A 57,066-nucleotide genomic window follows, 5' to 3' on the forward strand; every position below is an offset into this window, starting at 1 on the left:
GCTGCGCAGCAGCCCCTTGGGTTTTCAGGGCTGCTGCGCAGCCCAACGCGGGACAAGCCCGCTCGCCACAACTCTCTGTCATTTCCCACAGGATTGGGCCCAACCAGCAATGTGCGGTTTTGCAGGGCCTGCGATGAGGCCAGAACAGGCTTGCACACAACCATGAAATATCCACAGGCCGGGCCCGAGCAGCATCACACTGCTGGCGCTTGGGCAGCCTCCTGCACCGGCTTGGGTAGCGACGACAGGAACGCCATCACCAGCGCCGCCAGATACGGCAACGACTGCACCAGCAACATCGCTACCCAGAAGCGCATGTCCGAGCTCGGCAGCCCCTGCACCAGGCAAATGCCGGCAGCAGCGCCCCACAGCATGAGCATGATGAACAGCTCCTCGCGCGCTTCGGAAATCGCCACCAGCAGCCCGTGGCTGTCGGCATTCTTCGGCGTGCGGAAGAACGGCATGCTGCTGGTGAAGAACCCGTACAGCACCGCCTTGGCAATGGTGTGCGACAGCGCAAGCCCGGCCAACGCGGCGGCAAAGGCGTCCTTGAGGTTGACCCCCACCGCGCGGCGGTACAGGAACACGATCTTGCCCACTTTGAAGAAGAACAGCGCCAGCGGCGGGATGGCAAACATCATCAGCGGCGGGTCCACCCGGTGCGGCACGATGATCATCGCCGCCGACCACAACAGCGCGCCGACCGTGAAGAAGATGTTCATGCCATCGGCAATCCACGGCAGCCAGCCGGCCAGGAAGTGATAACGCTGGCCGCGGGTCAGCTCGCTGCCCTTGCCGCGCAGCAGTGCGCCGGCATGGTGCTTGATGATCTGGATGGCCCCGTAGGCCCAGCGGAAGCGCTGTTTCTTGAAGTCGATGAAGGTGTCGGGCATCAGCCCCTTGCCGTAGCTGTTATGGGCATAGGCAGCCGAGAGGCCTTTTTCGAACACCCGCAGGCCCAGCTCTGCGTCTTCGCAAATGCACCAGTCGGCCCAACCCAGCTCTTCGAGCACACTGCGCCGGGTCATGGTCATGGTGCCATGCTGGATGATCGCGTCACGGTCGTTGCGGGTGACCATGCCGATGTGGAAGAAGCCCTTGTACTCGCTGTAGCACAGCTTCTTGAAGGCGCTTTCGTGCTGGTCGCGGTAATCCTGCGGCGATTGCACCACGGCGATTTTCGGGTCGGCGAAGTGCGGCACCATATGCTTGAGCCAGTTGCGGTCGACGCAGTAGTCCGAGTCGATCACCGCAATCACCTCGGCATCCTTGGCGGTGTGCGGCAGCAGGTAGTTCAGCGCGCCGCCCTTGAAACCGGCCAGGGGCGCGACGTGGAAGAACTTGAAGCGTTCGCCGAGCTTTTCACAATGGGCTTTGAGCGGCTCCCAGACCGCCGGGTCCTTGGTGTTGTTGTCGATCACCAGCACTTCATAGTCGGGGTAGTCCAGTGCGGCCAGGGCATCGAGGGTCTGTTTGACCATCTCGGGCGGCTCGTTGTAACACGGCACATGCACCGACACCTTCGGCCGGTAGGCGCTGTCACCCTGCACCGGCAGGAACTCGCGCCGGCGCTTGTGTATCCATACCGCCTCCGCAAGCTCATGGGCCTCGGTCAGCAGCACGATGAACACGCCCAGCGCCCCCAGGGCCAGCAACACGCCCACCGTCAGGCTGAACCAGGTGCTGTACTGCTGGCTGTAGTCGTAGGCGATCCACACCAGCACCGACCCGCACAGGAAGGTGATGAAGGTCAGGAACGTTCGCCCGCGCTGGCGCAGCGCCGAGCCGTCGATCAACAGCACCGTCAGGGCAATCATCGCCAGCACGACCGAGGCCACGGCCAGGGCGCGCCACTGCGGGATGGCCACGATCGGCCCTTCGAAATTGAATTTCTGCTGGCGCTCGGCGTTGTACACGCCCCAGTAGGCGCCCACCGAACCTTCGTCACTGGCCTTCCACGGTTGGTCGTAGGCTTCGATCACGAAGTAGTTGTAGCCGCGCCGGTTGAGGGTATTGACCAGGGTGCGCAGGTAGATGGCCTGGTCGGCCTGGGTGGCGTCGGCACCGCCGCGCATGCGGCCATTGCTCGGCCAGCCCACTTCCGAGAGCAGCAGTTGCTTGCGCGGGAACTGTTTGCGCAGGTCGCGGGCGCGGTCCAGCACGAACTGCACCGAATCCTTCATCGGCACGAATTCCCAGTAGGGCAGGATGTGCGCGGCGATCAGGTCGACGTGCTTGGCCAGCTCCGGGTGGTCCTTCCAGATGTGCCACTGCTCGCTGGTAGTCACCGGCACCTTGACGGCCGCACGGACCCGGTCGAGGTAGCCGATCAGTTGTTCGGGGGTAACTTCTTCACGGAACAACGCCTCGTTGCCCACCACCACGCGCACCACGCTGCGCGAGGTGTTGGCCAGGCCAATGGCCTTTTCGATCTCGCGCTCGTTGCGCTCAAGGTCCGGGCTGATCCAGATGCCCAGGGTGACACGCATGCCCAGCTCTTCTGCCAGGCGGGGTACCTCGGCCTGGGTGCCTTCGACGGTATAGATGCGGATGTTGTCGGTCAGCTTGTTGAGCTGCTCCAGGTCCTGGCGCATTTCGTCTTCGGTGGGGTACTGGCCCTTTTGCGGGCTTTCACCCAGGCGAAATGGCGAGTACGAAAAGCCGGAAATCTGCTCAGGCCAGGCAGGGGCGGTCACCGGGCGGTTGATCAGCGCCCAGAACCCGGTAAACAGCGCGGCGATGGCAAGAACCACCACCAGATTGAGGCCGAATTTGCGTGAAGACATAGGTGTACGAGGTTCCGAAGAGGGGAGCGGGCGGGGCCTTCGGGGTGTAAGTCCTACACTGCCTTAGGAAGGTGCAGTGTTGGATTTTCGTTTTCGCATAAGGTTCTGAGCCCGCTCGGTTGTCGTCCAGATCTTTTTAATTTGTAGGACATTAAAGCAGGCTTGGTGGGACAGATGCTAACGATAGCCCCCTAACGGGCTGCTTGGCCTATAATGCGCGCCGGTTTTTTCAGGGGCGAACCATGAGCACAGAAGATCCACGCTTTGCCGGCGTCGCCCGGCTGTACGGCGATGAGGGGCTGCAACGCCTGGGCCGCGCCCACGTCGGTGTGGTCGGTATCGGCGGCGTTGGCTCGTGGGTGGCCGAGGCCCTGGCGCGCAGTGGCGTCGGTGAAATCAGCCTGTTTGACCTCGACGATGTCTGCGTCAGCAATACCAACCGCCAGGCCCATGCCCTGGACGGCCAGGTCGGGCGGGCCAAGGTCGAAGTGATGGCCGAGCGCCTGCGGGCCATCAACCCGGCCTGTGTGGTACATGCGGTGGCTGATTTCGTCACCCGCGAAACCATGGCCGAGTACATCACCGAGCAGATGGACTGCGTGGTGGACTGCATCGACAGCGTGATGGCCAAGGCTGCGCTGATTGCCTGGTGTCGCCGGCGCAAGATCGCCGTGGTGACCACCGGTGGGGCGGGTGGCCAGATCGACCCGACCCAGATCCAGGTCGGTGACCTCAACAAGACGTTCAACGACCCGCTGGCCTCGCGGGTACGCTCCACGTTGCGCCGCGACTACAATTTCTCGCGCAATACCAGCCGTAACTATGGCGTGCCGTGCGTGTTCTCCAGCGAGCAACTGCGCTACCCCAAGGGTGATGGCAGTGTGTGCCTGCAGAAGAGCTTTGTCGGCGAAGGCGTGCGCCTGGACTGCTCGGGCGGTTTTGGTGCGGTGATGATGGTGACCGCGACCTTTGGCATGGTGGCCGCGAGCAAGGCCATCGAAAAACTGGTGGCCGGTGCGCGGCGCCCGGCAGAGCGGGCCAAGGCTGAGTGAGTTACTGCGCCTGACGCTGTAGCTCGGCCATGCGCTGCAGCACCGCGTGCAGCCCATTGCTGCGCGAGGGCGAAAGCTGGCGCTCCAGCCCAAGCTGGGTGAACCACTCGCGCAAGTCCAGTGCCGCCAGCTCATCACTGGCAAGGCCCTGCACGCGCACCAGCAGCATTGCCAGCAGCCCGCGCAACAGCCGCGCGTCGCTGCTGGCCTTGAACTGCCAGCCGCCGTCCTGCTGGCGGGCGACCAGCCACACCAGGCTTTCGCAGCCGTGTACCCGGTTTGCCTCGGTCTTTTCGCTGTCCGCCAACGGTTCGAGGCGCTCGCCCCACTGCATCAACAGGCGTGCCCGCTGCTCCCAGCCGCGGGCTTGAGTGAAGCTCTCCAGCGCCTGGCTGGCTTGGTTTGGCAGGCTCATCGCAACAGCTCCAGGCCTTGGTCGAGCGCCTCGAAGAAGCGCTGCACATCGTCACCATCGCTGTACAACCCAAGCGACACGCGGATTGCCCCCTCCAGCCCCAAGCCCTTGAGCAGCGGCATGGCGCAATGATGCCCGGCCCGCACGGCAACGCCCTGCTCGGTGAGCAGGTGGGCGATATCGGCGTTGTGCACGCCTTCGATGACGAAACTGGCCAGCGCCGCCTGTGGCGCGCCAAGCACGCGAATACCCTCGCGCTCGGCCAGCCCGCGCAGCAGCGACTGGTGCAGGGCGGCTTCGTGGCGGCCAATGGCATCGGCGTCGAGGCTCGCCAGGTAATCCAGCGCCGCGCCCAAGCCAATCACCGCGCCAATCGGCGGCGTGCCGGCCTCGAAACCCAGAGGCGCCGGGCGAAAACTGGCGCTTTGGTAATCCGCCTGTTGCACCATCTCGCCGCCAAACTGCCAGTGGCGTAGCAGTGCCAGGGCCGACTCCCGGCCGTACAGCACCCCGACACCCTCCGGGCCATACAGTTTGTGGCCGGAAAATACATAAAAGTCGCAGCCCAACTGCTGCACATCGTGGCGGCCATGCACCACACCTTGTGCGCCGTCTACCACTGTCAGTGCGCCTTGGGCGCGGGCGTGGCTGAGCAGCGGCTCAAGCGGTTGCCAGGTGCCGAGCACATTGGACAGTTGGCTGACTGCCAGCAACCGTGTGCGCGGGCCGATCAGTTGCAAGGCCTGGTCGAGGTCGATGCGGCCCAGCTGGTTGACCGGCAGGACCACCAGCTTGAGGTTGCGTCGCTGCGCCAGTTGTTGCCAGGGCAGCAGGTTGGCGTGGTGCTCCAGGGCGCTGACGGCGATTTCATCACCGGCCTCGAAACGCCACTCAAGGCCGTAGGCCAGCAGGTTCAGCGCCGAGGTTGCGCCGTGGGTGAAGACGATCTGCCGGGCTTGCGCGGCATTGATCCAGGCGGCCACTTTGTCGCGGCTACCTTCGAACGCCTGGGTCGCCAGTGCGCCAGGCAAATGCTGGGCACGGTGCACATTGGCAGCGCCATGGCTGTAGTAATGGTTCAGGGCGTCGAGCAGGGCTTGGGGCTTCTGCGTGGTGGCGGCGCTGTCCAGGTAGGTCTGGTGCTGCCGTTGCAAGGCGCTGATGGCGGGAAAATCGGCACGCCAGGGGGAGGGCTGGAACATGTTTGCGGGGCCTGGAATGAAAAATCGGGTCTGGCGTTGGGCCAGACCCGATCTTATCACTTCACACCTGACGGTTCTCAGTTGTGGGCGTGCAGCGCCTCGTTCAGCTCGATGGCCGACTTGTGGGTCTTGCACTCCACAGCGCCGTTGAGCGAGTTGCGACGGAACAGCAGGTCGGTCTGGCCGGCCAGGTCACGGGCCTTGACCACTTTGACCAGCTCGTTGTGTTCGTCGAGCAGGTTCACCTTGGTACCGGCGGTGATATACAGGCCGGCCTCGACGGTGTTGCGGTCGCCCAGCGGGATGCCGATACCGGCGTTGGCGCCGATCAGGCAACCTTCGCCGACCTTGATGACAATGTTGCCGCCGCCCGAAAGCGTGCCCATGGTCGAGCAGCCGCCGCCAAGGTCCGAGCCTTTGCCGACGAACACGCCAGCGGAAACCCGGCCTTCGATCATGCCTGGGCCTTCTGTGCCGGCGTTAAAGTTGACGAAGCCTTCGTGCATGATGGTGGTGCCTTCGCCGATGTAGGCGCCCAGGCGCACACGGGCGGTGTCGGCGATACGCACGCCGGCCGGGACCACGTAGTCGGTCATCTTCGGGAACTTGTCCACCGAGAACACTTCCAGCAGCTCGCCCTTCAGGCGCGCTTCCAGCTGGCGCTCGGCCAGCTCGCTGAGGTCGACGGCGCCCTCGTTGGTCCAGGCGACGTTCGGCAGCAGCGGGAAGATGCCGGCCAGCGATACGGCATGTGGCTTGACCAGGCGGTGCGACAGCAGGTGCAGCTTGAGGTAGGCCTCTGGGGTGGAGGTCAGTGCAGCGTCTTCGGCCAGTACGGTAGCCACCAGCGGCTTGTGGCTTTCGGCCAGGCGGGTCAGCAGCGCGCCCTGGGCGGCATCGACAGCTTTGACGGCATCGGCCAGTTGCGCGGCCTGGGCGTTGCTGAAGGCGATGGCCTGGTTGCCACCCTGGTAACCGATGACCGGGGCAATGGCGGCGATCAGCTCGGCGCTTGGGTTGAGCAGGGGCTGTGCGTAGAAGACTTCCAGCCAGGCGCCCTGGCGGTTTTGGGTGCCGACGCCGAAGGCCAGGCTGAATGCAGTATTGGACATGGGATTACCTCGTACTAAATAGAATAGGGGCTCAGGCCAGGGCGGCGGCGTACAGGTCGGGCTTGAAGCCCACCAAGGTGCGCTCGCCAAGGTCGAGCACCGGGCGCTTGATCATCGACGGTTGGGCCAGCATCAGTTCGACGGCCTTGGCCTGGTCGAGGTCGGCTTTGCTGGCGTCGTCGAGTTTGCGGAAGGTGGTGCCGGCACGGTTGAGGATGACTTCCCAGCCGTGTTCGCTGCACCAGCGGTTCAGGCTGTCACGGTCGATGCCTTGAGCCTTGTAGTCGTGGAAATCGTAGGCGATGGACTGTTCTTCGAGCCACGTTCGCGCCTTTTTCATGGTGTCGCAGGCTTTGATGCCGTAAAGAATGTAAGTCATGTAATCAAAGGGTCAGGCTGGTTTCCCCAAGGCCTCCCCGGTTTCTCCCGAAAATGAGTCGCGCGATTATGCGACATCGGTTCGTACTGCGCCACGCCCGGCGGCGCTTGGGCAGTTTTGCAAGGTGTTTGGGCATCATTATGTTACATATTGGCCGGCCGGCTGCGACCATGGTGCAGCGGCCCCAGCGGGCGCTGGCCGTTACCATCGCGGGGCAAAGCGGTTGGCATTAGCCCATGGCCGTGTTTCACCCTGAAGTAGCACACCCGTTGATAAAGGAAGTGATTAGCCGATGCAGTCCGCCTACACCGTCCTCATCCTGCTGACGCTGGTAAGCCTGTCGAAACTGGTCGGGCGGATGATTCCGCTGCCGCTCCCGCTGGTGCAGATCGCCGCCGGTGCCTTGCTCGCCTGGCCGACGCTGGGCCTGCATGTGGCCCTGGACCCTGAGCTGTTCCTGTTTCTGTTCCTGCCGCCGCTGTTGTTCGCCGATGGCTGGCGCATTCCAAAGCGCGAGCTGTGGCGCATCCGCGGCCCGGTGGTGGCGCTGGCGGTGGGGTTGGTGTTGTTCACCGTGGTGGGCGCCGGCTACTTCATCCACTGGCTGCTGCCGAGCATTCCGTTGCCAGTGGCCTTTGCTTTGGCAGCGGTGCTGTCGCCAACTGACGCCGTGGCGGTCTCGGCCATTGCCCAGGACCGGCTGCCCACGCCGCTGATGCATATGCTCCAGGGCGAGGCGCTGATGAATGACGCTTCGGGCCTGGTGACTTTCAAGTTCGCCCTGGCTGCCGCCATTACCGGCGTGTTCTCGCTGGCCGATGCCAGTTTCAGCTTCGTGCTGGTGGCCTTGGGTGGGCTGGCGGTGGGCGTCGCCCTGAGCTGGCTGATCGGCCGCCTGCGCGCCTGGATGATCGCCCGCGGCTGGGATGACCCGGCCACCCACGTCGTGTTCATGCTGCTGCTGCCGTTCGCGGCCTATGTGCTGGCCGAACGCCTGGGCGTTTCGGGTATTCTCTCGGCGGTGGCGGCCGGCATGATGCAGAGCTGGCTCGACCTGCTGCCCCGCCAGACCAGCACGCGCCTGCTCAACCGCAGTGTCTGGTCGTTGCTCGAATTTGCCTTCAACGGGCTGATCTTTCTGCTGTTGGGGCTGCAGTTGCCTGACATCATCAAGGCGGTGGTCAGCCATGAAGCCACGGTCTGGCCGACGCTTGCCTGGCGCTGCCTGGATGTACTGGCGATCTTCGCCGCCCTGATCGTGCTGCGGTTCATCTGGGTGCAGAGCATCTGGCGCTCGATTGGCGCGCTGCGACGCTGGCGCGGCAAGCCGGCGCTGGTGCTGATGCCCACGGCGCGCTCCTGCTGGCTGCTGACCCTGGGCGGGGTGCGCGGGGCGGTAACCTTGGCCGGTGTGATGTCGGTGCCCTTGCTGATTGGCGCAGGCCAGGCCTTCCCCGAGCGCGACCTGCTGATTTTCATTGCCGCCGGGGTGATTCTGCTGTCGCTGATCAGCGCCTGCATCGCTTTGCCGTTGCTGCTGCGCGGCATCACCAAAAGCCCGGATGAGCGCTTGCAGCAGGAGGTTCAGGACGCCTGGCGGCGCACGGCAGAGGCCGCTATCCATGCCTTGGAGGCTGAAGAAGTGATAGACGCCAGCGCGCCCCAGGATGCCGCCCAGGCAACCCTTGCCACGGAGCTTAAGGCGCGCTTGATGGCCGAGTACCGCGATGAGCTGGACAGCTACAACGACACCGCCGAGGCCCGCGCCCTGGCCGAACAGATGGACCTGCTCGAACGCAGATTACGGGTGCGTGCCCTGCGCGCCCAGCGCCTGGAACTGTACAACCTGCATCGCCAGCACCTGGTGGGTGATGAGGTGGTGCGCCAGGTGCTGGGCGAGTTGGACATGAGCGAGGCCAACCTGGGGCATATCAAGTAGCGGGCTTGGTTGCAGAGCGTCGAGCGGTCGAGGCGGACGAAGAACTCATCCACGCTTATGAACCCGTCGCTGTCGATGTCGACCTGCTTGATGATCTCATCGAAAGCCGCCTCGCTATAGGTGTCGCTCCCGGCCAGGCGCAGCTACTCCACAGATACTTTGCCGTCCCCGTGGTGGTCCGGCTCCAGTAGCGTTTGCCGCGCTGCGTCACAGCTGTCGGCGTTGCACTCTGCTACAAGGTCGTTAACGAGAGGTTGCAGAGTGGCAGGGTCTACTCGGCCAGGGTAGGCCATGGCGATGGCCTGTTTGTCTTTTTGGCTGAGCACGTAGCTGGCCGCAATTTCATAACCGTCCAGCGTGTCGGCCTTGTCGATTGCGTAATGCATGATCGACTTCTTGTCGTAGCGCAGGACGATGCGGTCGTCGGCGTCTGGCGCACGGAAATAGTTTGCTTGCAGGGCCTCTTCGATGCTGTTTGCGTATAGCGCGGCGTCCATGTTGCCCTGGGGTCTCTGCTCAATCAGCTTGTCGCGCAGTGCATCCACGTTCCACGGAATATTGGCATCCGGGTGCAGGTGCTCGTGATGCAGGCCCAAGGCATGGCCGAACTCGTGCAGTACGGAGCGGTTGATCAGGTTCCTCGCGACTTCACGAGATTGCGCGTCGAGGGGCAGGAGTGGGTCCTCGGGGTCTTCTGGGTCTTCGGGGTATTCGTCAATGACCCAATCGTAGTAAGGGCTCGGATCGAGGGTCATGGTTTCGTAGTCGTACTCACCCTCGCTGTTGCCAACAATACTGTGGTTGAGCAATGGCGGCCCGTCGCTGCTGATACGAATCTGCGCACTGAAATCGTCGTCTTCACGCAGCTCGAATTGCAGATTGGCATAGTCCAGCCATTGACGGGCAGTCTCATACACGTGCTGCTTGAAGTCAGGGTCGGGGTCATCCAGAAACGAGATGCCCAGCGTTTGGCCAGGTGTCCACAGTACCGAACGCACGATGAGCGAGCGTTTTTTACGTGGCGCTGCCTGGGTGGGTTTGGTGGGTTCTAGCAGCTGCTGCAGGGTATGGGCAGCTTTGGCATTCAGCGTGTTGGTCATTGCGGTGCTCTCCAGATTGACGGAGAAGCAATATGCAGGGGCTGCGCAGGGGCAGGGCGGTAGCTATTGCTATTCCGGCAGCCTTGCTCAGGGGCAAGGCTGCCGGTGATCGGCGCTGCTCTCAAGCGGCGCGCGCAGGTGGCTCTGCTGCTCGGCAGAGGCCTGCCAGCTGATTATCTACCTGGGTACAGGGTGCGGGCGGCCTGCTTGTCCTTCTCGCTCAGCCGCAGGTTCAGGCCTGTTTCATAGTCGCCCAGGGTGTGCGTCTGCAGGACCGCGTAATGCATGATCGATTCCGGGTCATAAGGCAACACGTTAAGATTCTCCTGCGGCATCGGCAGAAAATTATCCGCCAGCTCCGCCTCCATCTTGTCTTCGATTTCCTCATCAGGAACGCCTTCATCGGCAAGAATGCCCCGGATCAGGCTACGCAGCGCTTCTAGATCCCAGGGGATGTCGGCTTCTGGGTGTTGATGCTCGTGATGCAGGCCGAGCGCGTGGCCGAATTCGTGAAGAACCGTGTGTTCGAACAGGTCGTGGCCCGGTGGGCAGCCAATCAGCATGCTGGCGCCTTCCTGGTGCATCGACTGGTTACCCAGCAAGCTGAAACTGGCGTCCTCGGGGCCGTTGGTACTGATCCGGATTTCGGCGGTGGCGTCCTCATCGTCGACCTGTTCGAACTGAAGGTTGGCGTACTCCAGCCATTCGCTGGCAGCCGCGAATATTGCCTTTTTGACGTCGTCTTCTGTTGGGTCCACGAAGGATAGTCGCAGGGTCTGGCCTGGGGTCCAAAGACGGGATGGCTCGCTTATCGAGCGCTTGCGTCGCGAGCGCGATGCCGCGGCAGGTGCAGACAATTTCTTGCGGATGGAATGTACAACATTGTTAATCAGGGCGTCGCTCATGTCATGCGTCCTCGTTGAATGAGGGTGACAGGATCAGCGCAGGGCGGGGCGGGCGGGCGTTATTTATGTAGTGCGTCGGCAGATGACGTCACGTTGTGTGTTAGGCCCAGGGGCGTGCCTGGCTGTGGTGCAGGCCGCCCCCACCCAGTGGATCAACGTGCTTGCAGGAACGCGCGAATCCGCTCGGCAGCCTCGATGCATTCGGCCAGGGGGGCAACCAGCGCCATGCGCACACGCCCGGCACCCGGGTTGACGCCATCGACCTCACGGGACAGGTACGAGCCTGGCACCACGGTCACGTGCTCGGCGGCGAACAGGTCGCGGGTGAACTCGGCGTCGCAGGCATTTACCTTGGCCCACAGGTAGAAGCTGCCATCCGGGCGCTGTACGTCCATCACCGGCTGCAGGATGTCGAGCACGGCATCGTACTTGGCGCGGTACTGGTCGCGGTTTTCACGCACATGGGCTTCGTCGTTCCAGGCCGCGATGCTGGCCAGTTGCGTTTGTACCGGCATGGCGCAGCCGTGATAGGTGCGGTACAGCAGGAACGGCTTGATGATGCTGGCGTCGCCCGCCACGAAGCCCGAGCGCAGGCCCGGCAGGTTGGAGCGCTTGGACAGGCTGTGGAACACCACGCAGCGGGCGAAATCGCTGCGGCCAAGCTCGGCGCAGGCACTGAGCAGGCCGGGAGGCGGGGTGGCCTCGTCAAAGTACAGCTCGCTGTAGCATTCGTCAGCGGCGATCACGAAGTCGTGCTCATCGGCCAGGGCAATCAGCTTTTTCAGGGTTTGCATCGGCACCAAGGCGCCGGTGGGGTTGCCTGGCGAGCACAGGAACAGAATCTGGCAGCGCTGCCAGACCTCGGCAGGCACTGCGTCGAAGTCCGGGTTGAAGCCGTTGTCTTCAAGGCACGGCAGGTAGTGCGGGGTAGCACCGGCCAGCAGCGCTGCGCCTTCGTAGATCTGATAGAACGGGTTGGGGCTGACCACCAGCGCGTCGTCGCTGCGGTTGACCACGGCCTGGGTAAAGGCGAACAGCGCTTCGCGGGTGCCGTTGACCGGCAGGATGTGGCGCTCGGCGTCGAGCCACCCGGCTGGCACGTTGAAGCGCCGCTCGCACCACTGGCCAATGGCCTGGCGCAGGCCCGGCAGGCCCAGTGTGCTTGGGTACACCGCCAGCTTGTCGAGGTTGTCGACCATGGCCTGGGCGACGAACGCCGGCGAGGCATGCTTCGGCTCACCGATCGACAGGGCGATGGCGCGTTTGCCCGCTGCCGGGGTGACGCTGGCGAGCAGGGCACGCAGTTTCTCGAATGGGTAGGGCTGAAGCTGGGTCAGGGCGTGGTTCATCGGCGCACGGTCTCGTAATCGTCAAAAGGTGATGCGGTTCGGGCTGGCTTCGCTAGCCGGTGCGGCTTGTAGCTGCTGGACGATGGCTTCCTGCAGGCGGCTGCACAGTTGCGGGTCGGACAGCGGCTGGTTGTCGGCATCGGTGATGAAGAACACGTCTTCTACCCGTTCGCCCAGGGTGGCGATCTTGGCGTTCTGCAGTGACAGATCGAACTCCAGGAAGATGCGCCCCAGACGCGCCAGCAGGCCTGGGCGGTCAGGGGCGGTGATCTCGAGGATGGTCACCGCGCGTTGGGCGTCGTTGAGAATCGTCACCTGCGGGGCAAAATTGAAGTGCTTGAGCTGGCGCGGCACCCGGCGCTGAATGATGGTCGGGTAGTCCTCGGGGTTGCGCAGCGCTTCGGTCAGGCCATCGCGGATCTGTTTGACCCGCTGCGGGTTGTCGCCAATCGAGCCACCGTCGTTGTCGAGCACTATATAAGTGTCGAGGGTGAACTGGCTGCTCGAGGTAATGATGCGGGCGTCATGGATGTTCAGGTTGAGCTGGGACATCGCGGCCACGGTCACGGCGAAGAAGTCATGCTGGTCGGGGGCATAGATGAAGATCTGCGTGCCGCCCTCGAACTCGCGCCGGGTGGTTTCCTTGATCAGCACCAGCGGGCCGCCATCTGCCGGCTGCTGCAGGATGGCGTCGGTGTGCCAGGCCACATCGGCGGCATTGTGCTTGAGGAAGTAGTCGTCGCCCAATTGCGACCACAGTTGCTCGACGTCGTCCGGGTCGGTGCCTTCGCGTACCAGAATGTCCAACGCTGAGCTTTGCGTCTGGCGGATCTGTTCTTCGCGGTCCAGCGGGTTTTCAAGGCCGCGGCGCAGCGCGCGCTTGGTCTCGGTATAAAGCTGGCGCAACAGGCTGGCACGCCACGAGTTCCAAAGGCTGGGGTTGGTGGCGTTGATGTCGGCCACGGTCAGCACGTAGAGGTAGTCCAGACGGGTTTCGTCGCCGACATGCAGGGCAAAGTCGTTGATCACCTGCGGGTCGGAGAGGTCCTTGCGCTGGGCGGTGGTCGACATCACCAGGTGGTTCTGCACCAGCCAGACGATCAGCCGGCTGTCCCAGGCGGGGAGTTGATGGCGCTCGCAGAACACCTTGGCGTCCACCGCACCGAGTTCGGAGTGGTCGCCTTGGCGGCCCTTGCCGATGTCGTGGTACAGCCCGGCCAGGTAGATCAGCTCAGGCTTGGGCAGGTGCCCCATGAGCTTGCTGGCCAGCGGGAATTTCTCCGAAACCGGCGTGTACTGCAGCTTGCGCAGGTGCTTGATGAGGTTGAGGGTGTGCGCATCGACCGTATAGATGTGGAACAAGTCATGTTGCATCTGCCCGACGATCAGGCCGAACTCCGGCAGGTAGCGGCCCAGGATGCCATAGCGGTTCATCCGCCGCAGGTTGCGGTGAATGCCGATTTCACACTTGAACAGCTCGATGAACAGGCTGGTGTTACGGATATCGCTGCGGAACTTGTCGTCGATCAGGTGCCGGTGTTCACGCAGCAGGCGCACCGTGTCGGCGCGTACGCCTTTGATCTCGGGGTGCTGGGCCATCAGCACGAAGATTTCGAGCATGGCGAACGGGGTGCGCTGGAACACCTTCGGGTTGGCCGCTTCTATATAACCGTCATGCAGGCGGAACCGCGCGTTCAGCGGCTGCGTGGTGCCGCTGTCGTCATCGGCCAGAATGACTTCTTCGAAATGCTGGATGATCAGGTCGCACAGCTGGCTGATGCTCATCACCACCCGGTAGTACTGCTGCATGAACTGCTCGATGGCGCGCTTGGGGTTTTCGTCGCCGTACCCCAGCAGCCCGGCAATGCTGCGCTGGTGGTCGAACAGCAGGCGGTCTTCGGCGCGCCCGGCAAGCATGTGCAGGGCATAGCGCACCCGCCACAGAAACGCCTGGGATGACGCCAGCAGCTCGTTTTCGCTCTCAAGCAAAAAGCCTTCGCCGGCCAGGGCATGCAAGTTGAGCGTGCCGTACTGGCGACGGGCTACCCACAGCACTGTCTGGATGTCGCGCAACCCGCCCGGCGAGCCTTTGACGTTGGGCTCCAGGTTGTACTCGGTGTCGTTGTACTTGTGGTGGCGGGCCTTGAGTTCGGCGCGCTTGGCCAGGAAGAACTCCCGGCTTGGCCACATGTGCGCGGTGCTGGTCACCTCGAGCATGCGCAGGCGCAGTGGCTCGGGGCCGGCGATGGTGCGGCTTTCCATCAGGTTGGTGATGATGGTCAGGTCGGCCCGGGCTTGCTCGGCGCATTCGGCAACGCTGCGAACGCTCTGGCCGACTTCAAGGCCGATGTCCCACAACAGGGTCAGGAAGCGCTCGATGGCGTCGCGGTACTGCTCGTGGTCGGCGTCGCTCAGCAGGATCAGCAGGTCGATGTCCGACCAGGGGTGCAGCTCGCCACGGCCGTAGCCGCCCACCGCCACCAGGGCGATGCCGTCCGGGTTGCCCCAGTCGAATTGCTGCCAGGCCTGCTGCAGGATGTTATCGACGAACCAGGCGCGATCCTCGATCAGCCGGCGAATCTCGCCACCTTCGCGAAAGCGCCGGTCGAGCACTTCGCCCGCCATGCGCAGGGCTTTCTTGAAGGCTGCAATGGGGCTGGACTTGAGGGCCAGTTCCGCCTGGAACTGGCCGCGGTCGAACAGCTCGGAATCCACCTGGGGCATCGAGTCGCGTTCCTGTTGGCTGGGCGTCAGGCCGAAATGCGCGGCAGGGTGTCATCCTTGCGCAGGGTAAAGATCTCGTAGCCGGTCGCGGTCACCACGAGGGTGTGCTCCCACTGCGCCGAGAGCTTGCGGTCCTTGGTGATGGCGGTCCAGCCATCGCCCAGCACCTTGGTGTCGGCCTTGCCCTGGTTGATCATCGGCTCGATGGTGAAGGTCATGCCTTCCTTGAGCTCCATGCCGGTGCCGGCGCGGCCGTAGTGCAGGATTTGCGGCTCTTCATGGAACACCTTGCCGATGCCGTGGCCACAGAACTCGCGCACCACCGAAAAACCATTTTTTTCGGCATGCTTCTGGATCACTTCACCGATGTCGCCCAGGCGGCAGCCAGGCTTGACCAGCTCGATGGCCTTGTAGAGGCATTCCTGGGTGACCTTGGACAGGCGCTCGGCCCATGGCGCAACGGTGCCGACGTGGAACATGCGGCTGGTATCGCCGTGGTAGCCGTTCTTGATCACGGTCACGTCGATGTTGAGCGTGTCGCCATCCTTGAGCGGCTTGTCGTTGGGGATGCCGTGACAGACCACGTGGTTGATCGAGGTGCAGATCGACTTCGGGTAGCCCTTGTAGTTGAGCGGTGCCGGGATCGCCTGCTGGACGTTGACGATGTAGTCGTGGCAGATGCGGTCGAGCTCTTCGGTGGTGACACCGGGCTTGACGTGCTCTTCGATCATTTCCAGCACTTCGGCGGCCAGGCGGCCGGCGATGCGCATCTGTTCGATGTCTTCTGCGGTCTTGATGGTGACGGTCATTACAGGCTCTCTAGCGGCGCCGCGTACGGCGCGAACGATACGGAAAGGCCTCATTCTAACAGAGGGTGGCCGCAAACAGGCAGCACGGCCCGGCGCAGGGCGCTTTTGCAGGTTGCAGTCGCCTTGAACGGCAAGCTGCTTAAAGTCAGTTCCGTCCGGGCGCGGTCTGTGGTATAAAGTGCGCCGCTTTCAGGGGACGACCCCTGTGAGCTTAAACCCACACACGTGTCGACACGATGGCCTGGGTGCCCCGCTTCCTACGGACGCGCGGGTTGGTCATTGGGATGCGTGGAGGCCCAACCCGACTTATCAAGGAACTATCATGTCCCAAGTCAACATGCGCGATATGCTGAAGGCCGGTGTGCACTTCGGTCACCAGACCCGTTACTGGAACCCGAAAATGAACAAGTTCATCTTCGGTGCGCGCAACAAGATTCACATCATCAACCTGGAAAAAACCCTGCCTATGTTCAACGACGCCCTGGCGTTCGTAGAGCGTCTGGCTCAGGGCAAGAACAAGATCATGTTCGTCGGCACCAAGCGTTCCGCCGGCAAGATCGTCGCCGAGCAAGCTGCTCGTTGCGGTTCGCCATACGTTGATCACCGCTGGTTGGGCGGCATGCTGACCAACTACAAAACCATCCGTGCATCGATCAAGCGTCTGCGTGATCTGGAAGTCCAGGCTGAAGATGGCACTTTCACCAAGCTGACCAAGAAAGAAGCCCTGATGCGTTCGCGCGATCTGGAAAAACTGGATCGCAGCCTGGGCGGCATCAAGGACATGGGCGGTCTGCCAGACGCTCTGTTCGTCATCGACGTTGATCACGAGCGCATCGCGATCACCGAAGCCAACAAGCTGGGTATCCCGGTTATTGGTGTTGTCGATACCAACAGCAGCCCAGAAGGCGTTGACTACGTCATTCCAGGCAACGACGACGCCATTCGCGCCATCGAGCTGTACATGACTTCGATGGCTGACGCTGTCATCCGCGGCCGCAACCACGTTGCTGGCGGCACCGAAGTCTACGCTGAAGAAGCGGCTGCACCTGCTGCTGAGTAATAGGCGCTAGCGTCTGACTTGGCACGCAAAAAGGGGGCTTGGCCCCCTTTTTGCCACCTTGAAATCCTGCTGCAGCAACCGCCCCGCATCATGGGTGCGCAGATGCACAAGGCAGCGGATTCGCAGAATTTTAACGCCCGTCACAAGCGGGTGGAATGGTTGAAAAACTTTCCAAGAGGATTTTGAAATGGCAGCAATTACTGCAGCGCTGGTCAAAGAACTGCGCGAGCGTACTGGCGAAGGCATGATGGATTGCAAAAAGGCCCTGGAAAAGGCCGACGGCGACATCGAAAAAGCCATTGACGACATGCGCGCCTCGGGCGCCATCAAGGCCGCCAAAAAGGCTGGCAACGTCGCTGCCGAAGGCGCTATCGCCATCAAGGCCGACGACAAGTCTGCCGTGCTGGTCGAAGTCAACTCGCAGACCGACTTCCTGGCCCTGCAAGACGACTTCAAGACCTTCGTCGCTGAAAGCGTCGAGCAAGCCTTCGCCGATAAGCTGACCGATGCCGCTCCGCTGATCGCTTCCCGTGAAGCTGCTCGCGAAGCCCTGGTTGCCAAGGTTGGCGAAAACGTCAACATTCGCCGCCTGGTGCGCGTTGAAGGTGACGTTGTCGGCACCTACCTGCACGGCAACAAGATCGGCGTTGCTGTCGTTCTGAAAGGCGGTGATGTTCAGCTGGCCAAAGAAATCGCCATGCACGTTGCAGCTTCGAACCCGGAATTCCTGGATGCATCGGAAATCTCCGCCGAAGCCATCGAGCGCGAGAAAGCCGTCTTCCTGCAGCTGAACGCTGACAAGATCGCTGGCAAGCCAGAAAACATCGTTGAGAACATGATCAACGGCCGTATCACCAAGTTCAAAGCCGAAGCGTCGCTCAAAGAGCAAGCCTTCGTCATGAACCCGGAGATCAAAGTCGGCGAACTGGCCAAGAAAGCCGGTGCCGAAATCGTTTCCTTCACCTACTTCAAAGTAGGCGAAGGCATCGAGAAGCCGGTCGACAACTTCGCTGAAGAAGTTGCTGCCCAGCTGGCTGCTGCCAAGCAGTAAGACAGCCCCGTCTGTCGCCCCAAAGAGGCTGCCCGCTCACGCGCGCAGCCTCTTTGTCAAAACGAGCAACGGTTTATAAGCCCGTTGCTCGCTGGCACTGAAGCAGTGCCACGCTACAGTTAGCAGGCTGCAAACAGCCCGCACGAATTTTCTACAGTACGCCGCAGGAGAGACTCGCAATGGCTCAGCAGGTGAGTGGTCGCCAACCTCGCTATAAACGCATTTTGCTCAAACTTAGCGGCGAGGCCCTGATGGGCTCGGAAGACTTCGGGATCGACCCGAAGGTGCTCGATCGCATGGCCCTGGAAGTCGGCCAGTTGGTTGGTATCGGTGTCCAGGTTGGCCTGGTGATCGGTGGTGGCAACCTGTTCCGCGGTGCAGCGCTCAGCGCAGCCGGCATGGACCGTGTTACCGGTGACCACATGGGCATGCTGGCCACGGTGATGAACGCCCTGGCCATGCGCGACGCCCTGGAGCGCTCGAACATCCCGGCGCTGGTCATGTCGGCCATTTCCATGGTCGGTGTCACCGATCATTACGATCGCCGCAAAGCTATTCGTCACCTCAACTCCGGTGATGTGGTAATTTTCTCCGCCGGTACCGGCAACCCGTTCTTCACCACCGACTCCGCAGCCTGCCTGCGCGCCATCGAAATCGATGCTGACGTGGTGCTGAAGGCGACCAAGGTCGATGGCGTGTACACTGCCGATCCATTCAAGGACCCGCATGCCGAGAAATTCGATCACCTCACCTACGACGAGGTGCTCGACCGCAAGCTCGGCGTCATGGACCTGACCGCAATCTGCCTGTGCCGCGACCACAAGATGCCATTGCGGGTATTCAACATGAACAAGCCTGGCGCCCTGCTGAACATCGTGGTGGGTGGCGCTGAAGGTACTCTGATCGAGGAAGGCCAAGCATGATCAACGACATCAAGAAAGACGCGCAGGAGCGCATGGGCAAGTCCATCGAGGCGCTGGGTCGCCACCTGGCTTCCATCCGCACCGGCCGTGCCCACCCAAGCATCCTGGACAGCGTCAAGGTCACGGCCTGGGGCAGCGAAATGCCGCTCAACCAGGTGGCTGCGATCAGCGTCGAAGACGCGCGCACCCTGAAGATCGTCGCCCACGACAAGAACCTCAGCGCCGCCATCGAGAAGGCCATCCTGACCTCGGACCTGGGCCTGAACCCGTCCAGCGCCGGCACCACCATCCGTGTGCCGATGCCTGCCCTGACCGAGGAAACCCGCAAGGGCTACACCAAGCAGGCCAGCGCTGTCGCCGAAGACGCCAAGGTCGCCGTGCGCAACGTGCGCCGTGACGCCCTGGCCGACCTCAAGAAGCTGACCAAGGACAAGGCCATCAGCGAAGACGAAGAACGTCGCGCTGCTGACGAGATCCAGAAGCTGACCGACAAGTTCGTCGCCGATGTCGACGCTGCGTTCAAAGCCAAGGAAAAGGACCTGTTGGCCGTCTAAGGTCGAGGTTTCTTAATGGAAAAGACCAAGCTGGCGGCACCGGGTTCGGTGCCGCGTCACGTCGCTATCATCATGGATGGCAACAACCGCTGGGCGAAGAAGCGTCTGCTGCCCGGCGTTGCCGGGCACAAGGCTGGCGTGGATGCCGTCCGTGCGGTGATCGAGGTGTGCGCCGAGGCGAAGGTCGAAGTGCTCACCCTGTTCGCCTTCTCCAGCGAGAACTGGCAGCGCCCCGCCGAAGAGGTCGGGGCGTTGATGGAGCTGTTCTTCACCGCTTTGCGCCGTGAGGCGCGGCGCTTGAACGACAACAACATTTCGCTGCGTATCATTGGCGACCGCTCGCGCTTTCACCCTGAATTGCAGGCGGCAATGCGCGAAGCCGAGGCGGCCACTGTTGGCAGCAACCGTTTCATTCTGCAGATCGCGGCCAATTATGGCGGCCAATGGGATATCGCCCAGGCTGCACAGCGGCTGGCGCGCGAGGTCCAGGCTGGGCATCTGCGCCCTGAGGACATCACCCCCGAGCTGCTGCAAACTTGCCTGGCAACCGGCGACCTGCCGCTGCCGGACCTGTGCATCCGTACCGGTGGTGAGCGGCGTATCAGCAATTTCCTGCTGTGGCAGCTGGCCTATGCCGAGCTGTACTTCTCCGACCTTTTCTGGCCGGACTTCAAACACGAGGCCATGCGCACCGCGCTGGCCGATTTCGCTTCGCGCCAGCGCCGCTTCGGTAAGACCAGCGAGCAGGTCGAGGCTGGAGCCCGTGCTTAATGCTTAAACAACGCATCATTACCGCGCTGATCCTGCTGCCGGTCGCCCTGTGCGGCTTCTTCCTGCTCAACGGCGGGGACTTCGCACTGTTCATCGGCCTGGTGGTGACGCTGGGTGCCTGGGAATGGGCGCGTCTGGCCGGGCTTGCAGCCCAGCCGCTGCGCATTGCCTACGCCGCTGTCGTCGCCGGTGGCCTGATGCTGCTGTACATCTTGCCGGAGCTTGCACCGTGGGTGCTGGGCGCCTCGGTGATCTGGTGGGCGCTGGCGACCTGGCTGGTGCTGACCTATCCACGCAGCAACGAAATGTGGGCCAGCGCCGCCTGTCGTCTGCTGATCGGCCTGCTGGTGCTGTTGCCGGCCTGGCAAGGGTTGGTGCTGCTCAAGCACTGGCCGCTGGGCAACTGGCTGATCCTCGCCGTCATGGTGCTGGTGTGGGCTGCCGATATCGGCGCGTATTTCTCCGGGCGTGCCTTCGGCAAGCGCAAGCTGGCACCGCAGGTCAGCCCCGGCAAGAGCTGGGAAGGTGTCTATGGCGGCATGGTGGTCAGCCTGCTGATTACCCTGGGCGTTGGCCTGAGCCGCGACTGGAGCATTGGCCAACTGCTGCTGGGCCTGTTGGGCGCGGTAGTGGTGGTGATGTCGTCGGTGGTCGGTGACCTGACCGAAAGCATGTTCAAGCGCCGCGAGGGCATCAAGGACAGCAGCAACCTGTTGCCGGGCCATGGCGGCGTGCTTGATCGCATCGACAGCCTGACCGCCGCCATCCCGATGTTCGCCGTGCTGCTGTGGGCTGCTGAATGGGGTGTGATGTGAGTCATCCGCAGCGCATTACCGTGCTGGGGGCCACCGGCTCCATCGGTTTGAGCACCTTGGATGTCATCGCCCGTCACCCGGACCGCTACCAGGTATTCGCGCTGAGCGGCTATTCGCGCGTCGATGAGTTGCTGGCCCTGTGCCTGCGCCATCGCCCGGCGTTTGCCGTGCTGCCCAGCAGCGAGGCTGCTGCGCGGCTGCGTGAAGGGCTGCGGGCTGCGGGCTGTGACACCGAAGTGCTGGAAGGCGAGGGTGGCTTGTGCCAGGTGGCGGCGGCCCCGGAAGTGGATGCGGTGATGGCGGCCATTGTCGGCGCAGCGGGTTTGCGCCCGACGCTGGCGGCGGTAGAAGCCGGCAAGAAGGTGCTGCTGGCCAACAAAGAGGCCCTGGTAATGTCCGGGGCGCTGTTCATGGACGCGGTGCGCCGCAGTGGCGCGGTACTGCTGCCCATCGACAGCGAGCACAACGCGATTTTCCAGTGCATGCCCGGCGACTACGCCCGTGGCTTGAGTGCGGTCGGGGTGCGGCGCATCCTGCTGACGGCCTCAGGCGGCCCGTTCCGTGAAACGCCGGCTGCTGCGCTGCAGGATGTTACCCCCGAGCAGGCCTGCGCCCACCCCAATTGGTCGATGGGGCGCAAGATTTCCGTCGATTCGGCGAGCATGATGAACAAGGGCCTTGAGTTGATCGAGGCCTGCTGGCTGTTCGATGCAGCGCCGAGCCAGGTAGAAGTGGTGGTGCACCCGCAGAGCGTGATCCACTCGCTGGTCGATTACATCGACGGTTCGGTGCTCGCTCAGTTGGGTAACCCGGACATGCGCACCCCCATTGCCAATGCCTTGGCCTGGCCTGAGCGCATTGACTCGGGCGTTGCCCCGCTGGACCTGTTCAGCATCGCCCGTCTGGATTTCCAGGCCCCCGACGAACAGCGCTTCCCTTGCCTGCGCCTGGCGCGTCAGGCTGCCGAGGCCGGCAACAGTGCACCAGCGGTGCTCAATGCCGCCAATGAAGTGGCGGTCGACGCCTTCTTGCAGCGGCGCATTCGCTTCCCCGAGATCGCGAGTATGATCGAGCAGGTACTGGAGCAAGAGCCTGTGCTGCCTGTTGCCACGCTCGATGCCGTATTCGCTGCCGACCAACGTGCCCGGGAGCTTTCCCGCGAGTGGCTGCGGCGCCACGGCCGCTGACCGCCAGCACGCCACCGGAGAACTGACATGTCTGCGCTTTACATGATTATTGGCACCCTGGTGGCACTGGGCGTGCTGGTCACGTTCCACGAGTTTGGCCACTTCTGGGTGGCGCGCCGTTGTGGCGTGAAGGTATTGCGCTTCTCGGTAGGCTTCGGCACGCCGCTGCTGCGCTGGCACGACCGCCACGGCACCGAGTTCGTGGTCGCGGCAATTCCGTTGGGCGGCTACGTCAAGATGCTCGACGAGCGCGAAGGCGACGTGCCGGCGGCGCTGGCCGGGCAGTCGTTCAACCGCAAATCGGTCCGCCAGCGTATCGCCATCGTCGCGGCGGGGCCCATTGCCAACTTCCTGCTGGCCATCCTGTTCTTCTGGTTGATCGCCATGTTGGGCACCCAGCAGGTGCGCCCGGTCATCGGCACGGTCGAGTCGGGCAGCCTGGCGGCGAGCGCAGGCCTGGTTGCCGGGCAGGAAATCGTCGCCATTGACGGCAAACCGACCAACGGCTGGTCGGCGGTCAATCTGCAACTGGTACGCCGGCTGGGTGAAAGCGGCACCCTGCGCGTCAATGTGCTGGATGAAGGCGCAACCACGCCGCGCCAGTACGACATTGCACTCAATGCCTGGCTCAAGGGCGCCGACGAGCCTGACCCGATTACCTCGCTGGGCCTGCGCCCATGGCGCCCTGCGGTGCTCCCGGTGCTGGCCGAGATTGACCCGCAAGGGCCGGCGGCTGCGGCCGGGCTCAAGAGCGGTGACACCTTGCTCGCCCTGGATGGCTCGGCGCTGTCCGACTGGCAGCAAGTGGTCGATGCGGTCCGAGCGCGCCCTGACAGCAAGGTCAGCCTGCGTATCGAGCGTGATGGCGCCCAGTTGGATGTGCCGGTAACCCTGGCTCGCAAGGGCGAGGGCAAGGCTGCCGGGGGTTACCTGGGAGCAGGCGTGAAAGCCGGCCAGTGGCCAGCGCCGATGCTGCGCGAGGTCAGCTACGGTCCGCTCGATGCGGTAGGGGAGGCCTTCTCGCGTACCTGGAACATGAGCGTGCTCACCGTTGAATCGCTGAAGAAAATGCTCTTCGGTGAGCTCTCGGTAAAAAACTTGAGCGGACCGATAACCATTGCTAAAGTGGCGGGCGCTTCAGCCCAGTCGGGTATCGGGGATTTCCTGAATTTCCTGGCCTATCTGAGCATAAGCCTAGGGGTTCTGAATTTGCTGCCCATCCCGGTACTGGATGGCGGCCATTTGCTGTTTTACCTGATCGAGTGGGCCCGAGGTCGTCCGCTATCGGATCGGGTACAAGGTTGGGGGGTCCAGATCGGTATCAGTTTGGTCGTAGGGGTGATGTTGCTCGCCCTGATCAACGATCTGGGTCGACTATAAAAGCTTCGCTCATTCGCGAAACCCGCCACGTTGTCTGCGGCGGGTTGTTTATTGCCAGTTGGAATAAAAGGACTTCATGAAACGTCTGCTGCTAACTGCGGTCCTCTCCGCACTGATGATCGCTGAAGTTCACGCCGAGTCCTTCACCATCTCCGATATCCGCGTCAACGGCCTGCAGCGGGTTTCCGCCGGCAGCGTGTTCGGCGCATTGCCGCTGAACGTGGGTGACCAGGTCGATGATCGACGTCTGGTCGACTCCACCCGTTCGCTGTTCAAGACCGGCTTCTTCCAGGACATCCAGCTGAATCGCGACGGCAATGTCCTGATCATCAACGTGGTCGAGCGTCCGTCGGTTGCCAGTATCGATATCGAAGGCAACAAGGCGATCAGCACCGAAGACCTGATGAAAGGCCTGAAACAGTCGGGCCTGGCCGAAGGTGAGATCTTCCAGCGGGCAACCCTGGAAGGCGTGCGTAACGAGCTGCAGCGCCAGTACGTGGCCCAAGGCCGCTACTCGGCCGAGGTGGACGCTGAAGTCGTCCCGCAGCCACGCAACCGTGTTGGCCTGAAAATCAAAATCAACGAAGGCACTGTCGCTGCCATCCAGCACATCAATATCGTCGGCAACACCGTGTTCGACGACGACGAGCTGGCCCAGCTGTTCGAGCTGAAAACCACCAACTGGCTGTCGTTCTTCAAGAACGACGACAAGTACGCCCGCGAAAAACTCTCCGGTGACCTCGAGCGCCTGCGCTCGTACTACCTGGACCGCGGCTATATCAACATGGATATCGCCTCTACCCAGGTTTCGATCACCCCGGACAAAAAACACGTCTACATCACGGTCAACGTCAACGAAGGCGAAAAATACACCGTGCGTGACGTCAAGCTCTCCGGCGACCTGAAAGTGCCGGAAGACCAGGTCAAGTCTTTGCTGCTGGTGCAGCCGGGCCAGGTGTTCTCGCGCAAGGTGATGACCACTACCTCCGACCTGATCACCCGTCGCCTGGGTAACGAAGGCTATACCTTCGCCAACGTCAACGGCGTGCCACAGCCGCACGACGAAGATCACACCGTAGATATCATGTTCGTGGTCGACCCGGGCAAGCGTGCCTACGTCAACCGCATCAACTATCGCGGCAACACCAAGACCGAAGACGAAGTACTGCGCCGTGAAATGCGTCAGATGGAAGGCGGCTGGGCTTCGACTTACCTGATCGACCAGTCCAAGACCCGCCTCGAGCGCCTGGGCTTCTTCAAGGAAGTCAACGTCGAGACCCCGCCGGTGCCAGGCACCGACGACCAGGTCGACGTCAACTACGCGGTCGAAGAACAAGCGTCCGGTTCCATCACCGCCAGCGTCGGTTTCGCCCAGAGCGCCGGCCTGATCCTCGGTGGTTCGATCAGCCAGAGCAACTTCCTCGGTACCGGTAACAAGGTGTCCATCGGCCTGACCCGTTCGGAATACCAGACCCGCTACAACTTCGGCTTCGTTGACCCCTACTTCACCGACGATGGTGTGAGCCTGGGCTATAACGCCTTCTACCGCAGCACCGACTACGACGACCTCGATGTCGACGTGGCCAGCTACGCTGTAGACAGCCTGGGTGCAGGTGTAAGCCTTGGCTACCCGATCAGCGAGACTTCGCGCCTGACCTACGGCCTGACCGTGCAGCAGGATGACATCAAGACTGGCCGCTATACCGTCGATGAGATCTTCAAGTTCCTGAAAGACGAGGGCGACAGCTTCCTCAACGTCAAGGCCTCGGTCGGCTGGTCCGAATCGACCTTGAACAAAGGTGTGCTGGCGACCCGTGGTCACTCGCAAAGCCTGACGCTTGAAACCACCGTGCCGGGCAGCGACCTGTCGTTCTACAAGCTCGACTACCGTGCGCAGATGTTCAAGCCGATCAACAACGACTACACCCTGCGCCTGCACACCGAAATGGGCTACGGTGACGGTTTTGGCTCTACCTCGGGTCTGCCGTTCTACGAGAACTACTACGCCGGTGGCTTCAACTCGGTACGTGGCTTCAAGGACAGCACCCTCGGCCCGCGCAGTACGCCGAGCACTGGCAAAAACCCCGGTACCGAGCGCGACCCGGACCAGGATCCATTGCCGTTCGGTGGCAACGTGCTGGTCCAAGGTGGTGTTGAACTGCTGTTCCCGCTGCCGTTCGTCAAGGATCAGCGCTCGCTGCGCACCTCCGTGTTCTGGGATGTGGGTAACGTGTTCGACACCAATTGCGGCTCCAAGCCTGATTGCTCGAAGGTCGGTTTCAGCGACATGGCAAGCTCCGTCGGTCTGGGTGTGACCTGGATCACTGCGCTGGGCCCGCTGAGCTTCAGCCTGGCGATGCCGATCAAGAAGCCGCAAGAAGCCGAAACCCAGGTCTTCCAATTCTCTCTGGGGCAGACCTTCTAAGGTCGCCCCTTACAACGACAACGGTTTATCCAGGAGTGCATCGTGCGTAAGTTGACCCAAATGGCCCTCGTGGCTGCGGCGCTGGTCGCCACCCCGGCTTTCGCCGAAATGAAGGTAGCCGTGCTGAACTATCAGATGGCACTGCTCGAATCTGACGCTGCCAAGAAGTACGCCGTTGACGCCGAGAAGAAATTCGGCCCGCAACTGACCAAGCTCAAGGGCCTGGAAAGCAGCGCCAAAGGTATCCAGGACCGCCTGATCAAAGGCGGCGACAAGATGCCTCAGCCTGAGCGCGAGCGTCTGGAGCTTGAGTTCAAGCAAAAAGCCCGTGACTTCCAGTTCCAGTCCAAAGAGCTGAACGAAGCCAAGGCCGTTGCTGACCGTGACATGCTCAAGCAGCTCAAGCCCAAGCTGGACGGCGCAGTGGAAGAAGTCATCAAGAAAGGCGGCTTTGACCTGGTGCTTGAGCGCGGTGCGGTCATCGATGTCAAACCTCAGTACGACATCACCCGCCAAGTCATCGAGCGCATGAACCAAGCCCGTTGATATGACCGTGACCATGACGCTTGGCCAGCTGGCCGAGGCCCTCGGGGCGCAGCTCAAAGGCTCCGAGGCATTGCTGATTACCGGGCTGGCTACCTTGCAGGAAGCCGGCGCCGGTCAGTTGAGCTTTTTGGCCAACAAGCAGTACCGCAAGTTCCTCGATGACACCCAGGCCGCAGCCGTACTGCTCAAGGCCGAGGACGCCGAGGGCTTTGCCGGTAATGCGCTGATCGTTGCCGACCCGTACCTTGCCTACGCACGCATTTCGCACCTGTTCGACCCTAAACCCAAGGCTGTGGCGGGAGTTCATCCCAGCGCCGTGGTGCATGAGGACGCTCAGGTCGATGCCAGCGCCAGTATCGGCCCGTTCGCGGTGATCGAAAGCGGCGCGCAGATTGGCGCCAACGTGACGGTCGGCGCGCATTGTTTCATCGGTGCGCGTTGTGTGATCGGCGAGGGTGGCTGGCTGGCTCCGCGGGTCACGCTGTATCACGACGTGACCATCGGCAAGCGTGTGGTGATCCAATCCGGTGCTGTGATCGGTGGTGAGGGCTTCGGCTTTGCCAACGAGAAGGGCGTCTGGCAGAAGATCGCGCAGATTGGCGGCGTGACCCTCGGGGACGACGTCGAAATCGGCGTCAACACCGCAGTCGACCGCGGTGCGCTCTCTGACACGCGCATCGGCAATGGCGTCAAGCTCGACAATCAGATCCAGATCGCCCACAACGTGCAGGTCGGTGACCACACGGCGATGGCGGCCTGCGTCGGTATTTCCGGCAGCACCAGGATCGGCAAGCACTGCATGATTGCAGGCGGTGTCGGCATGGTTGGCCACATTGATGTCTGCGACAACGTATTCGTATCCGGCATGACCATGGTCACCCGTTCGATCACCGAACCGGGCGGCTATTCTTCCGGCACGGCCATGCAGCCTTTGGCCGATTGGCGCAAGAGCGCTGCGCGTATTCGCCAGCTGGACGAGATGTCCAAACGCCTCAACCAGTTGGAAAAACGCGTCGACACCGTGACCTCAGGTGGCCAGCCGACATCAGAAGGCTGATACCATTTCCTGAGCAAGAGAACAGTCGCTAGCTGGCTCCTCTTTGGATTTGCAAAAGGAGCGTAAGGTCAGCACCTGCGCTCCCTATTCTTATTACAGGCTTCCCCCCCGAAATGATGGACATCAACGAGATTCGCGAATACCTGCCTCACCGTTACCCGTTCCTGTTGGTGGACCGCGTGACGGAGTTGGACTACGAGGCCCAGAGCATTCGTGCCTACAAGAATGTCAGCATCAACGAGCCATTCTTCAATGGCCACTTCCCGGCGCATCCGATCATGCCGGGCGTGCTGATCATCGAGGCGATGGCCCAGGCGGCCGGTATTCTCGGATTCAAGATGCTCGACGCAAAACCTGCGGACGGCACGCTGTATTATTTCGTCGGCTCCGACAAGCTGCGCTTCCGCCAGCCGGTGCTGCCGGGCGACCAGTTGGTGCTCGAAGCCAAGTTCCTCAGCCGCAAGAGCATGATCTGGAAGTTCGAGTGCCGTGCGCTGGTTGACGGCAAGCCGGTCTGCTCGGCGCAGATCACCTGCGCGGAACGCTCCCTATGAATTCGATTGACCCTAGGGCGATCATCGATCCTTCAGCCAAGCTGGCCGAAGGCGTCGAGGTCGGCCCGTGGTCGATCGTAGGCCCCGATGTCGAAATCGGGGAGGGCACCGTTATTGGCCCGCACGTCGTGCTCAAGGGCCCGACGCGCATTGGCAAGCACAACCGCATCTATCAGTTCAGCTCGATTGGCGAAGACACCCCTGACCTGAAGTACAAGGGTGAAGCGACGCGGCTGGTGATCGGCGACCACAATGTGATCCGCGAAGGTGTGACCATTCACCGTGGCACGGTTCAGGATCGCTCCGAAACCACGCTCGGTGATCACAACCTGATCATGGCCTATGCCCACATCGGCCATGACAGCGTGATCGGCAACCACTGCATCCTGGTCAACAACACCGCCCTTGCCGGGCATGTGCACGTTGGCGACTGGGCGATTCTGTCCGGCTACACGCTGGTGCATCAGTATTGCCACATCGGCGCCCACGCCTTCTCCGGCATGGGCACGGCCATCGGCAAGGACGTCCCGGCGTTCGTGACCGTGTTCGGCAGCCCTGCAGAAGCGCGCAGCATGAACTTCGAAGGCATGCGCCGCCGAGGCTTCAGCGATGAAGTCATTCACGACCTGCGCCGCGCTTACAAGATCGTCTATCGCCAGGGCCTGACCGTCGAGGAGGCCATGAAGGAACTCGACGAGCTGTGCATCCAGCATCCGGAAGTGGAACTGTTCCGTCAGTCGATCAAGAATTCCGCTCGCGGCATCACCCGCTGATATGGCGCAACTCTGCGTAGCGCTGGTGGCTGGCGAGGCCAGCGGCGATATCCTCGGTTCCGGCCTGATGCGTGCCATCAAGGCGCGACACCCCGATGTGCGTTTTATCGGGGTTGGCGGGCCGTTGATGGAAGCCGAGGGCATGATCTCCTACTTCCCCATGGAACGCCTGGCGGTGATGGGCCTGGTCGAGGTGCTTGGCCGCCTGCGTGAGCTGCTCAAGCGCCGCGAGCTGTTGATCGACACCTTGATCGCTGAGCAGCCAGATGTCTTCATCGGCATCGATGCCCCTGATTTCAACCTCAATATCGAACTCAAGCTGCGTCAGGCCGGGATCAAGACCGTGCACTACGTAAGCCCGTCGGTTTGGGCCTGGCGGCAGAAACGCGTGCTGAAAATTCGTCAGGGTTGCGATTTGATGCTGACCCTGCTGCCATTCGAGGCGCGCTTCTACGAAGAGAAGGGCGTGCCGGTGCGTTTTGTCGGCCACCCGCTGGCTGACACCATCCCCCTTGAAGCTGATCGCGCCGCTGCCCGCGCCGAACTTGGCCTGGCTGCTGGCCCGGTGATCGCGTTGATGCCGGGCAGCCGAGGTGGTGAAGTTGGCCGCCTGGGTGCGCTGTTCCTCGATGCAGCCCAGCGCCTGTGCGAACTGGTGCCCGGTGCGCGCTTCGTACTGCCTTGCGCCAATGCTACGCGACGTGCCCAAATCGAGCAGATGCTCGAAGGCCGCAACCTGCCGCTGACCTTGCTCGACGGCCAGTCGCACGTGGCCCTGGCGGCCTGCGATGCGGTGCTGATTGCCTCGGGCACCGCCACGCTTGAAGCCATGCTGTACAAGCGGCCGATGGTGGTGGCCTACCGCCTGGCGCCGCTGACTTACTGGATACTCAAGCGCATGGTCAAGAGCCCTTACGTGTCGCTGCCCAACCTGCTGGCCCAACGTATGTTGGTGCCTGAGCTGTTGCAGGATGCCGCCACCAGCGAAGCCTTGGCCCAGACCTTGGCGCCATTGCTGGCTAATGGTGCGCAGCAGACCGACAGCTTCGATCAGATTCACCGCACCCTGCGCCGTGACGCCTCCAATCAGGCGGCTGATGCGGTGCTGGCCCTGTTGAAGGACCGCTGACATGCAGATGGGACTGGATTTCACCCTGGTCGAAGAGTTGGTTGCCGGCGTCGATGAGGTGGGCCGCGGCCCGCTGTGCGGGGCGGTGGTGACGGCTGCGGTGATTCTCGATCCGCGCCGGCCAATCCTTGGCTTGAACGACTCGAAAAAGCTCACCGAAGCGCGCCGTGAGGCGCTGTTCGACGAAATCTGCGAAAAAGCCCTGAGTTTTTGCATTGCCCGCGCCGAGGTCGATGAGATTGACCGCCTCAATATTCTGCAGGCCACCATGCTCGCCATGCAGCGCGCGGTCGAAGGGCTGCATGTCACGCCAAAACTGGCGCTGATCGATGGCAATCGCTGCCCCAAGCTGGCGGTGCCTTCGGCGCCGGTGATCAAGGGCGATTCGCAGGTGCCTGCTATTGCTGCGGCTTCTATCCTGGCCAAGGTAACCCGTGATCGCGAGATGAGCGCGTTCGAGCTGATCTACCCCGGTTATGGCATGGGTGGGCACAAGGGTTACCCGACGCCTGTACACCTGGAAGCCTTGGCGCGACTTGGCCCGACGCCGATTCACCGGCGCTCGTTTGCCCCGGTGCGGGCGGCATGGGAAGCCCGCGAAGGGCTGTCTGACGCGCTGATCTGAATGTGCTGAAGCCCATCGCGGGGCAAGCCTGCTCCCACGCTGGTGTGGGAGGTTCTGGGTTCAGTGTAAGCCTGTTTCGGCCTCATCGCAGGCTGTCGCCAGCTCCCACAGAGACCGCGCACAGCCGCACCATTGAGGCCTGGCCCAGACTTGTGGGAGCGGGCTCAGGCCCTGGCAGGCTGTCGCCAGTTCCTAACCAGACCGCGCACAGCTGCACCATTGAGGTCTGGCCCAGATCTTGTGGGAGCGGGCTTGCCCCGCGATGAGGCCCTGGCAGGCTTGGCCACTTGTCCCGCTTGCCCGGCGATGCGCTGAAACCCCCCTCCTTTTAAGCTACAATCCCGCCCTTGTCGTTCAGCGCTGCTACAGGATCTTCAATGCCGGTCTCCTTCGTTCACCTTCGCGTGCACTCCGAATTCTCCCTGGTCGATGGCCTGGTGCGGATCAAGCCGCTGGCCAAGGCCTTGGCCGGGATGAACATGCCGGCGGTGGCGATCACCGACCAGAGCAACATGTGCTCGCTGGTGAAGTTCTACAAGACCGCCATGGGGGCCGGCATCAAGCCGATCTGCGGCGCCGACCTGTGGCTGGCGGGCACCGACCCGGAAACCCCGCTTTCGCGTATCTGCTTCCTGGCCATGAACCCCCAGGGCTACCGCAACCTCACCGAGCTCATCTCGCGCGGCTGGACCGAAGGCCAGCGCAACGGCCTGGTAGTAATCCAGCGTGATTGGGTAGCGCCAGCGAGCGAGGGCCTGATTGCGCTTTCGGCGGGCAAGGAAGGCGATATTGGCGCCGCGCTGATGGCCGGCCGCCAGGCTGACGCCGAACTGCTGCTGGCCGACTGGCTGCGCATGTTCCCCGACCGCTTCTATGTCGAGGTGCAACGCACCAACCGCGCCGGTGACGAAGAATACGTGCACGCCGCCGTCGCGCTGGCCGACAAGCTTGGCGCACCGCTGGTGGCCACCAACGATGTGCGTTTCATCAAGCAGACCGACTTTGACGCGCACGAAACCCGCGTCTGCATCGGTGAGGGCTGGACCCTGGATGACCCGCGGCGCCCGCGCGGTTACAGCGACCAGCAGTACCTCAAGTCGGCCGAGGAAATGGCCGACTTGTTCAGTGACCTGCCCGATGCCATCGCCAACACCGTCGAAATCGCCAAGCGCTGCAACATCACCGTGCAGTTGGGCAAGTATTTCCTTCCCGACTTCCCTACGCCCAACGGCATGGGCATCGACGATTATCTGCGCCATGTCTCCCATGAAGGCCTGGAAGAGCGCCTGGCGGTGCTGTGGCCGAAGGAAACCACGCCCAACTACGAAGAAAAGCGCCAGGTCTACCTTGACCGGCTGAAGTTCGAGCTGGACATCATCATCCAGATGGGCTTCCCCGGTTACTTCCTGATCGTTATGGACTTCATCAAGTGGGCCAAGAACAACGACGTGCCGGTCGGCCCTGGCCGGGGGTCGGGTGCGGGCTCGCTGGTGGCCTACGTGTTGAAGATCACCGACCTCGACCCACTGGCCTACGACCTGCTGTTCGAACGTTTCCTCAACCCGGAACGGGTATCGATGCCCGACTTCGACGTCGACTTCTGCATGGATGGCCGCGACCGGGTCATCGACTATGTGGCCGAGACTTACGGGCGTAATGCGGTCAGCCAGATCATCACCTTCGGCACCATGGCCGCCAAGGCGGTGGTGCGTGACGTGGCACGGGTGCAGGGCAAGTCCTACGGCCTGGCCGACCGACTGTCGAAGATGATCCCGTTCGAAGTGGGCATGACCCTGGAGAAGGCCTACGAGCAAGAAGAGATCCTGCGCGACTTCCTCAAAAGCGACGAGGACGGCCGCGAGATCTGGGACATGGCGCTCAAGCTCGAAGGCGTCACCCGCGGCACCGGTAAACACGCAGGTGGCGTGGTTATCGCGCCCACCAAACTCACCGATTTCTCGCCGATTGCCTGTGATGAAGAGGGCGGCGGCCTGGTTACCCAGTTCGACAAAGACGACGTCGAGGCCGCGGGCCTGGTCAAGTTCGACTTCCTTGGCCTGAGGACGCTGACCATCATCAAGTGGGCGATGGAGACCATCAACCGCGAGCGCGCGAAGGTCGACTTGCCCGACCTGGTCATCGACTTCATCCCGCTGGATGACCGCAAAACCTACGAGCTGCTGCAAAAAGCCGAAACCACGGCGGTGTTCCAGCTTGAATCGCGGGGCATGAAGGAGCTGATCAAGAAGCTCAAGCCCGACTGCCTCGAAGACCTCATCGCCCTGGTGGCGCTGTTCCGCCCCGGCCCGCTGCAATCGGGCATGGTGGACGACTTCATCAACCGTAAGCACGGCCGCGCCGAGCTTGCCTACCCGCACGCCGACTACCAGTACGAAGGCCTCAAGCCGGTACTGGCGCCCACCTACGGCATCATCCTGTACCAGGAACAGGTGATGCAGATTGCCCAGGTGATGGCCGGCTATACCCTCGGCGGCGCCGACATGCTGCGCCGGGCCATGGGTAAGAAAAAGCCCGAAGAGATGGCCAAGCAGCGCGGTGGCTTCATCGAAGGTTGCGTGGCCAATAATATCGAGGCGGACCTTGCAGGTAACATCTTCGATCTGGTGGAGAAGTTCGCAGGTTACGGCTTCAACAAATCCCACTCCGCCGCCTATGGCCTGGTGTCCTACCAGACCGCCTGGCTGAAGACGCACTACCCGGCGCCGTTCATGGCTGCGGTGCTGTCGGCGGATATGCACAACACCGACAAGGTGGTGGTGCTGATCGAAGAAGTGCGCAGCATGAAGCTGCGCCTCGATGCCCCGGACGTGAATGCCTCCGAGTTCAAGTTCACCGTCAATGATGACGGCCGCATCATCTATGGCCTGGGCGCGATCAAGGGCGTGGGCGAGGGGCCGGTCGAGGCGATTGTCGAGGCACGCAGCCAGGGCGGGCCGTTCAAGGACCTGTTCGACTTCTGCGAGCGCGTCGACCTCAAGCGGGTCAACAAGCGCACCCTGGATGCACTGATCCGAAGCGGCGCACTGGATCGCCTCGGCCCGCATTTCCACGACGAGATCAAGGCCTACCAGGCAAACATCGACCGTAACCGTGCGGTATTGCTGTCGGCGCTCGAAGAGGCGATCAAAGCCGCCGAACAGACCGCCCGTACTGCCGACAGCGGCCACGTCGACCTGTTTGGCGGTTTGTTCGTCGAAGCAGACTCCGACGTTTATGCCAACCACCACAAGGTGCGCGAGCTGACGCTCAAAGAGCGCCTCAAAGGTGAGAAAGACACCCTCGGCCTGTACCTCACCGGCCACCCCATCGATGAGTACGAGACCGAGATCCGCCGTTTTGCCCGCCAGCGCATCATCGACCTCAAACCCGCGCGCGATACGCAAACCATCGCCGGGATGATCATTGCCCTGCGGGTGATGAAGAACAAGAAGGGCGACAAGATGGGCTTTGTCACCCTCGATGACCGCTCCGGGCGCATCGAAGCCTCGCTGTTTGCTGACTCGTTCATGGCCGCCCAGGCGCTGCTGCAGCCTGATGCCATGGTGGTGGTGGAGGGCGAGGTGAGCAATGACGACTTCTCCGGTGGCCTGCGCCTGCGCGTCAAGCAGGTGATGACCATGGAGGATGCGCGTACCAAGCTTGCCGAAAGCCTGCGCCTGAAAGTCGCCCATGATGCGCTCAAGGGCGACCGCCTGAAGTGGCTGGGCGAACTGATCACCCGCCACCGCGGTGGCTGCCCGATCACCTTGGAGTACACAGGTGCCGATGCCAAGGCGATGCTGCAGTTTGGCGAGCAATGGACCATCGACCCGGCTGATGGCCTTATCCAGGCTCTGCGTGACCAGTTCGGACGTGAGAACGTCTTCCTGCAATATCGTTGAAACGACACATTTTAATCTCGACCTTTATGCGCCTGATCCCTTAAGGTATGGCGCCAAACGGATCAACCGGCCGGCCGCCTGGCCGTAGACCCAAGACGGAAGCTTATGAACCCGAATTTCCTCGATTTCGAACAGCCGATTGCCGACCTGCAAGCCAAGATCGAAGAGCTGCGCCTGGTAGGCAACGACAACTCGCTGAACATCAGCGATGAAATTTCCCGTCTGCAAGAAAAGAGCAGCACCCTGACCGAAAGTATTTTCGGCAACCTGACCAGCTGGCAGATCGCTCGCCTGGCACGTCACCCGCGCCGTCCGTACACCCTCGACTACATCGAGCACGTGTTCGACGAGTTCGAAGAACTGCACGGCGACCGTCACTTCTCCGACGACGCCGCCATTGTTGGCGGTACCGCGCGCTTGAATGACAAGCCAGTGATGATCATCGGCCACCAGAAAGGCCGTGAAGTGCGTGAAAAGGTCCGTCGCAACTTCGGCATGCCACGCCCTGAGGGCTACCGCAAGGCGTGCCGCCTGATGGAAATGGCCGAGCGCTTCAAGATGCCGATCCTGACCTTCATCGACACCCCCGGCGCCTACCCAGGCATCGACGCCGAAGAGCGCAACCAGAGCGAGGCGATTGCCTGGAACCTGCGTGTCATGGCCCGCCTGAAAACCCCGATCATCGCCACTGTAATCGGTGAAGGTGGTTCTGGCGGCGCACTCGCCATCGGTGTCTGCGACCAGTTGAACATGCTGCAGTACTCCACCTACGCGGTGATCTCGCCAGAAGGCTGCGCCTCGATCCTGTGGAAGACTGCCGACAAGGCCGCTGACGCTGCCGAAGCCATGGGCATCACCGCCGAGCGCCTGAAGAGCCTGAACATCGTCGACAAGGTCATCCAGGAGCCGCTGGGCGGCGCCCACCGTGACCCGGCCAAAATGGCCAGCAACGTGCGCGCCGATCTGATCGAACAGCTGGACATGCTGGGCAAGCTTGACCACGAAACGCTGCTCAAGCGTCGTTATGACCGCTTGATGAGCTACGGTCTGTAATGTGCACGGGGGCGCCAAAAGCGCCCCCGGCTATTTCACTGCCCTGAGGCCCTGATGCTCAGCCTCACCCCTTGGCTTTCAGCCCCCGCCTGGTACATCGCCTTCTCTGGTGGCCTCGATTCCACCGTCTTGCTGCACCTGTTGGCCGACTACGCACGCCAGCATCCAACGCCCCCGCTGCGTGCCATTCACGTACACCACGGCCTGCAATCTGCCGCCGATGCCTGGCCCTGCCACTGCAAGGCGGTCTGCGCAGCCTTGGGCATCGAGCTTGACGTTATCCCTGTCACGGTCGCCTCCGGCGCCAGCGTCGAGCAGGCTGCCCGCGATGCGCGTTATGGCGCGTTCGAGAAGCTGTTGAGCCCCGGCGCGGTGCTGTTCACTGGCCAGCACCGCGACGATCAGGCCGAGACCTTGCTGTTTCGCCTGTTGCGTGGCGCCGGGCTGCGTGGGCTTTCGGCCATGCCCGAGGCGCGTGCGCTGGGGCAGGGCAGGGTGGTGCGCCCCTTGTTGAAACTGTCGCGCCAGCAGTTGCAGGCCTACGCCAATGCGCAGGGTTTGGCCTGGATCGAGGACCCGAGCAACGCAGATACGGCCATGGCGCGTAATTTCTTGCGCGGCGAGGTGCTGCCGCTGCTACACGGGCGCTGGCCTGCCGCTGCCAGCAACTTCGCCCGCAGCGCCGAGCACCTCGGTGAAGCGCTGGGCCTGCTCGATGAACTGGCCGCTGAGGACCTGGCGCAGGCCTGCGGCAAAGCGCCGCTCCCCTGGCTTGGGCTGGCCTCTCTAGACCTGGCAACCCTCAAGGCGTTGTCGCCTGCCCGCCAGCGCAACGCCTTGCAGTTCTGGCTGAGCCAGCGCACGCGGTTGCCAGACAGCCGCCACTGGGCAGGCTGGGAGGCGTTGCGCGATGCCGGCGCCGATGCCTGCCCTATCTGGCGGCTGGAAGGTGGTGAGGTGCAGCGCAGCAACGGGCGTATCTGGTGGCTGAGCGGGGCCTGGTTGCAGCCGGTCGGTGCCGGCCTGCCATGGCCAGACCCTTCGCAGGTGCTGGAGTTGCCCGGCAACGGCAGCGTTCGCCTGGAAGCCGGCGCAGCCCTTGCCGGCCTGCGCATTGCCTACCGGCACGGTGGCGAGGTCGTGCATATAGAGGGGCGCGGCCACCGCGACCTGAAGCGCCTGCTCAATGCGCTGCTCATCCCTCATTTCGTGCGTCCGCGCCTGCCGTTGCTATATTGCGGCGACCAGTTGCTGGCGGTAGCCAACGTTGCGTTGCGCACTGAGGCAAATTGCCAGCTTCATTGGCTTGCGCCGACCGACGTGCAAGGTTTGAGCTGAAGGGTACATTCCGGTAGACTACCCTCCCTTCTTGATACAACTTCTGTGGCTTCCTCGAAAACACAGCGGTTGCCGATTACCAAGCAGTTTTTTGCTGGGCTGATTCTTAAAATGACGAGCGAGCTCCATGCCGGGGATACCCCTGGTCTGTACAGACGCGACAGTTGTTCGAGATGCACTGTGATTGACGCAGGTGATCGGGGGCTTCGGCCTTCCTTCGCTTTCTCCGGCGGCCCATGCCGCCTTAACGCAGACTTCTAGGGTTTTTCATGACGCGCTACATATTCGTCACGGGCGGTGTTGTTTCTTCATTGGGGAAAGGCATTGCCTCGGCTTCCCTGGCGGCCATCCTGGAAGCGCGGGGGCTCAAGGTCACCATGCTCAAGCTGGACCCATACATCAACGTCGATCCGGGCACCATGAGCCCGTTCCAGCACGGTGAAGTATTCGTCACGCACGACGGCGCCGAGACCGACCTCGACCTGGGCCACTACGAGCGGTTCATCCGCACCACGATGACCCAGAACAACAACTTCACCACTGGCCGCATCTACGAGCACGTACTGCGCAAAGAACGCCGTGGTGATTACCTGGGCGCGACCATCCAGGTCATCCCGCACATCACCGACGAAATCAAGCGCCGCATCATCAAGGGTGCCGGTGACGCCGATGTCGCTCTGGTCGAAATCGGTGGCACTGTGGGCGACATCGAGTCGCAGCCGTTCCTCGAGGCCATTCGCCAGTTGCGTGTCGAAGTCGGCTCCAAGCGCGCCATGCTGATGCACCTGACGCTGGTGCCGTACATCGCCACTGCCGGTGAAACCAAGACCAAGCCGACCCAGCACTCGGTCAAGGAACTGCGCTCCATCGGCCTGCAGCCAGACGTGCTGATCTGCCGCTCCGACCACCCGGTCGATGCTTCGTCGCGTCGCAAGATCGCGCTGTTCACCAACGTTGAAGAGCGTGCGGTGATTTCGCTGGAAGACGTCGACACCATCTACAAGATTCCTGGCGTGCTGCATGCTCAAGGCCTGGACGACTTCGTCGTCGAGCGGTTCGGCCTGCAGTGCAACAGCGCAGACCTGTCCGAGTGGGACAAGGTGGTCGATGCCAAGCTCAACCCTGAGCAGGAAGTCACCATCGCCATGGTCGGCAAGTACATGGAGCTGCTCGATGCGTACAAGTCGCTGATCGAAGCGATGAGCCACGCCGGCATCACCAACCGTACCAAGGTCAACCTGCGCTACATCGACTCCGAAGACATCGAGAACCAGGGCACCAGCCTGCTCGAAGGTGCCGATGCCATTCTGGTTCCGGGCGGCTTCGGTCTGCGCGGCGTCGAAGGCAAGATCACCGCGGTGCAGTACGCCCGTGAGAACAAGGTTCCGTACCTGGGTATCTGCCTGGGCATGCAGGTCGCGGTCATCGAGTTCGCCCGTAACGTGGTGGGCTGGAAAGACGCCAACTCCACCGAATTCGACCGCAACAGCGGGCACCCGGTTGTCGGCCTGATCACCGAGTGGGCAGATGCCACCGGCGCTGTCGAAACCCGTACCGAAGCTTCCGACCTGGGCGGCACCATGCGTCTGGGCGCCCAGGACTGCCAACTGGCGGCCGGCTCCAAGGTGCACGACTGCTACGGCAAGGACGTGATCACCGAGCGCCATCGCCACCGCTACGAAGTGAACAACAACCTGCTGCCACAGCTGGTTGAAGCCGGCCTGCAGGTTTCCGGCCGTTCCGAAGACGGCGCGCTGGTAGAAGTGGTCGAGTCCAAGGATCACCCATGGTTCGTCGCCTGCCAGTTCCACCCGGAATTCACCTCCACTCCGCGTGACGGTCACCCGCTGTTCAGCGGCTTCGTCAAGGCTGCCCTGGCGCAGAAGAAAAAGGCCTGATTCATGACTCAGAAGATCATTCGCGTCGGTAACATCGAGATCGCCAACGACAAGCCGTTCGTCCTGTTCGGCGGCATGAACGTTCTGGAATCCCGTGATCTGGCCCTGAAGGTCTGCGAGGAATACGTGCGGGTTACCGAAAAACTCGGTATCCCCTACGTGTTCAAGGCCAGCTTCGACAAAGCCAACCGCTCGTCGGTCAGCTCCTATCGCGGCCCGGGCATGGAAGAAGGCCTGAAGATCTTCCAGGAGATCAAGCAGACCTTCAACGTGCCGGTGATCACCGATGTGCACGAGCCGTACCAGTGCCAGCCGGTCGCCGAAGTGTGCGACATCATCCAGTTGCCGGCTTTCCTGTCGCGCCAGACGGACCTGGTGGTGGCAATGGCCAAGACCGGTGCGGTGATCAACATCAAGAAGGCGCAGTTCCTGGCGCCGCACGAGATGAAACACATCCTCGCCAAGTGCGTCGAGGCCGGCAACGACCAGCTCATCCTGTGTGAGCGCGGTTCGAGCTTTGGCTACAATAACCTGGTCGTCGACATGCTCGGCTTCGGCATCATGAAGCAGTTCGAGTACCCGGTGTTCTTCGACGTCACCCACGCGCTGCAAATGCCCGGTGGCCGTTCCGATTCCGCCGGTGGCCGCCGTGCCCAGGTTACCGACCTGGCCAAGGCCGGCATGAGCCAAGGCCTTGCCGGCCTGTTCCTCGAAGCCCACCCAGACCCGGACAACGCCAAGTGCGATGGCCCGTGCGCCCTGCGTCTGGACAAACTGGAGCCGTTCCTCAGCCAGCTCAAGCAGCTGGATGACCTGGTGAAAAGTTTTCCGACGGTAGAAACCGCGTAAAGCGCATTTCTCGGGTAAAGTACCGCCCGTTCCACCCCTGACCATCAGGTCAGGGGCTCCCTTCGCCAGGCCTGCCCGTGCCATGTCGCCTGGTGAACGGCAAGAATTCCCAAAAGTTGCGTTGTTTTCGTCAATTCTGGAGTGCTTACAACAATGGCAAAGATCGTCGACATCAAAGGTCGTGAAGTTCTCGACTCGCGTGGCAACCCCACCGTGGAAGCCGATGTGCTGCTCGACAACGGCATCATCGGCAGCGCTTGCGCGCCGTCTGGTGCTTCCACTGGCTCGCGCGAAGCGCTGGAGCTGCGTGATGGCGACAAGAGCCGTTACATGGGCAAGGGCGTGCTGAAGGCTATCGCCAACATCAATGGCCCGATCCGTGACCTGCTGCTGGGCAAGGACCCATCGGACCAGAAAGCCCTGGACCGCGCCATGATTGACCTGGACGGCACTGAAAACAAAGCCAAGCTGGGCGCCAACGCCATTCTGGCTGTTTCGCTGGCTGCCGCCAAAGCCGCGGCTCAGGACCAGGACCTGCCACTGTACGCGCACATTGCCAACCTGAACGGCACCCCGGGCCAGTACTCCATGCCGGTTCCGATGATGAACATCATCAACGGCGGCGAGCACGCCGACAACAACGTCGATATTCAAGAGTTCATGGTGCAGCCGGTTGGCGCCAAGACCTTCTCCGACGGCCTGCGCATGGGCACCGAAATCTTCCATCACCTCAAAGCTGTGCTCAAGGCCCGTGGCCTGAACACCGCCGTCGGCGACGAAGGCGGCTTCGCGCCGAACCTGGCTTCCAACGAAGACGCCCTGGCGGCCATCGCTGAAGCCTGCGAAAAAGCCGGCTACAAACTGGGCACCGACGTGACCCTGGCACTGGACTGCGCGGCTTCCGAATTCTACGAAGACGGCAAGTACAACCTGTCCGGTGAAGGCAAGTCGTTCGACGCCGAAGGCTTCGCTGACTACCTCAAAGGCTTGACCGAGCGCTTCCCGATCATCTCGATCGAAGACGGCCTGGACGAGTCCGACTGGGCTGGCTGGAAAATCCTGACCGACAAGATCGGCGAGAAAGTCCAGCTGGTGGGCGACGACCTGTTCGTTACCAACACCAAGATCCTCAAGGAAGGCATCGAAAAGGGCATCGGTAACTCGATCCTGATCAAGTTCAACCAGATCGGCTCGCTGACCGAAACCCTCGAAGCCATCCAGATGGCCAAGGCTGCCGGCTACACCGCCGTGATCTCGCACCGTTCGGGCGAAACCGAAGACTCCACCATCGCCGACCTGGCTGTGGGTACCGCTGCGGGCCAGATCAAGACCGGTTCGCTGTGCCGTTCCGACCGCGTCAGCAAGTACAACCAACTGCTGCGCATCGAAGAGCAACTGGGCGCCAAAGCCGTTTACCGCGGCCGTGCCGAGTTTCGCGGCTGAGCAAGAGATGGTAAAAAGGCAGCAGCCGGGGTGGCCTGAACGTTCGTACTGAATTTTCAGGCCTTTCCTACGGGTTTCTGTCGATGAAGCCTGGCCTCGGCCAGGCTTCTTGCTATAGGAAGCTCGCTGCGGCGGCCTTTACACCTGGATACCTTCATGCGCAGTCCTTATTGGTTGTTTCTTGTTCTGCTCCTGCTGCTCGGCGGCCTGCAATATCGCCTATGGGTCGGTACTGGCAGCCTTGCGCAAGTGACCGAGCTCAAGCAGCAGATTGACGAACAGCATGCCGAGAACGAACGGCTGCTGGAGCGTAATCGCGTGCTCGATGCCGAAGTGCTGGAGCTGAAGAAAGGGATGGAGACCGTCGAAGAACGGGCTCGTCATGAACTGGGGATGGTCAAGGACGGCGAGACCCTCTACCAGCTGCCGCAAAAATGACCCACCCCTTGCCGGCCTTCTGGGCCGTGATCCCTGCTGCGGGCGTTGGTGCCCGTATGGCGGCCGACCGTCCCAAGCAGTACCTGATGCTGGGCGGGCAGACGCTTATCGAGCATAGCCTCGACTGTTTTCTCGATCACCCCACGCTCCAGGGCGTTGTGGTGAGTATTGCCGATGACGACCCTTACTGGCCCGGCCTGCGCTGCGCCAGCGATGGGCGTATCCGTCGTGCCAGCGGTGGTGCTGAGCGTGCCGACTCGGTGCTCAATGCCTTGCTGCTGTTGCATGCCCAGGGCGCTGCGGATGATGACTGGGTGCTGGTGCACGATGCCGCCCGGCCCAACCTTGCGCGCACTGACCTGGACCGGCTGTTGGCCGAGCTTGCCGATGACCCGGTGGGCGGCCTGTTGGCGGTGCCGGCGCGTGACACCCTCAAGCGTGCCGGGGCCGATGGCCGGGTCAGTGCCACTATTGACCGCAGTACCATCTGGCAGGCCTACACACCGCAGATGTTCCGCCTTGGCCTGTTGCACCGAGCGCTGGCTGAATGCCTGGTGGCGGATGTGGCGGTGACCGATGAATCCTCTGCCATCGAATGGGCCGGCCACGCGCCACGGCTGATCGAAGGGCGCAGTGACAACATCAAGGTGACTCGGCCAGAGGATCTTGAGTGGTTGCGCCAACGCTGGGCTGGGCGGCGCTAGGGGGTCGCCGGTAATGGCCTCACCGCGGGGCAAGCCCGCTCCCACGCCCATAAGACATTTGTGGGAGCGGGCTTGCCCCGCGGTGAGGCCATTACAAGCTTATGAACCCGCCCGATACTCCGGCAACTGCGCCAATTCTTCCTTCATATAGTCCACCAGCCGCCGCACCTTCGGCGACAGGTGCCGCTGCTGCGGATACAGCGCCCAGACGGCCGTATTAGGCGGCTGGTGCGCCTCCAGCAACGACACCAGTGCACCGCTGTGCAGGTGCTCAAGCACGTAATAGTCTGGCAACTGGCACAAACCCATCCCCAGCAACGCCGCATCTAGCACCGCCTGGCCACTGTTGCAGCGCCAGTTGCCCTGAACCCGCTGGCTGACCTCCCGCCCATCCTGCTGCAAGGCCCACAGGTCGGTGCTGCCAATCAGGCAGTTGTGCCGCGCCAATTCCGACACGCTATGGGGGCGCCCGTAGCGTTCCAGGTAAGCAGGCGATGCGCACAGGTACATGCGCCGCGGCGCCAGGCGCGTTGCCACCAGCCTTGAGTCTTGCAGGCGCCCCAGGCGAATGGCCAGGTCCATGCCTTCGTGCAGCAGGTCGAGGGTGCGGTTGCTCAGCTCGACCTCAACGCGCAACTGCGGATACTGCGCCATGAAGCGCGTCACCAGCGGCACGATGAAGCGCTCGCCATAAGCCACCGCGCAGGTCATGCGCAACAGGCCCTTGGGTTCGCTGGCCAGGTCGCCCATGGCGCGCAGGGCTTCCTCGCGGCCGTCCTGCAGGCGCTGGCAATGCTGCAGGAAGGTCTGGCCGGCCTCACTCAACGTGACTCGCCGGGTGCTGCGGTACAGCAGGCGTGTTTGCAGGCGTTCTTCAAGGCGGGCGATCTGCCGGCTGATATGTGAGGACGACACCCCAAGGCGCTCGGCCGCCGCCGTGAACTGCCCGGACTCGGCCACCGCGACGAACTCGTCGATGCCTTCCCAGCGGTTGCTCATTGATTGTCCCTGTACAGCAATAATGTTTTTTATCCGGCTGGATTATTCATCAAAAGGCGATGAATTACACTGCTGGACTGTTATCGACATTCTTTTTGGAGACCTTTGATGATCAAGTCCCGCGCCGCTGTAGCCTTCGAAGCGAAAAAAACCCTGGAAATCGTCGAAGTCGACGTCGCCATGCCCAAAGCCGGTGAAGTGCTGCTGCGCGTCGTCGCCTCCGGTGTGTGCCACACCGATGCCTATACCCTGTCGGGCGCCGATCCTGAAGGCATCTTCCCGTCGATCCTGGGCCACGAAGGTGGCGCGATCGTTGAAGCAGTGGGCGAGGGCGTCACGTCGGTGGCGGTGGGCGATCATGTGATTCCGCTGTACACCCCGGAATGCGGCCAGTGCAAATTCTGCCGCTCGGGCAAGACCAACCTGTGCCAGGCCATCCGCGCCACCCAGGGCAAAGGCTTGATGCCGGACGGCACCACTCGCTTCAGCTATAAAGGCCAGCAGCTGTTCCACTACATGGGCACCTCGACCTTCTCCGAGTACACCGTGCTGCCGGAAATTTCCGTGGCCAAGATCCAGAAAGAAGCACCGCTGGAGAAGGTCTGCCTGCTCGGCTGTGGCGTCACCACCGGGATTGGCGCTGTGCTCAATACCGCCAAGGTCAAGCCGGGCGATACCGTGGCCATCTTCGGCCTGGGCGGCATCGGCCTGTCGGCGGTCATTGGTGCGGTCAAGGCCAAGGCCTCGCGCATCATCGCCATCGACATCAACCCGGCCAAGTTCGAAATTGCCCGCCAGCTCGGTGCCACCGACTGCATCAACCCCAAGGAATACGATCGCCCAATCCAGGAAGTCATCGTCGACCTCACCGACGGCGGCGTGGACTTCTCGTTCGAGTGCATCGGTAACGTGCAACTGATGCGTGCTGCACTGGAATGCTGCCACAAGGGCTGGGGTGAATCGGTGATCATCGGTGTTGCCGGTGCCGGCCAGGAAATCGCTACCCGTCCGTTCCAACTGGTGACCGGCCGCGTCTGGCGTGGTTCGGCATTCGGCGGTGTGCGCGGGCGCAGCGAGCTGCCGAGCTATGTCGAAATGTCGCAAAAGGGCGAGATCCCGCTGGATACCTTCATCACCCACACCATGGGCCTTGAAGACATCAACAAGGCATTCGACCTGATGCATGAAGGCAAGAGCATCCGTAGCGTTATCCACTTTTGAGGCTGCTGCCATGACGCTGGAAAACATCTCCTGTCAGAAAAGCTTCGGCGGCTGGCACAAGCGCTACCGGCATGCCTCCAAGGTGCTCGGTTGCGACATGGTGTTCGCCGTGTACCTGCCGCCCCAGGCCGAGCAGGGCGCGAAGCTGCCGGTGCTGTACTGGCTGAGCGGCCTGACCTGCACCGACGAAAACTTCATGCAGAAGGCCGGCGCCCAGCGCCTGGCCGCCGAGCTGGGCTTGATCATCGTGGCCCCCGATACCAGCCCGCGTGGCGAGCAGGTGCCGGGCGACCCGGATGGCGCGTGGGATTTCGGCCTGGGGGCGGGGTTCTACCTCAACGCCACCCAGCAGCCGTGGGCGCAGCATTACCGCATGCATGATTATGTGGTTAGCGAACTGCCTGCACTGATCGAGGCGCACTTCCCGGCGTCCGATCAGCGCAGCATCAGCGGCCACTCCATGGGAGGGCATGGTGCACTGGTGTGCGCACTGCGTAATCCTGGGCGCTATCAGTCGGTCTCGGCGTTTTCGCCGATCAGTAACCCTATGGATTGCCCGTGGGGCGAAAAGGCCTTCAGCCGCTACTTGGGCGAAGACCGCGCGCGCTGGCGCGAGTGGGATGCCAGCGTGCTGCTGGCCGAGGCGAGCGAATGCCCACCGCTGTTGGTCGACCAAGGCGACCGCGACGACTTCCTGCAAAAGCAGCTCAAGCCAGAAACCCTGGAGCAGGCCGCACGCAAAGGTGGCCATGGCATCACGCTGCGCCTTCAGCCAGGCTACGACCACAGCTACTACTTCATCGCCAGCTTTATCGATGAACACCTGCGCCATCATGCCGTGGCACTTGGCCGGGTGTAGCCGGCGGCTGCCAGGCGCAAGCTTCTAGCTTCTAGCTTGCCCCCCGCAGCGGCAAATGCAGGTAGAATCACGCCCTGACTCAATCAGGGCGTTTTTTATGCGTATTGGCCACGGCTACGATGTGCACCGTTTTGCCGACGGTGATTTCATTACCCTGGGCGGGGTGCGTATCCCCCACAAGTTCGGCCTGTTGGCCCACTCCGATGGCGACGTGCTGCTGCACGCGCTCAGCGATGCCCTGCTCGGTGCGGCGGCGCTGGGTGATATCGGCAAGCACTTCCCGGATACCGACCCGCAGTTCAAGGGCGCCGATAGCCGAGTGCTGTTGCGGCATGTGGTGGGCGTGGTGCGCAACAAAGGCTGGAAGGTCGGCAACGTCGACGCCACCATCGTTGCCCAGGCGCCGAAAATGGCCCCGCACATCGATACCATGCGCCAGCGCATCGCCGAAGACCTGCAGGTCGATCTCGACCAGGTCAACGTCAAGGCCACTACCGAAGAAAAGCTCGGCTTCACCGGCCGTGAGGAAGGGATCGCCGTGCACGCTGTCGCCCTGTTGCTGCCCGCATGAACGAACTTGAACTGTTGGGCCCGCGGGCCTTTGGTGACGCGCTGGGTAGCGCGGTGCTCAAGGCGGTGGCCGAAGATTTCCAGGTCGATGAAGTGCTCGACATCCCGCTGTCCGGGCAGGGCGAGCACTTGTGGCTATGGGTCGAAAAGCGTGACCTCAACACCGAAGAAGCTGCTCGCCGCCTGGCCCGCGCTGCTGGTGTGCCGGCGCGCGCCATCAGCTACGCCGGCCTCAAGGACCGCCAGGCCCTGACCCGTCAGTGGTTCAGCCTGCACCTGCCAGGCAAGGCCGACCCCGACCTGTCGCGCGCCGAAGATGACACCTTGCGCGTACTCAAACAGGTACGCCACCAGCGCAAGCTGCAACGTGGCGCCCACTCGGCCAATGGCTTCACCTTGCGTCTGACCGGTCTGACCGCCGATCACCCGGCGCTCGATGCCCGCCTTGAACAACTCAAAGCCCACGGGGTGCCCAATTATTTCGGCAGCCAGCGTTTTGGCCATGCCGGCGGTAACGTCCACGATGCCCAGGGCTGGGCCGCGCGCCAGGCCTTGCCGGAGCAGCGCAATGTACGTTCGCGGCTGCTGTCGGCTGGCCGCAGCTACCTGTTCAACCAGGTGCTTGCCGCGCGTGTGGCAGATGGCAGTTGGCAGCGCGCCCAGGTCGGTGACCTGCTGGCGTTTACCGACAGCCGTAGTTTTTTCCCCGCGGGCGAGGCGGAGTGTTGCGACCCGCGCCTGGCGATTCTTGACCTGCATCCAACCGGGCCGCTGTGGGGCGAAGGCCCGTCGCCCACCGCTGGCGCCACCTTGGCCGTGGAGTCGGCGGTGGCCGAACGGCACCCGGCGCTGTGCCAGTGGCTGGCGCGGGCGGGCATGGATCAGGAACGGCGCATCCTGCGGCTCCCTATTGGGCGGCTGACGTGGCATTATCCAGAGCCTGATATCCTGCAACTGGAATTCGTCCTTCCGGCCGGATGCTTCGCCACCGTCGTGGTGCGCGAACTCGTCGATCTGGTGCCGGTAGGGCAGACGGACAGCCCATGCGTATTCTGATTTCCAATGATGACGGTGTTACCGCCCCCGGCCTTGCTGCGCTGCATGCAGCGCTGGCCGATTACGCCCAGTGCACGGTCATCGCACCTGATCAAGACAAAAGCGGTGCCGGCAGCTCGCTGACGCTGGACCGGCCGCTGCATCCGCAAACGCTTGCCAACGGCTTCATCAGCCTCAACGGCACGCCGACCGACTGCGTGCACCTGGGGCTTAATGGCCTGCTGGCACACACGCCCGACATGGTGGTGTCCGGCATCAACCTGGGCGCCAACCTGGGTGACGATGTGCTTTATTCGGGCACCGTCGCAGCCGCCCTCGAGGGGCGTTTCCTTGGCGGAACTTCGCTTGCGTTCTCGCTGGTGTCGCGTCAGCCCGACAACCTGCCGGCAGCTGCCCACATCGCCCGGCGCCTGGTCGAGGCGCAGGCGCGTCTGGAACTGCCGCCGCGCACCGTGCTGAATATCAACATCCCCAACTTGCCGCTTGAGCACATCCGTGGCATCCAGCTCACCCGCCTGGGGCACCGGGCGCGTGCGGCGGCGCCGACCAAAGTGGTCAACCCACGGGGCAAGGAAGGTTACTGGATTGCCGTTGCCGGTGACGCCGAGGACGGCGGCCCGGGCACTGATTTCCATGCGGTGATGCAGGGCTACGTGTCGATCACTCCGCTGCAACTGGACCGCACTTTCAACGATGCCTTCGAGCGCTTCGAGGGCTGGCTGGAGGGCGTGCTCTGATGCGCGAACAGGACGATCTGATGCGCCGAGGGATCGGCATGACCTCGCAGCGTACCCGTGAGCGGCTGATCCAGCGGCTCTGCGAGGAAGGGGTGTCCAACACCCAGGTGCTCGAGGCCATCCGCCGTACGCCGCGCCACCTGTTCGTCGACGAGGCGCTGTCGCACCGCGCCTACGAAGATACTGCGCTGCCCATCGGCCACAACCAGACCATCTCACAGCCGTTCATGGTTGCACACATGAGCGAACTGCTGCTCGAGGCCGGCCCGCTGGACAAGGTGCTGGAGATCGGTACCGGTTCCGGCTACCAGACCGCCATCCTCGCCCAGCTGGTCGAGCGGGTGTTCTCGGTCGAGCGTATCAAGGTGCTGCAGGATCGCGCCAAGGAACGCTTGCTCGAGCTCAACCTGCGCAACGTGGTATTCCGCTGGGGCGATGGCTGCGAAGGCTGGCCGGCGCTGGCACCGTACAACGGCATCATCGTCACTGCCGTGGCCCCTGAAGTGCCTCAGGCACTGCTCGACCAACTGGCACCTGGTGGGCGGCTGGTCATACCGGTCGGCCCGGCGGGGGAAACCCAACAGTTGATGCTGATCGTGCGCGAAGAGCATGGTTTTTCGCGTCGGGTACTGGGCGCAGTGCGCTTTGTGCCGCTGCTCAACGGCCCCCTGGCATAAGCAACAACGCCGGAATATTTGCACCACAGACGAATTCCTGCGCACCAGCCCTGTCTATTCGGCGAGGCTGGCGCTTATCGCAGCACACACTGGGCCACCGCATCAGCGCGGCTCGGTTATAATTGCAACAATATTGCATTTCATATTGTTATTTTTCGGCACCATGAGGGGAGCGCGGGTGGGTCACACAGTCGTTCGGCAGCGCAAGGATCGTTCGGTTTTGAAGCTTCTGGTGATTGCGCTGGCCATGGGAACCCTGTTGGCCGGCTGCTCGAGCACAGGCTCCAGCGGTGCGCGGGTGGTCGACCGCAATAACGCGGCGCCCAAGCGCCCCACCGTCACCTCCGGCCAGCACACCGTCAAGCCAGGCGATACGCTGTTCTCCATCGCGTTTCGCTATGGCTGGGACTACAAGGAACTGGCCGCGCGCAACAACATTCCGGCCCCCTATACCATCCGGCCGGGCCAGGCGATCCGTTTCAGCAGTGCCGCAGGTGGCAGCACAACGGTCTCCTCCAGCCCCTCTTCGTCGAGCAAGACAACGGTCATTCGTCGGCCAGTTGCCACTACTGCGCCCGCTTCGAATAATGGCAAAACTGCCAACACCGCGACTTCCTCGTCGACGCAAACGGTTGCAACCGTACCGGCTGCAGAGCGCGCCGTAGGCGGCTGGACGTGGCCGGCAAACGGCGTGCTGATTGGAAAATTTGCTTCAAACGGTAGTTTGAATAAAGGCGTTGATATCGCCGGGGATTTGGGACAGCCTGTTTTTGCTGCGTCTGATGGAGCAGTGGTTTACGCCGGTAGTGGATTGCGGGGCTACGGCGAGCTGATCATCATCAAGCACAACGATACCTACGTCAGTGCCTACGGTCACAACCGCAGGCTTTTGGTTCGGGAGGGGCAGCAGGTCAAGGCAGGGCAGACAATCGCAGAAATGGGGTCTACGGGCACTGATCGGGTGAAACTGCATTTTGAGATTCGCCGCCAGGGCAAACCCGTCGATCCGCTTCAGTTCTTGCCACGCCGTTGATCCTGTTCCGGCCTGTTCCTTGGATGTAGAGGGGACAGGCTCCAGCGCTGCCACGGAAGGGTGACGCTCGAGTCTGAGTTCGAACTCAGCAAAGGACTATAACAATGGCTCTCAGCAAAGAAGTGCCGGAGTTTGACATCGACGATGACCTCCTCCTGATGGAGACCGGCATCGTTTTGGATACGGATGTGGTGTCAGACGAACCTGTTGCACCGGTTCGAACTAAGTCAAAACAGAGCGCATCGCTCAAACAGCACAAGTACATCGACTACACCCGGGCGCTTGATGCGACCCAGTTGTACCTCAACGAAATTGGCTTCTCGCCCCTGCTTTCGCCAGAGGAAGAAGTGCATTTTGCGCGGCTCTCGCAAAAAGGCGACCCAGCCGGCCGCAAGCGCATGATCGAAAGCAACCTGCGCCTGGTGGTGAAAATCGCCCGCCGCTACGTCAACCGCGGCCTATCGCTGCTAGACCTGATCGAAGAAGGCAACCTTGGCCTTATTCGCGCCGTAGAAAAGTTCGACCCTGAACGCGGCTTCCGCTTCTCGACCTACGCCACCTGGTGGATTCGTCAGACCATCGAGCGGGCGATCATGAACCAGACCCGCACCATCCGCCTGCCGATCCACGTGGTCAAAGAGCTCAACGTCTACCTGCGGGCTGCGCGGGAACTGACGCAAAAGCTCGACCACGAACCGTCGCCTGAAGAAATCGCCAACCTGCTCGAAAAACCGGTCGCGGAGGTCAAGCGCATGCTTGGGCTGAACGAGCGGGTATCTTCGGTTGACGTGTCCCTCGGGCCGGACTCCGACAAGACCCTGCTCGACACCCTCACCGATGACCGCCCCACTGACCCATGCGAGCTGCTGCAGGACGACGACCTGTCGCAGAGCATCGACCAGTGGCTGGGCGAGTTGACCGACAAGCAGCGTGAGGTGGTGGTGCGCCGCTTCGGCCTGCGCGGCCACGAAAGCAGCACCCTTGAAGACGTTGGCCTGGAAATCGGCCTGACCCGTGAGCGGGTGCGGCAGATCCAGGTCGAGGGCCTGAAGCGCCTGCGTGAGATTCTCGAGAAGAACGGGCTGTCCAGCGAGTCGCTGTTCCAGTAATTCGCCCGGCAGTCGAAGAGCGCCCCGATCATATCGGGGCGTTTTCGTTTGCGGCGGCCTGCACTTGTTGCTGGGCAATTGCTCGACCCCGATAAATCTCTTGGTGGCGAGCGGGCTAGCCCCGAAACCACCTGAGTGGTTGGCAGTAAATGGTGAAATATGTGCTTATCCACCGTTGTTGCATGATGTGTAAGCTTTTGCTTACTCGTGACGTAGGAGAACGGCGTAAGGGTTAGTAAATCAATGTCGTTTCCAATGCCTGTAATTTCACAAGTGATTGAAATTTAGAGGATTTATTGATTTAACAAATCGTGTCACAAGTATTTCCCCGAGAAGTTCACCCCTTGAACGCCGCGTGAAAGCCGCTAGTATTCGAACTGTGTCCAGGGACAGACACAGGCTTTCAGGATGAAGGCCAAGGACATCGCAAGACGCGATTCATCAGGACGATGAGTGGGATATACAGGGACTACGGAAAAAATGTGGGCGGGTCATACCGCCCCTTTTTTTGCCTGCAGAAAACGAAAAAAGGCCCTTGCGGGCCTTTTTCGTTTCTGGGCGCTTAGCGCTCCAGGTCGGCAACCTTGCCAGGCTTGCCATCCCACTCTGCAGCGTCAGGCAGCGCGTCTTTCTTCTCGGTGATGTTCGGCCAGATCTCCGCAAGCTCTGCGTTGAGCTCGATGAAGTTCTCCATGCCAGCAGGAATCTCATCCTCGGAGAAAATGGCCTGGGCCGGGCACTCAGGCTCGCACAGCGCGCAGTCGATGCACTCGTCCGGGTGAATCACCAGGAAATTCGGGCCTTCGTAGAAGCAGTCCACCGGACAGACTTCCACGCAGTCGGTGTACTTGCATTTGATGCAGTTGTCGGTGACGACGAAGGTCATTTCTAATTTTCTCCTCAGGCGACGGCAGCGTGCCCTTCCTTGCAGGGCAGCGCGGTTCGCGATTGTGGCTGCAGGCCAGGCTAGGAGCCCGCAGCACGCGCAAACCGCGCCGGATTCTACCAGCTTGCGCGGGCGGCCGTTATAACAGGTTCTTTAGTTGATATAGCATTTCGATAGCTTCACGCGGCGTCATGTCGTCCAGCGCCAGCTTGCCCAGCTTCTCGATGGCCGGGTGGGGCAGGGTGGCGAACAGGTCGCTCTGGTGCGGCACGTTTGGCTCGCCCTTGCTCTTGCTGGCAAGTGGCGCGTCGTGGGGCAGGCTTGCGGTTTCAAGCCGGCCCAGATGCTCGCGGGCACGCTGGATCACCGCGCCAGGAACCCCGGCCAGTTGCGCCACGGCCAGGCCGTAGCTCTGGCTGGCGGGGCCGGGCAGCACATGGTGCAGGAACACGATGCGCTCGTTGTGCTCGGTGGCGTTCAGGTGCACGTTGGCCACCAGCGGCTCGCTCTCGGGCAGCACGGTCAGCTCGAAATAGTGCGTGGCAAACAGGGTATAGGCGCGCAACTGGGCCAGCCGCTCGGCAGCCGCCCACGCCAGCGACAGGCCGTCGAAGGTGCTGGTGCCACGGCCCACTTCGTCCATCAGCACCAGGCTGCGGTCGGTGGCGTTGTGCAGAATATTGGCGGTTTCGCTCATCTCGACCATGAAGGTCGAGCGGCCACCGGCCAAGTCGTCGCTTGAGCCGATACGGGTGAAGATGCGGTCGACCAGCGACAGCTCGCACGCCGCTGCCGGCACGAAGCTGCCGATGTGTGCCATCAGCACAATCAAGGCGGTTTGGCGCATGTAGGTCGATTTACCGCCCATGTTCGGGCCGGTGATGATCAACATGCGCGTGCTGTCGTCCAGGCCCAGGTCGTTGGCCACGAACGGCGTGGTCAGCACTTGCTCCACAACCGGGTGACGGCCTTGCTCGATACGCAGGCATGGTTCGTCGACAAATTGCGGGCAGTTCAGGTCCAGGTTGAGCGCACGCTCCGCCAGGTTGCTCAGCACATCCAGTTCGGCCAGTGCTGCGGCGCTGTCCTGCAACGGCGCCAAGTGGCCGATGAGGGTTTCGAGCAGGGCGTCGTAGAGCATCTTCTCGCGGGCCAAGGCACGGCTTTTGGCCGACAGCGCCTTGTCTTCGAAGGCTTTGAGCTCCGGGGTGATGAACCGCTCGGCGCCCTTGAGGGTCTGGCGGCGGATGTAATCGGCCGGCGCCTGCTCGGCTTGCTTGGTGGGCAGCTCGATGAAGTAGCCATGCACGCGGTTGTAGCCGACCTTGAGGTTGGCAAGCCCGGTGCGGGCCTTTTCGCGTGCTTCTAGGTCGATGAGGAACTGGCCGGCGTTTTCGCTCATGGCCAGCAGCTCGTCCAGCTCGGGGTCGTAACCGGTCTTGAGCACCCCACCATCGCGGATCACCGCAGGCGGGTTATCGATGATCGCCCGCTCCAACAGGCCAGCCAGCTCCGGGTAGGTGCCGGTGATGGCCGCCAGGCGTGCCAGGTGCGGTGCTTCCAGCTCGGCCATGGCATTTTGCAGTTCGGGCAGTGCGCCCAAGGCATCACGCAGGCGCGCCAAGTCGCGCGGGCGAGCATTACGCAGGCCAATGCGCGCCAGAATACGTTCGAGGTCGCCGATTTCCTTGAGCTGCGGTTGCAGCTTTTCGAAGCGATAACCATCGAGCAGGCAGCGGATCGAGTCCTGGCGCGCCTTCAATACTTTGAGGTCGCGCAGCGGGCGGTTCAGCCAGCGGGTCAGCAAGCGGCTGGCCATGGCGGTCTGGCAGCGGTCGATGACCGACTGCAAGGTATTGTCGCGGCCACCGGCCAGGTTGATGTCCAGCTCCAGGTTACGACGGCTGGCCGCGTCGAGGATGACGGTGTCGTCCATGCGCTCGTGGCGCAGGCTGCGCAGGTGCGGCAGCGAGGTGCGCTGGGTTTCCTTGGCGTAGGTCAGCAGGCAGCCGGCGGCGCCGATGGCCAGGGTCAGCTTGTCGCAGCCAAAACCCTTGAGGTCCTGGGTGGCGAACTGTTGGCACAGCGCCTTGCGCGCCGAATCACGATCAAAGTCCCACGGCGCACGGCGACGGGCACCTGGGCGTTTCTCGGCAGGCAGGCCCTGTGGCCAGTCATCCGGGATCAGCAGTTCGACCGGGTTCAGCCGCTCAAGCTCGGCCAGCAGGTTTTCCCAGCCTTTGATCTCTTGCACGATGAAGTTGCCGCTGGTGATATCCAGCACCGCCAGCCCGAACAGGCGCTCGTCACCCAGCAACGCGGCAATGAGGTTGTCGCGGCGTTCATCGAGCAACGCTTCGTCGCTGACAGTTCCGGGGGTGATGATACGCACCACCTGGCGCTCCACCGGCCCCTTGCTGGTCGCTGGGTCGCCAACCTGCTCGCAGATCACCACCGACTCGCCAAGCTTGACCAGCTTGGCCAGGTAGCCTTCGAGCGAGTGGAACGGAATTCCGCACATCGGAATGGACTGGCCCGCCGACTGCCCACGGGCGGTCAGGGTGATATCCAGCAGTTTCGCGGCCTTCTTTGCATCTTCGTAGAAGATCTCGTAGAAGTCGCCCATGCGGTAGAACATCAGCTGGTCTGGGTGCTGGTTTTTCAGCTTCCAGTACTGCTGCATCATCGGGGTGTGTGCGGAGAGATCGGACATTCGGGGCCTTGAAGCAGGTGATCTGGTGGCAATTGCGAAACGGGGAATGGTACAGGCTTTTCCTACCCATTGCAGGCGCCGCGGGTAGGACAAATCTGCGCATCCACGCTCATTTGCAGTGAATCCACCCGCAACCATTGCATTCCATTTTATGTAAACGCATTATGCACGTTATGCAAAAACGCAACGTAGCCTCCACACTCAAAGCGCTGCTCGACCGCCACGGCCTGTCCCCGACAGAGCTGCACCGGCGCACGGGCGTACCGCAATCCACGCTTTCGCGCATTCTCAGCGAGAAAATCGTCGACCCGTCCGATAAGCACGTGTCGAAGATCGCCGAGTACTTTGGCGTGAGTACCGATCAGTTGCGCGGCCGTGCCGAGCTTGGCGAGTCGCGTGAAACGCCGGCGGCCACCGCTGGCCATTCGGCACTGAGCGACATCAGCCTGTGGGACGATGACACCCCCGTCGAGGATGACGAGGTATCGGTTCCTTTTCTTCGAGAGGTCGAGTTGGCAGCAGGATCAGGAAGATTCGTCATCGAAGAAAGCGAGCACGCCCGCTTGCGCTTCGGCAAGCGCAGCCTGCGCCACAATGGTGTGCAGTTCGATAACGCCAAGTGCGTGACGGTGCGCGGCAACAGCATGCTGCCGGTGCTGCGCGACGGCGCCACGGTGGGGGTGAATACCGGTAAATGTACCGTGGGCGACATCATCGACGGCGACCTCTATGCCATCAACCACAATGGCCAGTTGCGGGTGAAACAGGTGTACCGCCTGCCGACCGGCATTCGCCTGCGCAGCTTCAACCGCGACGAGCACCCCGACGAGGACTACAGCTTCCAGCAGATGCAGGATGAGCAGATCAGCGTGCTCGGCCACGTGTTCTGGTGGGGCATGTACGCCCGCTGACCCCGGCTTGCATCCACACAAACCCGCTTCGGCGGGTTTTTTTTCGTCTGCAGAAAAGCCCTACACACCGCGTAGTGCATGGACTTCATGCATTTCAGCAAAATCAAATGCATAAAATGTTGAATAAATGCATTGACTGCATATGCATCAATGCATGACCTGTGTCTCAAGCCGGGCAGCAACCGGTTGTTACACAGGCAGCGATGAACAGGCCTCAACTGTTCAGAGGGTTGGCAACTGGCCCGGGTGTGCAGCGTAAAGCACCACGAACAGTTATCCGGCGGGCAGGCGGCCGCGGTCGGAGTCATCAATTTGAAGCGTAACCGCACGGCGTCACCAGTCGTGGCCGGCGGTTGAACCGCGCATTACTGCAAGGCCTGGCGAGCCGGGCCTTGTGGAATGCCGAGTTATTGCACAACACGCACCGTCGGCATGTCGCCGGCGGGCATCACACAGGAGACAGGACAGTGACGAACGAGCAACAGGCGTTGCTGGAAATGCCGCTCTGGCTGGTGATCGTCCTGGCATTGCTGGGCGGTCTGTCTGGCGAAATGTGGCGCGCCGACAAGGCTGGCGCCCGCGGCTGGGGTTTGATCCGGCGGCTGGCGCTGCGCTCGGGGGCCTGCATGGTCTGCGGCGTATCGACAGTCATGCTGCTGTATGCCACCGGCATGTCGATCTGGAGCGCCAGCGCCTTTGGCTGCCTGACCGCCATGGCCGGCGCAGATGTCGCCATCAACCTTTATGAGCGCTGGGCTGCACGGCGCCTGGGCCTGCAACTGCCGGCAGACGGTAATGAACGATAACAGGAGGACGCATGAGCGAGCTTTCGACGCTACAAGCGACGTTGACCGCCACCATTCGTGAGGCAATGCCGGGCCTTGCGTCCGTCATGGCCGACTCGAGCGCCGCTGGCAGCCCGGCACTGCCGGCGCTGCGCCACGGCATTGTCAGCATGGTCGCCGACACTGCACCGCGCGATGGCCGCTCGGTGCTGGCCGTGACCTTCGAGGCCGATATCACCACCGATGCCGCCAGCGGCGATGCGCGCTTGCAGGGCAGCGAGCTGGCCGCGCAATTGCTAGACCTGCTGCGCCAGCAACTGTGGGGCCTGGAGTTCGTCGAGGCGACGCGCAATGTGCAGGCGCAGTACCAAGGCCTGCAATGGAAGGTGCGCTGGGAGCAGCCGGTGCTGCTCGGCGAGCCGCGCTGGGAGTGGCCGGACCAACCACCGTGCAGCCTGATGCTGGGCTTCGCCCCGGATACCGGGCTGGGCAACGAGGACAAATACGTCAAACCGGAGGACCTGGCATGAGCTACGCCAGCGCCATGCACGATCGCATGCTGGCCAGCCTGGTGATCCCGTGCCGGGTCGTTGCCGTCGACCTGGCCGCCGCCCGGGTGCGGGTATCGGACGGGGGCGGTTGGACCAGCGCCTGGGTGCGCTGGCATTCGCTTGCCGCCGGCAAGGCCCGGCACTGGCGGGCGCCCAGCCTGGACGAGCAGGGCGTGCTAGTCAGCCCCAGTGGTGAGCCGGCCCAAGGTACGTTCGTTGCCGGCCTTTATGGCAACGCGGGTGCCGCGCCTGACAACCGCGCCCATGTCGAGGCCTGGCACTTCGACGACGGCGGCTCGCTGAGCTACGACTGGCAGGCCGGTAGCTACGACATCCAATTGCCCGCGGGCAACGCCACCATCACCGTGGCCGGCAGCGTTTTACAGGTCAACGATGGCGCCATCACTTTGAAGGCAAACGCCATCAGCCTGGACGCCGCCAACATCACCCTGACCGGCCAGGTTGCGGTCAACGGCGCGCTTGCCGTCAGCGGCGACATCAACGGCGCCGGGCGGATCATCGATACCGCCGGCAACACGGCCAACCACAAGCACTAGACAGGTTGCGCACATGCTCAAGGATTTTCGTTGCGGCACATGCACGCGACTGCTCGCCCGTGTGGGCGGGTTTACCGAACTGCAGATCAAGTGCCCGCGTTGCGGCACCTTGAACCATGCCAGGGCCACGAGCCCCGAGCGATCGCCTGAGAGCG

The 57,066-nt window shown here is 62.4% G+C and carries 51 protein-coding genes (1 of these 51 only partly in view); 38 read left to right on the forward strand and 13 right to left on the reverse strand.

Annotation, left to right across the window (positions count from 1 at the left end):
- Positions 1-194 precede the first annotated feature (194 nt).
- On the reverse strand, positions 195-2,786 hold the full coding sequence (locus tag HU720_RS01515; RefSeq protein ID WP_186516722.1) for a glycosyltransferase: 2,592 nt from the start codon (positions 2,784-2,786) through the stop codon (positions 195-197).
- Between the two features lie 242 nt (positions 2,787-3,028).
- Between HU720_RS01515 and tcdA the strand changes: the two genes are divergently transcribed.
- A complete protein-coding gene (tcdA, locus tag HU720_RS01520) occupies positions 3,029-3,838 on the forward strand; it encodes a tRNA cyclic N6-threonylcarbamoyladenosine(37) synthase TcdA (RefSeq protein ID WP_186516723.1) in 810 nt (269 codons plus the stop codon).
- A gap of 1 nt (position 3,839) precedes the next feature.
- Here tcdA and HU720_RS01525 read toward each other — a convergent pair whose 3' ends face one another.
- The 4 genes from HU720_RS01525 to HU720_RS01540 form a co-directional block, all read right to left on the reverse strand.
- Positions 3,840-4,253 carry a SufE family protein gene (locus tag HU720_RS01525; protein ID WP_186516724.1) on the reverse strand — a complete coding sequence of 138 codons (414 nt, stop codon included), beginning with the start codon at positions 4,251-4,253 and terminating at the stop codon, positions 3,840-3,842.
- A complete protein-coding gene (locus HU720_RS01530; protein ID WP_186516725.1) occupies positions 4,250-5,455 on the reverse strand; it encodes a cysteine desulfurase in 1,206 nt (401 codons plus the stop codon). The genes HU720_RS01525 and HU720_RS01530 overlap by 4 nt, the downstream gene beginning before the upstream one ends.
- A 77-nt stretch (positions 5,456-5,532) precedes the next feature.
- On the reverse strand, positions 5,533-6,567 hold the full coding sequence (dapD, locus tag HU720_RS01535; protein ID WP_186516727.1) for a 2,3,4,5-tetrahydropyridine-2,6-dicarboxylate N-succinyltransferase: 1,035 nt from the start codon (positions 6,565-6,567) through the stop codon (positions 5,533-5,535).
- A 31-nt stretch (positions 6,568-6,598) separates the two neighbouring features.
- The gene (locus HU720_RS01540; protein WP_186516728.1) at positions 6,599-6,946 is read right to left on the reverse strand and encodes an ArsC family reductase; all 348 of its coding nucleotides are present in this window, start codon (positions 6,944-6,946) and stop codon (positions 6,599-6,601) included.
- A gap of 292 nt (positions 6,947-7,238) precedes the next feature.
- On the opposite strand from HU720_RS01540, the gene HU720_RS01545 reads away from it, so the two are divergent.
- Positions 7,239-8,885, forward strand: a complete 1,647-nt coding sequence (locus HU720_RS01545; protein WP_186516729.1) for a Na+/H+ antiporter — start codon at positions 7,239-7,241, stop codon at positions 8,883-8,885.
- A 143-nt stretch (positions 8,886-9,028) separates the two neighbouring features.
- On the opposite strand, the gene HU720_RS01550 is transcribed toward HU720_RS01545, so the two are convergent.
- From HU720_RS01550 to map, 5 genes are all read right to left on the reverse strand, one after another.
- Positions 9,029-9,985 (reverse strand): hypothetical protein, encoded by a 957-nt coding sequence (locus HU720_RS01550; RefSeq protein WP_186516730.1) that lies wholly within the window; start codon positions 9,983-9,985, stop codon positions 9,029-9,031.
- A 173-nt stretch (positions 9,986-10,158) separates the two neighbouring features.
- Positions 10,159-10,890, reverse strand: coding sequence for a M12 family metallopeptidase (locus tag HU720_RS01555; protein WP_186516731.1), 732 nt, complete (start codon positions 10,888-10,890; stop codon positions 10,159-10,161).
- Between the two features lie 152 nt (positions 10,891-11,042).
- The gene (gene dapC / locus HU720_RS01560) at positions 11,043-12,239 is read right to left on the reverse strand and encodes a succinyldiaminopimelate transaminase (protein WP_186516732.1); all 1,197 of its coding nucleotides are present in this window, start codon (positions 12,237-12,239) and stop codon (positions 11,043-11,045) included.
- A gap of 21 nt (positions 12,240-12,260) precedes the next feature.
- The gene (locus HU720_RS01565; RefSeq protein ID WP_186516734.1) at positions 12,261-14,963 is read right to left on the reverse strand and encodes a [protein-PII] uridylyltransferase; all 2,703 of its coding nucleotides are present in this window, start codon (positions 14,961-14,963) and stop codon (positions 12,261-12,263) included.
- A 26-nt stretch (positions 14,964-14,989) separates the two neighbouring features.
- A complete protein-coding gene (gene map, locus HU720_RS01570; protein WP_186516736.1) occupies positions 14,990-15,772 on the reverse strand; it encodes a type I methionyl aminopeptidase in 783 nt (260 codons plus the stop codon).
- 322 nt (positions 15,773-16,094) lie between these two features.
- On the opposite strand from map, the gene rpsB reads away from it, so the two are divergent.
- From rpsB to ispD, 23 genes are all read left to right on the forward strand, one after another.
- On the forward strand, positions 16,095-16,832 hold the full coding sequence (gene rpsB / locus HU720_RS01575; RefSeq protein WP_186516738.1) for a 30S ribosomal protein S2: 738 nt from the start codon (positions 16,095-16,097) through the stop codon (positions 16,830-16,832).
- A 187-nt stretch (positions 16,833-17,019) separates the two neighbouring features.
- Positions 17,020-17,883, forward strand: a complete 864-nt coding sequence (gene tsf / locus HU720_RS01580; RefSeq protein ID WP_186516740.1) for a translation elongation factor Ts — start codon at positions 17,020-17,022, stop codon at positions 17,881-17,883.
- 179 nt (positions 17,884-18,062) lie between these two features.
- Positions 18,063-18,806, forward strand: coding sequence for a UMP kinase (gene pyrH, locus HU720_RS01585; RefSeq protein ID WP_056796398.1), 744 nt, complete (start codon positions 18,063-18,065; stop codon positions 18,804-18,806).
- Positions 18,803-19,360: a ribosome recycling factor gene (frr, locus tag HU720_RS01590; protein WP_186516742.1), complete on the forward strand. Its 558-nt coding sequence runs from the start codon at positions 18,803-18,805 to the stop codon at positions 19,358-19,360. The genes pyrH and frr overlap by 4 nt, the downstream gene beginning before the upstream one ends.
- Positions 19,361-19,375: 15 nt before the next feature.
- On the forward strand, positions 19,376-20,131 hold the full coding sequence (gene uppS / locus HU720_RS01595; protein WP_186516744.1) for a polyprenyl diphosphate synthase: 756 nt from the start codon (positions 19,376-19,378) through the stop codon (positions 20,129-20,131).
- A complete protein-coding gene (locus HU720_RS01600; RefSeq protein WP_186516746.1) occupies positions 20,131-20,946 on the forward strand; it encodes a phosphatidate cytidylyltransferase in 816 nt (271 codons plus the stop codon). Before uppS ends, HU720_RS01600 begins: the two co-directional genes overlap by 1 nt.
- Positions 20,943-22,133: a 1-deoxy-D-xylulose-5-phosphate reductoisomerase gene (ispC, locus tag HU720_RS01605; protein ID WP_186516749.1), complete on the forward strand. Its 1,191-nt coding sequence runs from the start codon at positions 20,943-20,945 to the stop codon at positions 22,131-22,133. Before HU720_RS01600 ends, ispC begins: the two co-directional genes overlap by 4 nt.
- A 27-nt stretch (positions 22,134-22,160) precedes the next feature.
- Entirely contained in the window at positions 22,161-23,513 is a 1,353-nt protein-coding gene (gene rseP / locus HU720_RS01610) for an RIP metalloprotease RseP (protein WP_186516751.1), read from the forward strand.
- A 76-nt stretch (positions 23,514-23,589) separates the two neighbouring features.
- Positions 23,590-25,938 carry an outer membrane protein assembly factor BamA gene (gene bamA, locus HU720_RS01615; protein WP_186516753.1) on the forward strand — a complete coding sequence of 783 codons (2,349 nt, stop codon included), beginning with the start codon at positions 23,590-23,592 and terminating at the stop codon, positions 25,936-25,938.
- Positions 25,939-25,980: 42 nt separating this feature from the next.
- Entirely contained in the window at positions 25,981-26,484 is a 504-nt protein-coding gene (locus HU720_RS01620) for an OmpH family outer membrane protein (RefSeq protein ID WP_186516755.1), read from the forward strand.
- A 1-nt stretch (position 26,485) separates the two neighbouring features.
- On the forward strand, positions 26,486-27,541 hold the full coding sequence (gene lpxD, locus HU720_RS01625) for a UDP-3-O-(3-hydroxymyristoyl)glucosamine N-acyltransferase (RefSeq protein WP_186516757.1): 1,056 nt from the start codon (positions 26,486-26,488) through the stop codon (positions 27,539-27,541).
- Positions 27,542-27,654: 113 nt separating this feature from the next.
- On the forward strand, positions 27,655-28,095 hold the full coding sequence (gene fabZ, locus HU720_RS01630) for a 3-hydroxyacyl-ACP dehydratase FabZ (RefSeq protein ID WP_186516759.1): 441 nt from the start codon (positions 27,655-27,657) through the stop codon (positions 28,093-28,095).
- A complete protein-coding gene (gene lpxA / locus HU720_RS01635) occupies positions 28,092-28,868 on the forward strand; it encodes an acyl-ACP--UDP-N-acetylglucosamine O-acyltransferase (protein ID WP_186516761.1) in 777 nt (258 codons plus the stop codon). Before fabZ ends, lpxA begins: the two co-directional genes overlap by 4 nt.
- 1 nt (position 28,869) lies before the next feature.
- A complete protein-coding gene (gene lpxB, locus HU720_RS01640) occupies positions 28,870-29,997 on the forward strand; it encodes a lipid-A-disaccharide synthase (protein ID WP_186516763.1) in 1,128 nt (375 codons plus the stop codon).
- Position 29,998: 1 nt separating this feature from the next.
- The gene (rnhB, locus tag HU720_RS01645) at positions 29,999-30,622 is read left to right on the forward strand and encodes a ribonuclease HII (RefSeq protein WP_186516765.1); all 624 of its coding nucleotides are present in this window, start codon (positions 29,999-30,001) and stop codon (positions 30,620-30,622) included.
- Positions 30,623-30,999: 377 nt separating this feature from the next.
- The gene (gene dnaE / locus HU720_RS01650; protein ID WP_186516767.1) at positions 31,000-34,524 is read left to right on the forward strand and encodes a DNA polymerase III subunit alpha; all 3,525 of its coding nucleotides are present in this window, start codon (positions 31,000-31,002) and stop codon (positions 34,522-34,524) included.
- A gap of 105 nt (positions 34,525-34,629) precedes the next feature.
- Positions 34,630-35,577 (forward strand): acetyl-CoA carboxylase carboxyltransferase subunit alpha, encoded by a 948-nt coding sequence (locus tag HU720_RS01655; protein WP_186516769.1) that lies wholly within the window; start codon positions 34,630-34,632, stop codon positions 35,575-35,577.
- Between the two features lie 54 nt (positions 35,578-35,631).
- Complete coding sequence (gene tilS, locus HU720_RS01660; protein ID WP_186516771.1) at positions 35,632-36,915, forward strand: tRNA lysidine(34) synthetase TilS; 1,284 nt, start codon at positions 35,632-35,634, stop codon at positions 36,913-36,915.
- A gap of 269 nt (positions 36,916-37,184) precedes the next feature.
- The gene (locus tag HU720_RS01665) at positions 37,185-38,813 is read left to right on the forward strand and encodes a CTP synthase (protein WP_186516773.1); all 1,629 of its coding nucleotides are present in this window, start codon (positions 37,185-37,187) and stop codon (positions 38,811-38,813) included.
- Positions 38,814-38,816: 3 nt separating this feature from the next.
- Positions 38,817-39,662 (forward strand): 3-deoxy-8-phosphooctulonate synthase, encoded by an 846-nt coding sequence (gene kdsA / locus HU720_RS01670; RefSeq protein ID WP_186516776.1) that lies wholly within the window; start codon positions 38,817-38,819, stop codon positions 39,660-39,662.
- Between the two features lie 153 nt (positions 39,663-39,815).
- Positions 39,816-41,105, forward strand: a complete 1,290-nt coding sequence (eno, locus tag HU720_RS01675; RefSeq protein ID WP_186516778.1) for a phosphopyruvate hydratase — start codon at positions 39,816-39,818, stop codon at positions 41,103-41,105.
- Positions 41,106-41,261: 156 nt separating this feature from the next.
- Positions 41,262-41,543: a cell division protein FtsB gene (gene ftsB / locus HU720_RS01680; RefSeq protein WP_186516780.1), complete on the forward strand. Its 282-nt coding sequence runs from the start codon at positions 41,262-41,264 to the stop codon at positions 41,541-41,543.
- On the forward strand, positions 41,540-42,247 hold the full coding sequence (gene ispD / locus HU720_RS01685; RefSeq protein ID WP_186516782.1) for a 2-C-methyl-D-erythritol 4-phosphate cytidylyltransferase: 708 nt from the start codon (positions 41,540-41,542) through the stop codon (positions 42,245-42,247). The genes ftsB and ispD overlap by 4 nt, the downstream gene beginning before the upstream one ends.
- Before the next feature lie 99 nt (positions 42,248-42,346).
- Here the strand turns inward: ispD and HU720_RS01690 are convergent, their stop codons facing one another.
- Positions 42,347-43,246: a LysR substrate-binding domain-containing protein gene (locus HU720_RS01690; RefSeq protein ID WP_186516784.1), complete on the reverse strand. Its 900-nt coding sequence runs from the start codon at positions 43,244-43,246 to the stop codon at positions 42,347-42,349.
- A gap of 108 nt (positions 43,247-43,354) precedes the next feature.
- Between HU720_RS01690 and HU720_RS01695 the strand changes: the two genes are divergently transcribed.
- From HU720_RS01695 to rpoS, 8 genes are all read left to right on the forward strand, one after another.
- Positions 43,355-44,467: an S-(hydroxymethyl)glutathione dehydrogenase/class III alcohol dehydrogenase gene (locus HU720_RS01695; protein WP_186516785.1), complete on the forward strand. Its 1,113-nt coding sequence runs from the start codon at positions 43,355-43,357 to the stop codon at positions 44,465-44,467.
- A 10-nt stretch (positions 44,468-44,477) separates the two neighbouring features.
- The gene (gene fghA / locus HU720_RS01700; protein ID WP_186516786.1) at positions 44,478-45,326 is read left to right on the forward strand and encodes an S-formylglutathione hydrolase; all 849 of its coding nucleotides are present in this window, start codon (positions 44,478-44,480) and stop codon (positions 45,324-45,326) included.
- Between the two features lie 97 nt (positions 45,327-45,423).
- Positions 45,424-45,897, forward strand: a complete 474-nt coding sequence (ispF, locus tag HU720_RS01705) for a 2-C-methyl-D-erythritol 2,4-cyclodiphosphate synthase (protein ID WP_186516787.1) — start codon at positions 45,424-45,426, stop codon at positions 45,895-45,897.
- Positions 45,894-46,952: a tRNA pseudouridine(13) synthase TruD gene (truD, locus tag HU720_RS01710; protein ID WP_186516788.1), complete on the forward strand. Its 1,059-nt coding sequence runs from the start codon at positions 45,894-45,896 to the stop codon at positions 46,950-46,952. Before ispF ends, truD begins: the two co-directional genes overlap by 4 nt.
- Positions 46,940-47,689 (forward strand): 5'/3'-nucleotidase SurE, encoded by a 750-nt coding sequence (gene surE / locus HU720_RS01715; RefSeq protein ID WP_186516789.1) that lies wholly within the window; start codon positions 46,940-46,942, stop codon positions 47,687-47,689. The genes truD and surE overlap by 13 nt, the downstream gene beginning before the upstream one ends.
- Positions 47,690-47,727: 38 nt before the next feature.
- A complete protein-coding gene (locus tag HU720_RS01720; RefSeq protein WP_186516980.1) occupies positions 47,728-48,366 on the forward strand; it encodes a protein-L-isoaspartate(D-aspartate) O-methyltransferase in 639 nt (212 codons plus the stop codon).
- 178 nt (positions 48,367-48,544) lie between these two features.
- Positions 48,545-49,399, forward strand: a complete 855-nt coding sequence (locus HU720_RS01725; protein ID WP_186516790.1) for a peptidoglycan DD-metalloendopeptidase family protein — start codon at positions 48,545-48,547, stop codon at positions 49,397-49,399.
- 104 nt (positions 49,400-49,503) lie between these two features.
- Positions 49,504-50,508, forward strand: coding sequence for an RNA polymerase sigma factor RpoS (gene rpoS / locus HU720_RS01730; RefSeq protein WP_186516792.1), 1,005 nt, complete (start codon positions 49,504-49,506; stop codon positions 50,506-50,508).
- Between the two features lie 562 nt (positions 50,509-51,070).
- Here the strand turns inward: rpoS and fdxA are convergent.
- Together fdxA and mutS are read right to left on the reverse strand one after the other, a co-directional pair.
- Positions 51,071-51,394, reverse strand: coding sequence for a ferredoxin FdxA (fdxA, locus tag HU720_RS01735; protein WP_186516795.1), 324 nt, complete (start codon positions 51,392-51,394; stop codon positions 51,071-51,073).
- Positions 51,395-51,533: 139 nt separating this feature from the next.
- A complete protein-coding gene (gene mutS / locus HU720_RS01740; protein WP_186516797.1) occupies positions 51,534-54,107 on the reverse strand; it encodes a DNA mismatch repair protein MutS in 2,574 nt (857 codons plus the stop codon).
- 164 nt (positions 54,108-54,271) lie between these two features.
- Here mutS and HU720_RS01745 point away from each other — a divergent pair, with 164 nt between their 5' ends.
- The 5 genes from HU720_RS01745 to HU720_RS01765 form a co-directional block, all read left to right on the forward strand.
- Positions 54,272-55,018, forward strand: coding sequence for a helix-turn-helix transcriptional regulator (locus HU720_RS01745; protein WP_186516799.1), 747 nt, complete (start codon positions 54,272-54,274; stop codon positions 55,016-55,018).
- A 467-nt stretch (positions 55,019-55,485) separates the two neighbouring features.
- On the forward strand, positions 55,486-55,824 hold the full coding sequence (locus HU720_RS01750) for a phage holin family protein (RefSeq protein ID WP_186516801.1): 339 nt from the start codon (positions 55,486-55,488) through the stop codon (positions 55,822-55,824).
- A gap of 11 nt (positions 55,825-55,835) precedes the next feature.
- The gene (locus tag HU720_RS01755) at positions 55,836-56,333 is read left to right on the forward strand and encodes a hypothetical protein (RefSeq protein WP_186516803.1); all 498 of its coding nucleotides are present in this window, start codon (positions 55,836-55,838) and stop codon (positions 56,331-56,333) included.
- Positions 56,330-56,911: a phage baseplate assembly protein V gene (locus tag HU720_RS01760; protein ID WP_186516805.1), complete on the forward strand. Its 582-nt coding sequence runs from the start codon at positions 56,330-56,332 to the stop codon at positions 56,909-56,911. Before HU720_RS01755 ends, HU720_RS01760 begins: the two co-directional genes overlap by 4 nt.
- A 13-nt stretch (positions 56,912-56,924) precedes the next feature.
- Positions 56,925-57,066 carry the 5' portion of a Com family DNA-binding transcriptional regulator gene (locus tag HU720_RS01765; RefSeq protein ID WP_186516807.1) on the forward strand. 44 nt of this gene lie beyond the right edge of the window, so only the first 142 of its 186 coding nucleotides appear in the window; its start codon is at positions 56,925-56,927; its stop codon lies off the right edge, out of view.

Source organism: Pseudomonas sp. SWRI51, assembly GCF_014268825.1.
In the GTDB taxonomy this organism is placed as follows: Bacteria; Pseudomonadota; Gammaproteobacteria; order Pseudomonadales; family Pseudomonadaceae; genus Aquipseudomonas; species Aquipseudomonas farsensis.

What these genes read in the sequence shown, in the direction of transcription:
- HU720_RS01515 (WP_186516722.1), bottom strand. Translation starts at nt 2,786, where the DNA reads ATGTCTTCACGCAAATTCGGCCTCAATCTGGTGGTGGTTCTTGCCATC.
- tcdA (WP_186516723.1), top strand. Translation starts at nt 3,029, where the DNA reads ATGAGCACAGAAGATCCACGCTTTGCCGGCGTCGCCCGGCTGTACGGC.
- HU720_RS01525 (WP_186516724.1), bottom strand. Translation starts at nt 4,253, where the DNA reads ATGAGCCTGCCAAACCAAGCCAGCCAGGCGCTGGAGAGCTTCACTCAA.
- HU720_RS01530 (WP_186516725.1), bottom strand. Translation starts at nt 5,455, where the DNA reads ATGTTCCAGCCCTCCCCCTGGCGTGCCGATTTTCCCGCCATCAGCGCC.
- dapD (WP_186516727.1), bottom strand. Translation starts at nt 6,567, where the DNA reads ATGTCCAATACTGCATTCAGCCTGGCCTTCGGCGTCGGCACCCAAAAC.
- HU720_RS01540 (WP_186516728.1), bottom strand. Translation starts at nt 6,946, where the DNA reads ATGACTTACATTCTTTACGGCATCAAAGCCTGCGACACCATGAAAAAG.
- HU720_RS01545 (WP_186516729.1), top strand. Translation starts at nt 7,239, where the DNA reads ATGCAGTCCGCCTACACCGTCCTCATCCTGCTGACGCTGGTAAGCCTG.
- HU720_RS01550 (WP_186516730.1), bottom strand. Translation starts at nt 9,985, where the DNA reads ATGACCAACACGCTGAATGCCAAAGCTGCCCATACCCTGCAGCAGCTG.
- HU720_RS01555 (WP_186516731.1), bottom strand. Translation starts at nt 10,890, where the DNA reads ATGAGCGACGCCCTGATTAACAATGTTGTACATTCCATCCGCAAGAAA.
- dapC (WP_186516732.1), bottom strand. Translation starts at nt 12,239, where the DNA reads ATGAACCACGCCCTGACCCAGCTTCAGCCCTACCCATTCGAGAAACTG.
- HU720_RS01565 (WP_186516734.1), bottom strand. Translation starts at nt 14,963, where the DNA reads ATGCCCCAGGTGGATTCCGAGCTGTTCGACCGCGGCCAGTTCCAGGCG.
- map (WP_186516736.1), bottom strand. Translation starts at nt 15,772, where the DNA reads ATGACCGTCACCATCAAGACCGCAGAAGACATCGAACAGATGCGCATC.
- rpsB (WP_186516738.1), top strand. Translation starts at nt 16,095, where the DNA reads ATGTCCCAAGTCAACATGCGCGATATGCTGAAGGCCGGTGTGCACTTC.
- tsf (WP_186516740.1), top strand. Translation starts at nt 17,020, where the DNA reads ATGGCAGCAATTACTGCAGCGCTGGTCAAAGAACTGCGCGAGCGTACT.
- pyrH (WP_056796398.1), top strand. Translation starts at nt 18,063, where the DNA reads ATGGCTCAGCAGGTGAGTGGTCGCCAACCTCGCTATAAACGCATTTTG.
- frr (WP_186516742.1), top strand. Translation starts at nt 18,803, where the DNA reads ATGATCAACGACATCAAGAAAGACGCGCAGGAGCGCATGGGCAAGTCC.
- uppS (WP_186516744.1), top strand. Translation starts at nt 19,376, where the DNA reads ATGGAAAAGACCAAGCTGGCGGCACCGGGTTCGGTGCCGCGTCACGTC.
- HU720_RS01600 (WP_186516746.1), top strand. Translation starts at nt 20,131, where the DNA reads ATGCTTAAACAACGCATCATTACCGCGCTGATCCTGCTGCCGGTCGCC.
- rseP (WP_186516751.1), top strand. Translation starts at nt 22,161, where the DNA reads ATGTCTGCGCTTTACATGATTATTGGCACCCTGGTGGCACTGGGCGTG.
- bamA (WP_186516753.1), top strand. Translation starts at nt 23,590, where the DNA reads ATGAAACGTCTGCTGCTAACTGCGGTCCTCTCCGCACTGATGATCGCT.
- lpxD (WP_186516757.1), top strand. Translation starts at nt 26,486, where the DNA reads ATGACCGTGACCATGACGCTTGGCCAGCTGGCCGAGGCCCTCGGGGCG.
- fabZ (WP_186516759.1), top strand. Translation starts at nt 27,655, where the DNA reads ATGATGGACATCAACGAGATTCGCGAATACCTGCCTCACCGTTACCCG.
- lpxA (WP_186516761.1), top strand. Translation starts at nt 28,092, where the DNA reads ATGAATTCGATTGACCCTAGGGCGATCATCGATCCTTCAGCCAAGCTG.
- lpxB (WP_186516763.1), top strand. Translation starts at nt 28,870, where the DNA reads ATGGCGCAACTCTGCGTAGCGCTGGTGGCTGGCGAGGCCAGCGGCGAT.
- rnhB (WP_186516765.1), top strand. Translation starts at nt 29,999, where the DNA reads ATGCAGATGGGACTGGATTTCACCCTGGTCGAAGAGTTGGTTGCCGGC.
- dnaE (WP_186516767.1), top strand. Translation starts at nt 31,000, where the DNA reads ATGCCGGTCTCCTTCGTTCACCTTCGCGTGCACTCCGAATTCTCCCTG.
- HU720_RS01655 (WP_186516769.1), top strand. Translation starts at nt 34,630, where the DNA reads ATGAACCCGAATTTCCTCGATTTCGAACAGCCGATTGCCGACCTGCAA.
- tilS (WP_186516771.1), top strand. Translation starts at nt 35,632, where the DNA reads ATGCTCAGCCTCACCCCTTGGCTTTCAGCCCCCGCCTGGTACATCGCC.
- HU720_RS01665 (WP_186516773.1), top strand. Translation starts at nt 37,185, where the DNA reads ATGACGCGCTACATATTCGTCACGGGCGGTGTTGTTTCTTCATTGGGG.
- kdsA (WP_186516776.1), top strand. Translation starts at nt 38,817, where the DNA reads ATGACTCAGAAGATCATTCGCGTCGGTAACATCGAGATCGCCAACGAC.
- eno (WP_186516778.1), top strand. Translation starts at nt 39,816, where the DNA reads ATGGCAAAGATCGTCGACATCAAAGGTCGTGAAGTTCTCGACTCGCGT.
- ftsB (WP_186516780.1), top strand. Translation starts at nt 41,262, where the DNA reads ATGCGCAGTCCTTATTGGTTGTTTCTTGTTCTGCTCCTGCTGCTCGGC.
- ispD (WP_186516782.1), top strand. Translation starts at nt 41,540, where the DNA reads ATGACCCACCCCTTGCCGGCCTTCTGGGCCGTGATCCCTGCTGCGGGC.
- HU720_RS01690 (WP_186516784.1), bottom strand. Translation starts at nt 43,246, where the DNA reads ATGAGCAACCGCTGGGAAGGCATCGACGAGTTCGTCGCGGTGGCCGAG.
- HU720_RS01695 (WP_186516785.1), top strand. Translation starts at nt 43,355, where the DNA reads ATGATCAAGTCCCGCGCCGCTGTAGCCTTCGAAGCGAAAAAAACCCTG.
- fghA (WP_186516786.1), top strand. Translation starts at nt 44,478, where the DNA reads ATGACGCTGGAAAACATCTCCTGTCAGAAAAGCTTCGGCGGCTGGCAC.
- ispF (WP_186516787.1), top strand. Translation starts at nt 45,424, where the DNA reads ATGCGTATTGGCCACGGCTACGATGTGCACCGTTTTGCCGACGGTGAT.
- truD (WP_186516788.1), top strand. Translation starts at nt 45,894, where the DNA reads ATGAACGAACTTGAACTGTTGGGCCCGCGGGCCTTTGGTGACGCGCTG.
- surE (WP_186516789.1), top strand. Translation starts at nt 46,940, where the DNA reads ATGCGTATTCTGATTTCCAATGATGACGGTGTTACCGCCCCCGGCCTT.
- HU720_RS01720 (WP_186516980.1), top strand. Translation starts at nt 47,728, where the DNA reads ATGACCTCGCAGCGTACCCGTGAGCGGCTGATCCAGCGGCTCTGCGAG.
- rpoS (WP_186516792.1), top strand. Translation starts at nt 49,504, where the DNA reads ATGGCTCTCAGCAAAGAAGTGCCGGAGTTTGACATCGACGATGACCTC.
- fdxA (WP_186516795.1), bottom strand. Translation starts at nt 51,394, where the DNA reads ATGACCTTCGTCGTCACCGACAACTGCATCAAATGCAAGTACACCGAC.
- mutS (WP_186516797.1), bottom strand. Translation starts at nt 54,107, where the DNA reads ATGTCCGATCTCTCCGCACACACCCCGATGATGCAGCAGTACTGGAAG.
- HU720_RS01745 (WP_186516799.1), top strand. Translation starts at nt 54,272, where the DNA reads ATGCACGTTATGCAAAAACGCAACGTAGCCTCCACACTCAAAGCGCTG.
- HU720_RS01755 (WP_186516803.1), top strand. Translation starts at nt 55,836, where the DNA reads ATGAGCGAGCTTTCGACGCTACAAGCGACGTTGACCGCCACCATTCGT.
- HU720_RS01760 (WP_186516805.1), top strand. Translation starts at nt 56,330, where the DNA reads ATGAGCTACGCCAGCGCCATGCACGATCGCATGCTGGCCAGCCTGGTG.